Annotated in this window: 55 protein-coding genes and 2 pseudogenes; 23 read left to right on the top strand and 34 right to left on the bottom strand. The window is 63.5% G+C overall.

Going from position 1 to position 55,691, the window contains the following annotated elements; all coding sequences use genetic code 11:
• Positions 1–31 precede the first annotated feature (31 nt).
• Positions 32–691, top strand: a complete 660-nt coding sequence (locus tag FOY91_RS04370; protein ID WP_145148514.1) for a DUF6766 family protein — start codon at positions 32–34, stop codon at positions 689–691.
• A 31-nt stretch (positions 692–722) separates the two neighbouring features.
• Here the strand turns inward: FOY91_RS04370 and FOY91_RS04365 are convergent, their stop codons facing one another.
• Together FOY91_RS04365 and FOY91_RS04360 are read right to left on the bottom strand one after the other, a co-directional pair.
• On the bottom strand, positions 723–3,071 hold the full coding sequence (locus FOY91_RS04365) for a PAS domain-containing protein (RefSeq protein ID WP_203234491.1): 2,349 nt from the start codon (positions 3,069–3,071) through the stop codon (positions 723–725).
• Positions 3,072–3,183: 112 nt separating this feature from the next.
• Positions 3,184–3,567, bottom strand: coding sequence for a hypothetical protein (locus FOY91_RS04360; protein WP_145148509.1), 384 nt, complete (start codon positions 3,565–3,567; stop codon positions 3,184–3,186).
• A gap of 651 nt (positions 3,568–4,218) precedes the next feature.
• Here FOY91_RS04360 and FOY91_RS04355 point away from each other — a divergent pair.
• Together FOY91_RS04355 and FOY91_RS04350 are read left to right on the top strand one after the other, a co-directional pair.
• Positions 4,219–5,124 carry an NAD(P)/FAD-dependent oxidoreductase gene (locus tag FOY91_RS04355; RefSeq protein ID WP_145148507.1) on the top strand — a complete coding sequence of 302 codons (906 nt, stop codon included), beginning with the start codon at positions 4,219–4,221 and terminating at the stop codon, positions 5,122–5,124.
• Positions 5,125–5,167: 43 nt separating this feature from the next.
• Positions 5,168–5,740, top strand: coding sequence for a PRC-barrel domain-containing protein (locus FOY91_RS04350; RefSeq protein ID WP_238995243.1), 573 nt, complete (start codon positions 5,168–5,170; stop codon positions 5,738–5,740).
• A 535-nt stretch (positions 5,741–6,275) separates the two neighbouring features.
• On the opposite strand, the gene FOY91_RS04345 is transcribed toward FOY91_RS04350, so the two are convergent.
• Genes FOY91_RS04345 through FOY91_RS04330 form a run of 4 tightly spaced genes read right to left on the bottom strand, consistent with a single transcriptional unit; the run spans position 6,276 to position 11,995 of the window.
• Positions 6,276–8,912, bottom strand: a complete 2,637-nt coding sequence (locus FOY91_RS04345; protein WP_145148505.1) for an AAA family ATPase — start codon at positions 8,910–8,912, stop codon at positions 6,276–6,278.
• The gene (locus FOY91_RS04340; RefSeq protein ID WP_145148503.1) at positions 8,909–10,018 is read right to left on the bottom strand and encodes a metallophosphoesterase family protein; all 1,110 of its coding nucleotides are present in this window, start codon (positions 10,016–10,018) and stop codon (positions 8,909–8,911) included. The genes FOY91_RS04345 and FOY91_RS04340 overlap by 4 nt, the downstream gene beginning before the upstream one ends.
• Before the next feature lie 22 nt (positions 10,019–10,040).
• Entirely contained in the window at positions 10,041–10,907 is an 867-nt protein-coding gene (locus FOY91_RS04335; RefSeq protein ID WP_238995242.1) for a hypothetical protein, read from the bottom strand.
• Entirely contained in the window at positions 10,895–11,995 is a 1,101-nt protein-coding gene (locus FOY91_RS04330; protein ID WP_238995241.1) for a type IV toxin-antitoxin system AbiEi family antitoxin, read from the bottom strand. The genes FOY91_RS04335 and FOY91_RS04330 overlap by 13 nt, the downstream gene beginning before the upstream one ends.
• A gap of 202 nt (positions 11,996–12,197) precedes the next feature.
• Between FOY91_RS04330 and FOY91_RS04325 the strand changes: the two genes are divergently transcribed.
• From FOY91_RS04325 to FOY91_RS04315, 3 genes are read left to right on the top strand one after another with little or no spacing between them, the layout of a single operon-like run.
• The gene (locus FOY91_RS04325) at positions 12,198–12,785 is read left to right on the top strand and encodes a glutathione S-transferase family protein (RefSeq protein ID WP_238995240.1); all 588 of its coding nucleotides are present in this window, start codon (positions 12,198–12,200) and stop codon (positions 12,783–12,785) included.
• 13 nt (positions 12,786–12,798) lie between these two features.
• Complete coding sequence (locus FOY91_RS04320; protein ID WP_238995239.1) at positions 12,799–13,194, top strand: hypothetical protein; 396 nt, start codon at positions 12,799–12,801, stop codon at positions 13,192–13,194.
• A gap of 5 nt (positions 13,195–13,199) precedes the next feature.
• Positions 13,200–13,493, top strand: coding sequence for a DUF1488 family protein (locus FOY91_RS04315; protein WP_145148500.1), 294 nt, complete (start codon positions 13,200–13,202; stop codon positions 13,491–13,493).
• On the opposite strand, the gene FOY91_RS04310 is transcribed toward FOY91_RS04315, so the two are convergent.
• The 9 genes from FOY91_RS04310 to FOY91_RS04270 all read right to left on the bottom strand — a co-directional run bounded on the left by FOY91_RS04310 (position 13,494) and on the right by FOY91_RS04270 (position 21,716).
• Positions 13,494–14,132, bottom strand: a complete 639-nt coding sequence (locus FOY91_RS04310; protein WP_203234490.1) for a hypothetical protein — start codon at positions 14,130–14,132, stop codon at positions 13,494–13,496.
• Between the two features lie 442 nt (positions 14,133–14,574).
• The gene (locus FOY91_RS04305; protein WP_203234489.1) at positions 14,575–15,315 is read right to left on the bottom strand and encodes a class I SAM-dependent methyltransferase; all 741 of its coding nucleotides are present in this window, start codon (positions 15,313–15,315) and stop codon (positions 14,575–14,577) included.
• A 456-nt stretch (positions 15,316–15,771) separates the two neighbouring features.
• Positions 15,772–16,563, bottom strand: coding sequence for an HNH endonuclease (locus FOY91_RS04300; protein WP_145148496.1), 792 nt, complete (start codon positions 16,561–16,563; stop codon positions 15,772–15,774).
• A gap of 13 nt (positions 16,564–16,576) precedes the next feature.
• Positions 16,577–17,566: an RES domain-containing protein gene (locus FOY91_RS04295; protein ID WP_145148494.1), complete on the bottom strand. Its 990-nt coding sequence runs from the start codon at positions 17,564–17,566 to the stop codon at positions 16,577–16,579.
• 172 nt (positions 17,567–17,738) lie between these two features.
• Positions 17,739–18,236, bottom strand: coding sequence for an NUDIX hydrolase (locus tag FOY91_RS04290; RefSeq protein WP_145148492.1), 498 nt, complete (start codon positions 18,234–18,236; stop codon positions 17,739–17,741).
• Between the two features lie 22 nt (positions 18,237–18,258).
• Positions 18,259–18,627: a secondary thiamine-phosphate synthase enzyme YjbQ gene (locus FOY91_RS04285; protein ID WP_145148489.1), complete on the bottom strand. Its 369-nt coding sequence runs from the start codon at positions 18,625–18,627 to the stop codon at positions 18,259–18,261.
• Positions 18,628–18,674: 47 nt separating this feature from the next.
• Positions 18,675–19,496: an exodeoxyribonuclease III gene (gene xth / locus FOY91_RS04280; RefSeq protein ID WP_145148487.1), complete on the bottom strand. Its 822-nt coding sequence runs from the start codon at positions 19,494–19,496 to the stop codon at positions 18,675–18,677.
• Positions 19,493–21,409 carry a DNA ligase D gene (gene ligD, locus FOY91_RS04275; protein WP_145148486.1) on the bottom strand — a complete coding sequence of 639 codons (1,917 nt, stop codon included), beginning with the start codon at positions 21,407–21,409 and terminating at the stop codon, positions 19,493–19,495. The genes xth and ligD overlap by 4 nt, the downstream gene beginning before the upstream one ends.
• 118 nt (positions 21,410–21,527) lie before the next feature.
• Positions 21,528–21,716: a DUF3606 domain-containing protein gene (locus tag FOY91_RS04270; RefSeq protein WP_145148546.1), complete on the bottom strand. Its 189-nt coding sequence runs from the start codon at positions 21,714–21,716 to the stop codon at positions 21,528–21,530.
• Here FOY91_RS04270 and FOY91_RS04265 point away from each other — a divergent pair.
• Positions 21,706–25,392: a PAS domain S-box protein gene (locus FOY91_RS04265; RefSeq protein ID WP_145148484.1), complete on the top strand. Its 3,687-nt coding sequence runs from the start codon at positions 21,706–21,708 to the stop codon at positions 25,390–25,392. The genes FOY91_RS04270 and FOY91_RS04265 overlap by 11 nt on opposite strands.
• 97 nt (positions 25,393–25,489) lie before the next feature.
• Here the strand turns inward: FOY91_RS04265 and FOY91_RS04260 are convergent, their stop codons facing one another.
• Positions 25,490–25,843 carry a DUF4186 domain-containing protein gene (locus FOY91_RS04260; RefSeq protein ID WP_145148482.1) on the bottom strand — a complete coding sequence of 118 codons (354 nt, stop codon included), beginning with the start codon at positions 25,841–25,843 and terminating at the stop codon, positions 25,490–25,492.
• 50 nt (positions 25,844–25,893) lie between these two features.
• On the opposite strand from FOY91_RS04260, the gene FOY91_RS04255 reads away from it, so the two are divergent.
• Positions 25,894–26,481 (top strand): alpha-ketoglutarate-dependent dioxygenase AlkB, encoded by a 588-nt coding sequence (locus FOY91_RS04255; RefSeq protein WP_145148480.1) that lies wholly within the window; start codon positions 25,894–25,896, stop codon positions 26,479–26,481.
• Between the two features lie 24 nt (positions 26,482–26,505).
• Here the strand turns inward: FOY91_RS04255 and FOY91_RS04250 are convergent, their stop codons facing one another.
• Positions 26,506–27,021, bottom strand: coding sequence for an SOS response-associated peptidase family protein (locus FOY91_RS04250; RefSeq protein WP_145148478.1), 516 nt, complete (start codon positions 27,019–27,021; stop codon positions 26,506–26,508).
• A gap of 65 nt (positions 27,022–27,086) precedes the next feature.
• Between FOY91_RS04250 and FOY91_RS04245 the strand changes: the two genes are divergently transcribed.
• The gene (locus FOY91_RS04245; protein WP_145148476.1) at positions 27,087–27,677 is read left to right on the top strand and encodes an SOS response-associated peptidase; all 591 of its coding nucleotides are present in this window, start codon (positions 27,087–27,089) and stop codon (positions 27,675–27,677) included.
• Positions 27,678–27,692: 15 nt separating this feature from the next.
• On the opposite strand, the gene FOY91_RS04240 is transcribed toward FOY91_RS04245, so the two are convergent.
• Entirely contained in the window at positions 27,693–28,907 is a 1,215-nt protein-coding gene (locus tag FOY91_RS04240) for a sensor histidine kinase (RefSeq protein WP_145148474.1), read from the bottom strand.
• A gap of 217 nt (positions 28,908–29,124) precedes the next feature.
• Between FOY91_RS04240 and FOY91_RS04235 the strand changes: the two genes are divergently transcribed.
• Complete coding sequence (locus tag FOY91_RS04235) at positions 29,125–29,787, top strand: DUF6766 family protein (protein WP_145148472.1); 663 nt, start codon at positions 29,125–29,127, stop codon at positions 29,785–29,787.
• 6 nt (positions 29,788–29,793) lie between these two features.
• On the opposite strand, the gene FOY91_RS04230 is transcribed toward FOY91_RS04235, so the two are convergent.
• Positions 29,794–30,429 (bottom strand): cysteine hydrolase family protein, encoded by a 636-nt coding sequence (locus FOY91_RS04230; protein ID WP_238995238.1) that lies wholly within the window; start codon positions 30,427–30,429, stop codon positions 29,794–29,796.
• 179 nt (positions 30,430–30,608) lie between these two features.
• Here FOY91_RS04230 and FOY91_RS04225 point away from each other — a divergent pair, with 179 nt between their 5' ends.
• From FOY91_RS04225 to FOY91_RS04190, 8 genes are all read left to right on the top strand, one after another.
• Positions 30,609–31,139, top strand: a complete 531-nt coding sequence (locus tag FOY91_RS04225) for a hemerythrin domain-containing protein (RefSeq protein ID WP_145148470.1) — start codon at positions 30,609–30,611, stop codon at positions 31,137–31,139.
• 122 nt (positions 31,140–31,261) lie between these two features.
• Positions 31,262–33,505 carry a hypothetical protein gene (locus tag FOY91_RS04220; protein ID WP_145148468.1) on the top strand — a complete coding sequence of 748 codons (2,244 nt, stop codon included), beginning with the start codon at positions 31,262–31,264 and terminating at the stop codon, positions 33,503–33,505.
• Entirely contained in the window at positions 33,502–34,257 is a 756-nt protein-coding gene (locus tag FOY91_RS04215; RefSeq protein WP_145148466.1) for an SDR family oxidoreductase, read from the top strand. The genes FOY91_RS04220 and FOY91_RS04215 overlap by 4 nt, the downstream gene beginning before the upstream one ends.
• The gene (locus FOY91_RS04210; RefSeq protein WP_145148464.1) at positions 34,254–35,417 is read left to right on the top strand and encodes a glycoside hydrolase family 130 protein; all 1,164 of its coding nucleotides are present in this window, start codon (positions 34,254–34,256) and stop codon (positions 35,415–35,417) included. The genes FOY91_RS04215 and FOY91_RS04210 overlap by 4 nt, the downstream gene beginning before the upstream one ends.
• Positions 35,418–35,544: 127 nt before the next feature.
• Complete coding sequence (locus FOY91_RS04205; RefSeq protein WP_145148462.1) at positions 35,545–36,090, top strand: hemerythrin domain-containing protein; 546 nt, start codon at positions 35,545–35,547, stop codon at positions 36,088–36,090.
• A gap of 65 nt (positions 36,091–36,155) precedes the next feature.
• Entirely contained in the window at positions 36,156–36,356 is a 201-nt protein-coding gene (locus FOY91_RS04200) for a hypothetical protein (protein WP_145148460.1), read from the top strand.
• 64 nt (positions 36,357–36,420) lie between these two features.
• Positions 36,421–36,609 (top strand): DUF3606 domain-containing protein, encoded by a 189-nt coding sequence (locus tag FOY91_RS04195; RefSeq protein ID WP_145148458.1) that lies wholly within the window; start codon positions 36,421–36,423, stop codon positions 36,607–36,609.
• The gene (locus tag FOY91_RS04190) at positions 36,609–36,917 is read left to right on the top strand and encodes a hypothetical protein (protein WP_238995237.1); all 309 of its coding nucleotides are present in this window, start codon (positions 36,609–36,611) and stop codon (positions 36,915–36,917) included. Before FOY91_RS04195 ends, FOY91_RS04190 begins: the two co-directional genes overlap by 1 nt.
• Positions 36,918–37,291: 374 nt before the next feature.
• On the opposite strand, the gene FOY91_RS22260 is transcribed toward FOY91_RS04190, so the two are convergent.
• On the bottom strand, positions 37,292–37,495 hold the full coding sequence (locus tag FOY91_RS22260) for a hypothetical protein (RefSeq protein WP_145148456.1): 204 nt from the start codon (positions 37,493–37,495) through the stop codon (positions 37,292–37,294).
• A gap of 256 nt (positions 37,496–37,751) precedes the next feature.
• Between FOY91_RS22260 and FOY91_RS04180 the strand changes: the two genes are divergently transcribed.
• On the top strand, positions 37,752–38,219 hold the full coding sequence (locus FOY91_RS04180; protein WP_145148454.1) for an Hsp20 family protein: 468 nt from the start codon (positions 37,752–37,754) through the stop codon (positions 38,217–38,219).
• Between the two features lie 374 nt (positions 38,220–38,593).
• Here the strand turns inward: FOY91_RS04180 and FOY91_RS22565 are convergent, their stop codons facing one another.
• From FOY91_RS22565 to FOY91_RS04160, 5 genes and pseudogenes are all read right to left on the bottom strand, one after another.
• Complete coding sequence (locus tag FOY91_RS22565) at positions 38,594–38,722, bottom strand: SRPBCC family protein (RefSeq protein WP_275265932.1); 129 nt, start codon at positions 38,720–38,722, stop codon at positions 38,594–38,596.
• An 85-nt stretch (positions 38,723–38,807) separates the two neighbouring features.
• A pseudogene (locus FOY91_RS22560) lies at positions 38,808–39,059 on the bottom strand (SRPBCC domain-containing protein); the annotation flags it as partial.
• Positions 39,060–39,339: 280 nt separating this feature from the next.
• Positions 39,340–39,603 carry a DksA/TraR family C4-type zinc finger protein gene (locus tag FOY91_RS04170; protein WP_145148452.1) on the bottom strand — a complete coding sequence of 88 codons (264 nt, stop codon included), beginning with the start codon at positions 39,601–39,603 and terminating at the stop codon, positions 39,340–39,342.
• Between the two features lie 109 nt (positions 39,604–39,712).
• The gene (locus tag FOY91_RS04165) at positions 39,713–39,895 is read right to left on the bottom strand and encodes a DUF3008 family protein (RefSeq protein ID WP_145148451.1); all 183 of its coding nucleotides are present in this window, start codon (positions 39,893–39,895) and stop codon (positions 39,713–39,715) included.
• 187 nt (positions 39,896–40,082) lie between these two features.
• Complete coding sequence (locus FOY91_RS04160; RefSeq protein WP_145148449.1) at positions 40,083–41,321, bottom strand: site-specific integrase; 1,239 nt, start codon at positions 41,319–41,321, stop codon at positions 40,083–40,085.
• A gap of 197 nt (positions 41,322–41,518) precedes the next feature.
• Between FOY91_RS04160 and FOY91_RS04155 the strand changes: the two genes are divergently transcribed.
• Together FOY91_RS04155 and FOY91_RS04150 are read left to right on the top strand one after the other, a co-directional pair.
• Positions 41,519–42,514 carry a hypothetical protein gene (locus FOY91_RS04155; protein ID WP_238995236.1) on the top strand — a complete coding sequence of 332 codons (996 nt, stop codon included), beginning with the start codon at positions 41,519–41,521 and terminating at the stop codon, positions 42,512–42,514.
• 836 nt (positions 42,515–43,350) lie between these two features.
• A complete protein-coding gene (locus FOY91_RS04150; protein WP_145148445.1) occupies positions 43,351–44,037 on the top strand; it encodes a ParA family protein in 687 nt (228 codons plus the stop codon).
• A gap of 960 nt (positions 44,038–44,997) precedes the next feature.
• On the opposite strand, the gene FOY91_RS04145 is transcribed toward FOY91_RS04150, so the two are convergent.
• From FOY91_RS04145 to FOY91_RS22255, 3 genes are read right to left on the bottom strand one after another with little or no spacing between them, the layout of a single operon-like run.
• On the bottom strand, positions 44,998–45,708 hold the full coding sequence (locus FOY91_RS04145; protein ID WP_145148443.1) for a hypothetical protein: 711 nt from the start codon (positions 45,706–45,708) through the stop codon (positions 44,998–45,000).
• Positions 45,695–46,003: a hypothetical protein gene (locus tag FOY91_RS04140; protein ID WP_145148441.1), complete on the bottom strand. Its 309-nt coding sequence runs from the start codon at positions 46,001–46,003 to the stop codon at positions 45,695–45,697. Before FOY91_RS04140 ends, FOY91_RS04145 begins: the two co-directional genes overlap by 14 nt.
• The gene (locus tag FOY91_RS22255; RefSeq protein ID WP_238995235.1) at positions 45,990–46,397 is read right to left on the bottom strand and encodes a hypothetical protein; all 408 of its coding nucleotides are present in this window, start codon (positions 46,395–46,397) and stop codon (positions 45,990–45,992) included. Before FOY91_RS22255 ends, FOY91_RS04140 begins: the two co-directional genes overlap by 14 nt.
• Between FOY91_RS22255 and FOY91_RS22250 the strand changes: the two genes are divergently transcribed.
• Entirely contained in the window at positions 46,396–46,740 is a 345-nt protein-coding gene (locus FOY91_RS22250; protein WP_238995234.1) for a hypothetical protein, read from the top strand. The two genes, FOY91_RS22255 and FOY91_RS22250, sit on opposite strands and share 2 nt — an antisense overlap.
• A gap of 15 nt (positions 46,741–46,755) precedes the next feature.
• On the opposite strand, the pseudogene FOY91_RS22755 reads toward FOY91_RS22250, so the two are convergent.
• From FOY91_RS22755 to FOY91_RS04120, 4 genes and pseudogenes are all read right to left on the bottom strand, one after another.
• Positions 46,756–47,091, bottom strand: a pseudogene (locus tag FOY91_RS22755) (type IV secretion system DNA-binding domain-containing protein); the annotation flags it as partial.
• Between the two features lie 8 nt (positions 47,092–47,099).
• Positions 47,100–50,306 (bottom strand): MobF family relaxase, encoded by a 3,207-nt coding sequence (mobF, locus tag FOY91_RS04130; RefSeq protein WP_145148437.1) that lies wholly within the window; start codon positions 50,304–50,306, stop codon positions 47,100–47,102.
• Positions 50,307–50,309: 3 nt separating this feature from the next.
• Positions 50,310–52,649 (bottom strand): type IV secretion system DNA-binding domain-containing protein, encoded by a 2,340-nt coding sequence (locus FOY91_RS04125; protein ID WP_145148435.1) that lies wholly within the window; start codon positions 52,647–52,649, stop codon positions 50,310–50,312.
• Positions 52,636–52,923 carry a hypothetical protein gene (locus tag FOY91_RS04120; protein WP_145148433.1) on the bottom strand — a complete coding sequence of 96 codons (288 nt, stop codon included), beginning with the start codon at positions 52,921–52,923 and terminating at the stop codon, positions 52,636–52,638. Before FOY91_RS04120 ends, FOY91_RS04125 begins: the two co-directional genes overlap by 14 nt.
• Before the next feature lie 545 nt (positions 52,924–53,468).
• On the opposite strand from FOY91_RS04120, the gene FOY91_RS04115 reads away from it, so the two are divergent.
• Complete coding sequence (locus FOY91_RS04115; RefSeq protein WP_145148432.1) at positions 53,469–53,693, top strand: hypothetical protein; 225 nt, start codon at positions 53,469–53,471, stop codon at positions 53,691–53,693.
• Between the two features lie 284 nt (positions 53,694–53,977).
• Here FOY91_RS04115 and FOY91_RS04110 read toward each other — a convergent pair whose 3' ends face one another.
• Positions 53,978–54,523, bottom strand: a complete 546-nt coding sequence (locus FOY91_RS04110; RefSeq protein WP_145148430.1) for a hypothetical protein — start codon at positions 54,521–54,523, stop codon at positions 53,978–53,980.
• Between the two features lie 256 nt (positions 54,524–54,779).
• Positions 54,780–55,109 (bottom strand): hypothetical protein, encoded by a 330-nt coding sequence (locus tag FOY91_RS04105; RefSeq protein WP_145148428.1) that lies wholly within the window; start codon positions 55,107–55,109, stop codon positions 54,780–54,782.
• Positions 55,110–55,691 lie beyond the last annotated feature (582 nt).

The raw sequence follows: 55,691 nt of genomic DNA, 5'->3' as shown, positions 1-55,691 counted from the left end.
CGACGACCTGTTCTGATCGCGGAGGTGAATCATGCGGCGAGCGTTCCGAAACAACGGCTTGACCATCGCGCTGATGGTGCTCTTCGCAGTCAGCCTCCTTGGCCAGCTGCTCACCGGCTGGAGGGTGGAGAACGAAGATCTCGCGCGTCACGGCGGCTCTGCCGTGACGCTCGGCAGCTACATGGGCGGCCCTGCCTTCCTCTCGACGGTCTTCGAGAACTGGGAGAGCGAGTTTCTCCAGATGGCAACCTACGTCCTGCTTACCGCCATTCTCATCCAGCGCGGATCGGCGGAGTCGAAGGATCCGGAGGATCCGCCGCGCGACCAGGACCTCCGCCTGAAAGGGATGGCCCCGCAGGCACCGCCGATCCTGCACAAGGGCCGACTGGCGCGGGCGATCTATTCAAGATCGCTCGGCATCGCGCTGACCCTGCTGTTTCTCGTGTCGTTCACGATCCACTGGACGCAGAGCGCGCGTGTGGCGGCGCAGGAGGCCATCGACCACCATGAAGTCCCGCCCACCCTGCTCGGCTATCTCGTAGACCCGCAACTATGGTTCGAGTCGTTCCAGAATTGGCAGAGTGAATTCCTCTCGACGGCCGTCCTGGTCGTCCTCACCATCTTCCTGCGCCAGCGCGAGTCTCCGGAGTCAAAGCCGGTGGCGGCGCCGCATTCTCAAACGGGAGCATGATAGCTCCATCAGCCTACATTTCAGCCGTTGGTCACACCGAACTCCACTTCAATGCATCCGAAAGGCTGGCCCAAAGCTCATCCTTTCGAAACGGCTTCGTCAATCGCGGCAGGTCGGGCGCGATGCCATCGTCCGCGGCGTAGCCGGACACGAGTAGCACGGGCATTCCCGGGCGTTGCTGCCGCATAGCCCGCGCCAGATCGACCCCCGTCATCCCCGGCATGAGATGGTCGGTGATCAAGAAGTCGAAGTAAGACCCCTTGTCCAACAAACGAAGCGCCTCTTCTGCGGAGGCAGCCTCGATGGTTTGATAGCCGAGGTCCGCGAGCATGTCGGCGGTACTTTGTCGCACTAGTTCCTCATCGTCGACCAGCAGAGCAATTCCGTGCCCCGTCGCGAGCGGCGCGGGCTCCTGGACCGATGGCAGCTTCGTCGTCTCTACCGCCTGCACGAGCCAGAGCTGGACGTTCGTCCCAAGTCCAGGCCGACTGCTGATCGTCAGTGCCCCGCCGAGCTGCGAGGCGAGGCCATGGACCATCGACAGACCAAGCCCAGTCCCCTTTCCGATCCCCTTCGTCGAGAAGAAGGGCTCGGTCGCCCGCGCGATCGTCGCCTTATCCATGCCGGAGCCGGTATCCGCCACAGAGAGTCGAACATAACGACCAGGATTTACGCGTGAGGCCGATCCCTCCGGCACGTCTTCCTTCGACGCACTGATCCGCAACGTACCCCCGTCCGGCATGGCGTCTCTCGCGTTCACGGCGAGATTCAGCAGCGCCATTTCCAGCTGATTCGGATCCGCTTTGGCGGCCGGTAATTCCTCCTCGACGTCGACTGCAACCTTAATCTGTGGACCCGTGGTACTCGCCACAAGATCGGCCATGCCCGTCACGAGTTTGGCAATATCGACGGCGACCGGCTGGAGCGGCTGACGCCTCGCAAAGGCGAGCAGGCGCTGAACCAGCGTTTTGGCCCGTTCTGCGGACTGGACAGCACCTCGGATCAGCCGTTGCTCTCGCTCCCCGCCGACCCCCTTACGCTGAAGCAGATCGAGTGCCCCGACGATCGGCGTTAGCAGATTGTTGAAATCGTGCGCCACACCGCCGGTAAGCTGGCCCATGGCCTCCATCTTTTGGGCTTGGCGAAGCGCTTCCTGCGCCGCATCGAGTTCGGCTGTCCGCCTCTTTTCATCGGTGACATCACGCCCGACAGCGTAGAATATTGCGCCTTCGGGTACGAGACTCCAGGTGATCCAGCGCCACGACCCGTCGGCATGCCGCAGCCTATCCTCGAATCGAGCGATGCTCTCACCACGCCGAAGTCGCTCGACCGCTGCGCGTACCGCGTCGTGATCATCGGGATGGACCTGCTCGGGAAAAGGGCGGCCGAGGAGCGTTGCCTCGTCGAAGCCGAGCGTCGTCGTCCAAGCTGGGTTGATCACCTTCAGCGTGCCGTCCAGGCCCATGATCGCGAACAGGTCACTGCTCATCTCCCACGCGCGATTGCGCTCGCGCGTGCGCTGAACCACCTCGGCTTCGAGCTCGGCTCGCGACCGAGCAAGTAGCTCGCGTGCCTCGACAATTTCCTGAATATCGGTGCAGGTGCCGAACCATCGCGTGATGCGGCCATCGACATCGCGCATGCACTGTGCTCTGCCCAGGACCCAGCGATATTCGCCGGAGCTGTGCCGGAGGCGGTACTCGATATGGTAGGGCTCCGCTGTGGCCAGGCTGCGCCGCCATGTTGCCCACGCGCGCTCGCGATCGTCGGGATGAAACATGCCATTCCAGGCGTCACCGTCGGTGGAGTCGTGCGGCACGCCCGTGAACTCGTACCAGCGCTCGTTATAATAGTCGTGATAGCCGTCGGGTCGGGTCGACCAGATCATCTGGTCGATCGAGTTGGTGATCGCCTCGAAGCGCGCTTCGCTCTCGCGCAAGCGCGCGTCCGCGTCGTGCCGTTCGGTGACATCCTCAGCGATGCCCGCAAATCGCCCGGGCGTATCGCCCCCGGCGTCGACCGGAAACACCCTGTCGCGGATCCATCGAATGGTCCCGTCCGGTCGCACGATGCGATATTCGATGTCGGTGCCATCCGCAGTGAGCGGCTGCGCCTGTTCAACCTCCACGCGCGTTCGGTCGTCCGGGTGAACGGCGTCGAGAAACGAACTTAGGTCCTGAAAGAGCGGCGCGGGGGAGCAACCCCAAATACGTTCGTAGGCAGGCGAGACATAAAGAAGCCGACCTGCAGCCGGATCGGCGATATGGAAGACCTGATCCACAGCGGCCGCAAGTTGGCGAAATCGCTCCTCGCTTTCGGCGAGTGCGCGCTCGATAGAATGCCCGTCGGTAATGCCCTGCGGCCGTGTGATGTCGTTCATCATCCTGCTCTTTTCGACCGCTGCATAGCTCCACCGAGGAAGCGTTCGGCTAGGTCACACGGGGTGTGAGGAGCTTCGGCAACCCGGGTGAAAGGTCTCTGCTAATAGCCGCTTAGGCGTCGGGATTGTAAAGCAGCTGATCGACACGGAGAACGTGGCTAGCGGTCGGTCCGTTTAGCGGCACGTCCGAAGCGCCGTCGTTGCCAGTGGTCGGAACGCATCGGCGCATTGCCTGCTCGGCGAAATCGTCTCGATAGTACAGGGCCTTGAGATCGGGACAGAGAATGGAAAGCCTCGCCGGTGTCATGGTCGCCATGGGTCCAACGAACTGGACCTGTCCTGCCCAGAAGCCCTGCCGCGTGCTGGTGAACAGCCGATGGGTAGGCAGTTGCAGCGCGCCTCGATACCCTTCGAGATACAAGGCGACGCGGTAAAAACACTCACTCAGGACGAAGCGATCGCCGCCGGAAGCCGATCGTGGAGCGATATCAATCACTCGGCGCCGATCCTCAATCCGATAGGATATGCTGCACGTGCCGAATGCCGCCTGCTGGGGGAGCGGTCCCCGTATCGGCGCGGTGTGGGAGTAAATCGAACAAGCTCCTCCATTCAGTTCCGGGTAGGGCATGAAGGGGTTGTCGCGCGTCACGGCACCGATGCCGGTACCGGGATACAGGCGCCTCGCAGTATCGGACGTAGCGCACACGTTCCCCTTCCCCGATCCGCGCGGAATGTCGAGGGTCGGCGATGCCGGTGTCACCCCGAGAAGAAGGGCCTTGGCATCCTCGACGGCAACTGCGGACCCGCCTGCTAGAGGTATGGTAGCCGACTGCAGAACCAGAGCAGCCATGGGGATTACGAGCCCGAAAGCCATACCTCGTCCTTCTGCTCGCCGTATCGCGCACTGGCGGTTGTCATAGTGCCTGGGCTACCTCTCAGACAAGCTAACCTCGACGCAGGCGAATGATGGCACCCGTTAAGTTCCAGAGCGTTGAGCCCGCTCACAGGCGGCTTGGTCGAGCCGCCGCATGTGTGTTCGATCTTGGTCGGTTGACGCGCCGCAGCGGCGATCGAGCGAGCTCAGCCAAAGCAGACGAAGGGGTGATGCTTGCCGACTGTTGATGCACGTGACCTTGCAGGGGCGCCGATGATGGACTGCCTCGTCATCGGCGGTGGTCCCGCAGGGCTGACCGCTGCGATCTATCTCGCGCGGTTTCATCTCTCGGTGGTCGTTGTCGATGAGGGGAAGAGCCGTGCAGCCCTGATCCCGAAGACGAGGAATCACGCCGGCTATCCCGCCGGCATCGCGGGCACCGAGTTGCTTGCACGGATGCGGGAGCAGGCGGAGCTTTACGGCGCGCAGATTGTGCCTGGTCGGATCGATCAGCTGACGCTCGAAGCCGGTGTCTTCACGGCGAAAATGAGCGGCAGCCGCCTTCAGGCGCGCAGCGTCCTGCTTGCGACAGGCATCATCAACCGCCGTCCGAACATGACCGATGCTCTGCACGACGAAGCGCTAGCCGTCGGTGCGCTGCGCTATTGCCCGGTCTGCGATGGCTTCGAGGTCACGGATCGCACGATCGGCGTCATCGGCTCGGGCGAGCGGGGCACGAACGAAGCGCTGTTCCTGCGCTCCTACAGCAAGCAGATCACACTCATCGCGCCGATGGGCAGGCACGACCTTGCCGACGAGCAGCGCAAGAAGCTTCAGGACGCAGCGGTGGAGGTGGTCGACGGACCCGTGGGGCGGTTCGATCTCGATGACCGCCGTTTGAGTGTGCGCATCGGGAGCAACCGGCATACGTTCGACAGCATATACCCCGCTCTTGGATCCGATATCAGATCAGGCTTGGCAGTTTCGGTTGGTGCCGAAGCAACGGAGGAAGGCTGCCTTACGGTCGACAGCCATCAGCGCACTACCGTTTCGGGTCTCTATGCGGCTGGAGACGTTGTGCTGGGCCTCGACCAGATCAGCCACGCCATGGGTGAAGGCGGCGTAGCGGCGACGACCATCCGCAACGATCTTGCCAGCGATCGACCGCTTTACCGGTAGGCGTTCTGAAAGGGCTGGATTGCATGCTTCGAAGGAATCTTGAATGGAAGAAATAGCAGGTTGGATCGCGCCAGCGGCCACGATGATTGCGGCCATGATGACCGCCGCGAATCTTGGGACCCGGGTAACGGGATGGGGTTTCATCGTCTTTACGGTGGGCTCGATCGGGTGGTCTATCGTCGCCATCTCTACGGGCCAGCACAACCTGCTGCTCACCAACGGCTTCCTGACCCTGGTCAACGTCGTCGGCATCTGGCGATGGCTCGGTCGACAAGCGCGGTATGAGGACGGAAGTCGTGCCGCGACGATCGAAAGCGCCGCAGCCCGCGTCCCCACATTGTTCTCCGCCGGCGCGCTTGTCGGGCATAAAATCATCGCTCGAGACGGCACCCCGCTTGGTACCGTTGTCGACGGCATGCTTCGCTGCGGCGACAAGGCGCTTGCGTACGTGGTTGTCGGCGTTGGAGGTTTGGCCGGCATCGGCGAGGAACTTCGTGCGGTCGACCCTGCCCGCCTCGTGTTCCAGGAGGATGGGATCTCTACGGACATGACCCTGGATGACATGCAGCATCTGCCGGTACTTCCCATCGATAATTGGCCAGCCGAGTTTCCTTGAGCAGCGGGAAAGTCGCGAGCAGCAGGTGAGTCCGGTCGCATTGGCCGATGTCATGGATCGGCTGCGTAAAAAAAGCATTTGAGAGTTACGTTTTGGCGAGCGCTGCGACCCTCCAAGCGCAACAGGTTTTCACCAGACGATATGGAGATTCTCGCCGGACTCTCTCCGCACGCTCGGCCATTCGTCTTCCTCCCGCAACCGACGCTGAGATCCGCGAGAGCCGTCTTGAGCTGCCCCCTTCCGAGTGGTCCATCGACTATGACAGTCTGGACTGTGGATAGGCGTCGAAACGGAACCCCGTCATTTGGCAGAAAAGAAACTGAAAACGCTGGATATTCTGATGGTTAAGAGGGTCCCGATCGGCGCCTATCGCCCCCCCCGAACGTTTCTTTTCTGTCTTCCGCTACAACGACTTAGCGGCATTTTGGCGGGGGTCCCGTTTCGACGCCTATTCACACGCCAGAGACATTAGGAGCGTGGCCCGACGGGTGTTTAAGAACGGCGGCAAGGGCGATTGGCCAGCGACAATCTCTGATCAGGTTTCTAATGGCGCGAGTGAAATCCGATTGCCTTGCACATGTCGGAACGCCCGATCGCGGCACGTGAGCAAAATCACCTGCATCCTTTCTGCTGCCTCACTCAGTATCTCAACCATCAGATCGAGCCGAGCATCATCGGCGTAAACCAGCGGATCGTCGAGGATCAATGACACCGGCCGACCTTGCTCAAGGAGCATGTCCGCAAACGCGATTCGGGTCAGTACCGCCAGCTGTTCCTGAGTTCCGCGCGACAGATCCCCGCACCCTTCGCTGATCCCGCCCCGCACCACCGCATCGAGCATCAGGTCCTCAGAGAAGGACAGATCACAGCCAGGCAGCAGGCGCTCGATGTGCCGCTTTGCCCTCTTGGCAACGGGGCCGACGAACTTGGCCGACGTCTCGTCGCGTGCCTCATCGAGCGTTTCGCGCAGAAGCTTCAGGGTTTCCGCCTCTTCGGTGACGCGTTGCACGGCCGCGCATGCGGCCTCAGCTTCCTCGCGGGCGCTTGCCTCACGGTCGGCAAGACCCTTGCCCCCCTCGCTCTCGATCGTCCCCTCAAACCGGGCAATCTCCATCTCAAGCTTTGTCCGCGCATCCCCCGCCGCCCTGCTCCGCGCATCAACCGTATCGATCTTCCGCGCGATCGCCCCAGCGTCGTGCGCGGTCGCGTCGCGTGTCGCCTCTTCCAGCTTCACTGCCGCTTTGGCGGTTTGCTCGCGGGCACGAGCGAGATTCTCTGCCAGGCTCGGGAATTCCGGCCGGCTCTCGATCGCAGTGATCTGACCCGTAGCGTTGGCGAGATCGCTCGCGGCCCCCGCCTCGGCGGTGGCAAGCGGTGCATCCTCCTCCTCGGCACGCCGAAGCGCGGCGAGCGCGCTATCCTGAGCGCCTTCGGCCCGCGCAAGCGCGGTGTCGGCCGACTCCAATGCGGTGGTGAGGACTGCGATATCGGGAAGATTGCCGTCACCCGTGACGGCTTCATCCGCGAGCTCGACGATGAAGAGCTTGAGCGCACCGGCGCCGGCGGCGAGCCCGATATTTTCGTCGGCTGGCGTCGTCGCTTCGATCCGCGCCGCTATGGTGCGCAGTTCGCTCGCAGCATCCCGCGCAGCGTCGTTGCGTGCGCGCGCCGCCGCGAGGTCAGCAACATCGAGATCCGCCAGCGCAGATTGCTGCTTCTTCAAAGCCGACGATAACGCCTCTTCGGCGCTGGCTGCGCCGGCGGCCGGTATCACGATCAGCTCAGCGCCACCGATACGGAAATGGGTCCTCCCGGTGAGGGTCCGCTCTCCAGGACCCGCGGCTTCTCCGTCAATCAGGATGCCGGCAGTGTCGCCGGTCAGCGCGATGCGCGTCGCACCGGCGCTCTGCGCTGCACGCGCCTCGGCAATTGCTCGCTCATTCGTCTCGAGCAATTCCATCGTCTTTGCAGGGATCAATGTGGCCGCGAGGATCTTGGCCTCGCTCTGGAGCCGTTCAAGCTCGACCAGCTCCGCATACCGTTTGCGCGCTACCGCGACCCCGGTCTTACGACGTGCAGCCCGCACGCGATCCTCGCCAGCGCTGAGGGCGGCGCGCGCGTCCTGACGCGCCGTCCGGGCGCTTTCAAGCGCTGCACGCGCATCAACGAGGCGCTGCTTGGCCGTAGCCAGTCCCTCGCCAAGCGCCGTCCGCTTGGCACGCGCATGCTCCAGAGCGAGGCTGGCCTTGTCACGTGCTTCCGTCGCTGTGCGATGGCGCTCCGAAAGGTCCTCGAGCCCCCTGCCCTTCGCGCTGACAGCTTCGTGCTCGGCGCGACGGGTCGCGAGGATCTGTGCGGCCGCACGCGCGACCTCAAGGGACGCGACCAGGTCCTTCCGCGTTTGGACATCCGTGTCGTCGGCGATCTCCCGCTGAACGACCTTCAGCCTGGCGCGCGCGGCTTCCAGTTCGGCGAACGTCTTCTCCAATCCAGCGAGTCTGTCAGCGGCATCTCGCGCAGCGGTCTCAGCGCTCTCGACCCGCTCCCGCACCTCATTCTGTCGCTCGCGCTTTTGACCCGTTGGCGACCAGTATCGGGCAAACTGCTCGTCGATCCGGGTACGCACGCGTTTGTAAGCCGGGCCGCCCATGATCGAGCCGACCTCTGCTTCCAGGGTCGACCTGACCGTATCGCGCACGATTTGCCCGGGTGCGGTGACCGCGAGAGCGTCCATTTGCGCCACCCAGAGCAGGCCCAAGGCGCCATAAGTCCCGGCATCGCCCTTCTGACTGGTATCGCGGACGGACCCGAGAAGCGCATGGAGCCGGGCTTCGGCTTCTTCGCCCTGGGCCTTTCCCTGTGGTCCCGTGACCTCGATCGTGGCGCCCCGCAGGAACCGCTTGGTGACGGTCCACGGTGCACCGTCGGCCTCGAACGACACCTGGATCTCCGGCCCGACCGCTTCGCCATAGGGCGCGAAAGACTGGGCGAGCTGGTTCTTGGTCCCATGGCGCACGAAAAAGGCCGCTCGAAGCGCTTCGAGCAACGTCGATTTGCCGGTTTCGTTGGGCTCGATGATGATGTTGAGGCCATCGGTCAGCCCCTCGATCGCCATCGGCTCGCGAAACTTGCGGAAGCCGTCGACGGCGATCCGGCGGAGCCGCAGACTCATGCCTTCTCCTCCCGGCTATATTCAACGAACAGACGCTCGAGCGCTCGTTTGGCGACCGCTGCCTCAGGTCCACCAGCGTCAATCCGGGCGGAGAGTTTTGCAGCGGCAACGCCAAGCATCCCTTCGACTGCGAGTTGCGCGAGATCATCTTCGCTCGGCCGCCCGACGAGGTCGCTGGCGCGAACATCGAGATAGCGGACGCGGTGGCTGACGTCATTTTCGAGCCTGCCGAGCATCGCCACCCGATCGGTGAGACTGGTGATCCCGGCGAGCGATAGTTCGAGAAGAGTCGCCGGCGGGTCGATCGAGGCCAGCATCTGGTCGCACTCCGCGTCGAACGCAGCCTGATCGTTCACGGTCCAGCTGCGCCTGATCCATTGGAAACGGCCGGTGCGGATGGGGGTGACGGTCGGCTCGCAGCCTTCGTCGACGTCGACCAGCAGGATGTGGCCCGGCTCGTCGCGCTGAAAGCGATCGGTCTCAGGCGTGCCCGAATACCAAGTGCGCGCGTCGACCTTCAGCGTTCCATGCCAGTCGCCAAGCGCGAGATAATCAAGGTTGGATCTACGGGCACGGTCGGGTGCGATCTGGTTCTTGGTCTCGCCCTGCGTCCCGAAATCTCGAATCGACCCGTGAGCCACGCCGAGACGCAGCCGCGCCCCAGGCGTTGCCATGCCGTCGAACAGGTCGGTCGGATCATCGAGATTGTGCCGGTGCGTGAGCGGCGCGGGCAACAGCCAGACGCCAGGCTCGATCTCGTGGGGCTGCGGTTCGGAGAGGACGGTGATGGTGCCGCCCGCGCGCTGGCGCACACGATCCCATAGACCGCCATTACGGGCGAAGTCATGGTTGCCCGGGAGCAGCCACCAGCGGCAGGAATGGCGCTCCATCCGCGATATCGCCTGCACGATCGTACGATCCTCGGGGCCTTCGGTGTCGAATACGTCGCCAGCGACGAGGACATGATCGGCACCGTAGAGGGTGGCCGCCTTGCCGATCGCATCGATCGCATCGAAGCGCGCCTCGGTCAGCGCCGCGCGCACATCAGGTTCGAAGCGGCCATAAGGCTTGCCGAGCTGCCAGTCCGCCGTGTGGATCAGCTTCATGATGGTTTCGCAGCCTGGCGCGTCATCGCAGACCGATCGCGCGAGCCCAGGCATCGACCTGCCCGAAGGCATCCTGCTGCCATTCGTCCGCGGTCCTGCCGTCGAGGATGTCGGAGCCCTCGACGAAGTTGCGCACGCACGTCGCGCCATAGCCGTCGGGGTCTTCGAACTTCGCCACGATATGGGCGAAGCCGTCCCGGCCGCTGTGATGGTCAAGCAGCGGTCGGCAGTCCCCTGCGAGCGCATCGATACCGCCCGGATAATTCCGGATCGAGAAGTAGATGTCGTAGGCGTCCTTCTGCTTGTAGCGCCCGTCGAGTGCGAAGCCCTTCATGGCGAGCAGCGCAGGGATCGAGGCGACCGCGATCATCACCTTGTTGGTGCCGCCCTTGGGCATGTCGCCTTCGATCGCCACCATCTCGTGAAAATGGATGGCGAGATCCGCGCCGGATGCGCGCTGGGTGGCGAACTCGGTGGTGAGCGGCGGCCGGTTCTTTTCGAGGACGTCGTCATAAGGCCGCAGGAAATCGACGATGATATCGATCGGCGGGCCATCGTCCTTCGGCTGGACGGTCCGGACCATCTGGAAATATTTGAGCGTGTTGCGCGCCGCATAGCCCTGCCCGCGTAGCGCATCGACGAGAGCGACATATTCGTCTCCCGCGGCCAGCGCCTGCGCGTCGAGGCTGAGGTCGATGTCGAGCGTGCCGACATGGCGCATCTCGCTGTCCTTGAGCAGCAGCCATGGCACGGCGCCGCCGATGACCGCGAACTTGCCGCGGAAACTGCCGAGCGTCTGGCCGATCTCGACCAGGACCGAGCGAACCGCCGTGCTTGTGCGGTCGTCATAGTCGGCGGCGGATTGCGGCTCGTTCGTCACGAAGGCCACCGCAGAAGCTGGTCTTTCAGGTGCTCGGCTCCCTCAACGCCGCGCTCGCCGCCAGCCATGAGATCGAGATAGGTCTGAACGGGGCTGGTTGCGATGATGCCCGCGGCGGCCGGCCGCGCATCGTCGAGCACGCCGTCCTCGTCCGGCACGCGAACGATGACATTGGCGCCCTTCGCAGGCGCACTGAGGCTGAGCAGCGTCTGGAGCGCTTCGAGTCCCTTCTGGTCGGCGTAGAAGTAGCTGCTGCTCTGGCGGACGAAGGGGGCGTACCAGTCGGCCGAGCTGAACGAGGCCAGGGCCACCCTGCCCTCCTCGCCTTCGAGATCGCGCAGCCGGTCGGTGAGCGCTTTGCCGTGCAGATGGGTGTAGAGGCGCACTTCCTCGCCCTTTGGCGGCTCGTAGTTGCGCGCCCACTCATCCAGCAAACCGGATGGGTCTGCGAGGTAAAGACCCTGATCGGATTGCTCGGCCCATTCACGATCCCGCAGCGCAGTCCCGATCGTGCTCACGAGACCCAGGCTGACCTTGGCGGCCTCGGCAAGCTCGGTCACGCGCCAGGCCCGCGCCGGCTCATCGAGCAGCACGCGCAAGATGCGGGCCGACTTTGGCTTAAACAGCGAGCGAAGCGCGCGGCGCTCCGGTTCGGGCTTCCCCTCGACTTGGCGATCGATGAACACGGTATCGAAAGCGATGCGCGCATTTCCCTCGAAATCGAGATAGGCGATACCCTCCTCGCGACAGGCTGCCTGGGATTGCTCGGAGAGATAGGGCGCCATGAACATCGGCACGCCCTCCTGCCCGCTCTGGCCGAGGTAGCGCTTAAGCTGGTAGGCGGCCTGATGCGCCATGCGCGGCTGGCCGTTGCCTTTGACGTCGACCACGAGCCGCATCGGCCGACCCGCAAATTCGGTGTCGGCAATGATGTCGATGGTATCAGGCTGACCGGGCTCGCCAACGAACGTCATATGCGCGAGCGACAGCTGGGGTATGGTCCCCAGGAAGGCCTTGAGCGTCTCTGCCGCTCGCCGTTCGATGCCGTTCGCTGTTTTCACCGGTTTGCTGAAACCATGATTCCCGTGAAATAGCAACCAATTTCATCACACTGCGCTTTTCAACGCATTGTTGAAAGCACCTTTCGACTGAACTGCCATCCTCTCGCTTCGTTATCCCCATAGCATAACCACGTCGTACCGTGGGCCATCATTCCTCCCCACGCGTTCAAGCTCAACAGTCAAAGAGGCGCCCATCCATGATCACCCTACATCATTTGAACTTCTCCCGGTCGATCGGGTGCTCTGGCTGCTCGAAGAGATTGGCCTCGACTATGAACTGAAGTCTTATGAGCGCGACGAGAACTTCCGCGCGCCAGCCGCGCTCGGCGCGGTCCACCCGCTTGGCAAGGCCCCGATCCTCGTCGACGATGGTCTCGTGCTGGCGGAGTCGGGCACCATCCTGCGCTATCTGGAACAGAAATATAGCGACGGACGTCTCGTGCCGGCGCCGGGTACCCCTGATCGCCCGATCCACGACGAATGGCTCGACTATGTGGAGAGCTCTGCGGGCCTGCCGGTGATGGTGACGTTGCTCGGCGGCATGACGGGCGGCCTGCCGGCCGGGCTTGCAGGCTTCACCGCACCGGAGCTGACCAAGACGCTGACCTTCATTTCCGACCGCGTGACCGATCGCACCTACCTGATGGGAGACCGGCTGACGCTTGCCGACATCCAGATGAGCTATTTGCTGTCGGCGCTCCGTCACGCTGGGCAGCTCAAGGCCTATCCCGTGCTTATCGACTATCTGAGCCGGCTGGAGGACACGCCTGGATTGAAGAAGGCCATCGAAGTCGGTGGCCCGATGACGCCGCCCGCCGAGCGTTGATCGCCTGAGCAGTATGATCGGCGCGCTCGCCTTCTGTCCTTGGGCAGCAGGAACATCCCAAGTGATGCACGCGCTATGTTATGAAGTGAACGGCGTTGCCCGCCTGAAGGAGACTATATCGATGAGTGAAGCAAGCTGGGGCGATGCCACCAAAACCCCGACGATCGAATGGCGGATGAGCGCATCGCTGGAGAATGTCGCTCGCGGCGACGGTGAGATGGCCGAGGTGACGAGCTTGGAGGGAGCGGTCCGGGCGTGGCTCGATCTGCATCCGGAGCATCGGATCGCAGCGACGTTGACGCCCGAGCGTCCGGTCCTAATCGATGGTATATCGCACGCATCGTTTGCAGGCGACGGCATCGCAATCCTCTCGGAGCAACTGCCGAGCGCCGAGACCCAGCAGGACTGACGACCATGGCCAAACCCAGCGTGACGTTCGAGCTTGGCGGCGGTTACTGGGTAGCCGAGCGGCAAAGCGTCGGGTTCGAAGGGCTGACGGCGTTCGGCCCGGTCGAATTTCTCATCACCCGCGAGGCGCTTGAGCAGATGCTTAATCCCGATCTGGACGGGATCGATGGTGACTATGCGCTTGAGATCTTCATCGAGTTCGAGGCCGACATCCACCGCATCGCGCAGCTGGAATTCGTGAAACGCTTGGGCGGGGAGCCGCCGATCCTGTTGACGGCCGCCGATGTCGAGATGCGCTAGTCAGAGCGCTGGTTGGCCGACAGCGCCTTTCCCCAGCGCGCACTGAACGGCTGGAACGATCGTATAGACGGCCTCGCGCTGGGCGCCACGATTGGCGTGATCAACGCGGTAGCCCTGATAGTGGCGGTGGATGAACCCGGCCCGGACCAGATCGGAGACCGCGCGGCTGACATTGGTCCGCCCCGAATGCAGAAGGCGCTCGCGAACCTCGTCCGCAATGCACTGCTCGGCAGCGGCGGCATCTGATGGCAACATGCCCTTGTCCTCGAGATCGCAGCGGACCTGATCGATAACCGCCCGACGGCGGACATCGCGCTGTGCCATGGGAATCAAAGCGTCGCTAAGCCAATCCCGCACCGGGATCGCGCGCCCCTTCTCCTCCACATAGGGTCCGGCACTGTTGGAATGGCCGGCGGCGCGCGCGATGAGGTTCAGCACCATGAACGTGTAGCGCGGCCGCGTGGAGATCCGGGCCAACCGCGCTAGCACCGCCGGCAGATCGAGATCTTCGTGATTGGCCGGCCAGGCTACCGCCGCTGCGTGCTTGCGTTCCTGCTCGACGCGAAGCGTCACGATATCTGCTGCGAGAGTGGCTCCCTCAGCGGCCGCATCCTTCGTGAAGAGGTCGGGCTGGAACATGGAAGATTCCAAGCACATGGAGAACGAAAAGTGAATCCCCTTTGTGCGATCATGCGCCCTTTAGTCACCAGTGACACTTTACCAAGCGCTACTTGGTAAAGTGTCACTCATGTCACGGACAAAAGGTCGAACTTCCGGTGAGTTCCGGCTACCCATTCGGCATAACTTCAAGGTCACCTGTCGACCAGAGCCAGTCATTCACATACGCTCTGGTGAAAGACTGGTCCTGTCGAAAGCTGCCGACAGGGCACTTCGAAGCAAACTGTCGGCAGGCTCCCAGCGGCACGCTTAGGGTTGGTCTCAGTCATTTCCCCGGAAATTGCCGTTGCCTCAGCATAGCGCCCAGTGCCATTCGACTGGCTGCAAGCGATGCGTGCACGGGCAATCCGGGCTGAACCTTTGTACAGTGGGAACCTGGACGCAGGCTTGAACGGCGCGCTGTTCAGGCGGTCGCGGTGATGATCTCCACACGCGCAGGCATCCAGACTATGCCATCGCGCAAGTTCGCGGCGCAGACCGCAGCCAGCCGCTCGCGTGCCCTGGCCTGCTCGCGGGCACCGGCGTCGGCCAGCGGCGCTGCGGCGGACGAAGATGCCAGCAAGAATTCGGCTGCCGCATCTGGCGCCATTCCGCCGCCGACTTGCAGGTCGCCGCGCCAAGTCCGGGCGGCGCAATCGCAAAAGCCAGCTGCTTCCAGCAGCGCGAGCAGGCGAGATGGATCGCCATATCGGCAGGGCCCGGGCGCATCTGGATCGGGCTGCGGCAGATCGATCACCGCTGCCACTGCTTCGCGCACGCTGGCCATGAAGGCGACATCCTGGCCCGGCCCCCAGACCGCGAAGGCCAGAGTCCCGCCCGGCAGCAGCCATTGGATCAGGTTGGCGAAGGCATGCTCTGGCGCCTCGAAGAACATCACACCGAAGCGCGAGACAAGGCGATCGAACCGCTCTGCGGGCCGGAAATCGGCGACATCGGCAAGGGTGAAGCGTGCGACACCGCCTACTCGGGCCTTGGCGGCCCCGATCAGGTCAGGCGAAATGTCGAAACCCTCGATCGTGCTGCCCGGCGCGGCGGCGGCAATAGCACGCGTGGTGGCGCCGCCGCCGGCTCCGATCTCCGCGATCCGCAAGTGGTCGGAGAGGTGCAGCGCGGCGATCAGTGGGGCATCGATCGGCGCCAGCATCGCCTCCATAGGATCGAGCTGATCGCGCCATTTCGCGCCGCGCGTTTCGGCCCAGGTCTGGCTGGATGGAGATTGGGTGGCAACCATCGAGTTAGCTCCTCGGTGTTTGCCTGTGTGATATGACCCGAGCAGCGATCAGTCCATGCCGGTGATCGCCTAGAGCCGCCAAGATGCGATAGCAGCCTGCTCCTCTGCTCCGTTCGGAGCGCCCGCTTCGATCGCCCGAACCGCTCCGCAAATAAACGGTAGTACCAGAAGTAATCGTTCTCGATCGGGTGACGATCGATCTCGAGATCACAGAAGTTGCGGCGGCAGTCGACCAGAGCAAGTCGTTCCTATCCGCGCTCGGCAACGTCCGCTTATGCCAGTAGCTGACATTCGACGGCCATCCCGCCTCGAGCGTACAACGGCAGAAAATGGGCTGTCAGCGAGGAACTAGTGCCGAGCACACGCAACTTATGGTTTGCGGATCTTGATCCGATCGCCGAGGATCTTGATAGTCTGATAAAGTTCAGGCTTGGGCCTCAACCGCACCATTTCACGCGCCGGACCGAGCACGCAGAAGTAAACGAAAGCCTCGCCAAAGGACATGTGGAGGCCGAGATAACCATGCGCGGCATTGTGGCCGGTTTGGTAACGAAACTGGTTGCCGTGATCAACATTGGGCCGCGTCGCGACCTGGAGATCGTCGAACCATTGGCTCGCATTGTAGCGCACCTGATCGGCAGCAGGGGTGCCCGCCTGCGCCCACACGACTAAGCGCCGCAACGATGATGACGCGAGATTTCCGGTCACACGATAATACATGGCGTATAGCATTTTGGTGCCGAACAGCTCGAAATGCCGCTTGGCGACTTCGGGGATGCTGACCGTTCGCTCTCCAGCGTCCGGCGCGACAAAGCGCGTATAAATCGCGGGCGGCCGACTGCGGCCCTGGTAGGGCAAAGCTTCCGGAGCATTGTTGACGATGCCGCGGATCAGTTTGCTATACTCCTCGGCGTCGAGCTGGTCATATGTCTGGTCGATGCTGCGGATGTAGAAGGCGGTCACCTGCTCGCTCAGCGCCATGGCGCGGTTGCACTCGGCGCAGGCCGGAAACTCGAATTCGTCGGGGCCTTGCTTGCCACGAAACACGATCCGCGCTGGGGCATGATCACGCTCGACCGCGGGCCGTCGGCCCCCACAAAAGCAGCAGAGTGGATGCGTGAGCAGAAATTCGGCCTTGGTTGGCTTGCGGTCACGCGGCATGGATGACGCCCGCCTATAGGTACGAGACAGACGTTAGACGCAGCAGCGATGCCTCGTCCTCCGGGGCGTCGACGTCGATGCATTGCTCGTTTTCGCAAAAGAGAACGAACGCATTGGCCCCTGCATGCTTGGCGCTCCGGTAGATGATGCCATCGAGACTACGGCCCTCCGCCCATCGGAAAAGCCGGCGGAAATACTCGGTGACAATCTGCGTCGGGACATATTCGATGTGCTCGCGGCCATCTCGCGCGATCGGTTGCGAGATGTCGGCGGCGAAGGCGTGAAGGAATCGTAGAGAATGGATTAGCGGCTGCCGATCAAGATCAAAGACGCTCGGCACTGATGGCAACTCGGCCAAATCGAGCAATGTGAGGTCACGCAGGGATCGGAAGGTTCCTACCGACAGTGCCTTCCCAGCATGCGTGGCCGGATCGAAGGTTTCAGCATGCGCCGTGTCCAAGTCGAACGCACCGTAAAACATCGGAATACCAGCAGGGCTCATCCGGTTCGACTGACGGGCATGTTCAGGCTTGGGTGTGCCTATCGCCGATGCTGTCGTCTGCTGCTGATCGTCGACGCGAATTCGAATCAGGTCAGTGTGCCCGCCTATAGTTTTGACCAGCCCCTCATCGGCGAGTTTCGTCCTGATCATGTCGGAAACCGTTGCCAGCACTTCGGCCGGCGTCAGTTCGTCATAACTATCGCCCGGCGCCTGGAGAAAGAAATAGCATGTATGGTTCTTGGTGAATGTTTTGAAACTGTCCCAGCCCCAACTGAGCCGCTGACTGTCGGTACCGCGATAAAATTCGCGTTCGACCCAGGCTTCGCAGTCGATCATGTCGTCCAGCGCCGCGATCATATCGTCATTCTCAGAAAATCCGGCATCGTAGAGCACATCGGGAGTCGTCGAGAGCGGCGCCTGCCAACCGCCCTCGCGCGTGATATACATGATCCCTTCTGGTAAGGCTGAGGTTGTGAGTTCAATCCTCACCGGCAGCACCATTTTTCCCGAACAAAATCAATGAGATAAGGTTCCCCTCGGGGAAAGCGCACTGCTTACGCCAGGCAAAATCTATACCGTGTAAGCAGTATGTAAGCGGGCGGCGGAACGGCATGCTGCAGTCAACTCTCTGAAATCGCTGATGTTCTTCGGAAAATGCCATTTTTCTGCGCGCTTAGTCGCCTCCGCTTGCTTTGAAGGGAGCCTCGCAGCCGTTGCCGAGCAGCTGGACAAGCCTGTCAAGCAGCGGCCGCTGACTGGCTAACATCATCTTTGACGCGGTCGGCAGCGCATACCAGCAAGCCTCGTCGATTTCCGGAAACTGCTGCGTTTTGCCTGATCGAGGCGGCCATTCCATCTCGAACAGGTTGCTTGCGATTGCGCCAACGTCGATATCCTGCTCGGCGGCGAACGCCTCCACCAGTTTGCCGCCAGCCTGCTTGATGCGCCCCAATGGCTGGAGCGCGCCCTCGATCCGGATGCCCAGTTCCTCCTCGTTCTCACGTCGCGCGGCGGCGACAGAATCCTCGCCGGCCTCGACCAGTCCCTTGGGAATCTGCCACCAACCGACCTGCTTGTTGCGCCAAAAGGGGCCGCCGGGATGAACGAGCAGCACCTCCACACCAGCATCGGTGCGCCGATAAAGCAGGACACCGGCGCTCAGCTGCGGCATAGGGACGGATGCGCGATCAGGCTCATTCGCCGAGCAGATGCACGGCAATTGAACGGCGATGCGGCCGGCGCCGGTGCTCGAACAGGTAGATGCCCTGCCAAGTGCCGAGCGCGAGCTGGCCAGCGATCAACGGGATCGAGAGCTGGACCGCTGTCAGGGCAGTGCGCAGATGCGCCGGCATGTCGTCTGGCCCTTCGTCGTCATGGGCGTAAGCCTTCGGGTCCTCCGGCGCGATCCGCGCGAAATAGCGCTCGAGGTCTGTGCGCACCTCGCGCGCGGCATTCTCCTGGATCAGCAATGACGCCGAGGTGTGGCGGCAGAACAGGGTCAGCAGGCCCTGTTCAAAGCCCTGCCCCATGGTCCAGTCGATCACCTCGCGCGTGATCTCCATCAGCCCCTGTCACGAAGTCGAGAATTCCAGCTCGGTCGACGCCTGCCTCATGACACTAGCTTGGCAGCAGGGCGCCGGCGCGGCGCCTTCTTTGGCTTGTCCGAGAGCTCCACCCAGACCGGCGCGTGATCGCTGGTCTTCTCCCAGCCGCGAACGTGGGCGTCTACCTGCGCATCGACCAGCCGGTCGGCGAGCGCTAGGCTGAGCAGCAGATGGTCGATCCGCAAGCCGGCGTTCCGACCATAGGCATTCCGGAAATAGTCCCAGAATGTGTAGATGGTCTCGTCGGGATGGACCGTGCGCAAAGCGTCGGTCCAGCCCTGGCCGGTCAGCCGGAAGAAGGCATCGCGTACTTCCGGCGCGAACAGCGCATCGTCCAGCCAGCGCTCGGGCTTATAGACGTCCCGTTCGGTCGGCATGACGTTGAAGTCGCCCGCGAGCATCACCGGCAAACCGGATTCGAGCAGGCTGGCGGCATGGTCGATCAGTTTGTCGAACCAGCGCAGCTTGTACTCGAACTTGGGACCGGGCCGGGGATTGCCGTTCGGGAGATAGAGCCCGCCGATCAGGATGCCGTTGACCGCCGCTTCGATATAGCGGCTCTGTGTGCCGTCGGGATCGTCGGGAAGGCCGCGCCGAGTCTCGTGGATCTCGCCGACGCGGCTAAGCATTGCAACGCCGTTCCAACTTTTCTGGCCATGCCAGATGACGTCATAGCCAAGGCCCCGGATCGCGGTCTCCGGAAACTTCTCCTGCGGCGCCTTCAGCTCCTGCAAGACGACGATGTCGGGCTGCTCTTCGGCGAGCCAGCGCAGCAGCACCGGGAGGCGACCGTTGACGCCGTTCACATTATAGGTCGCGATCTTCACAGGTCGGGAAGGACCTGGTCGGCGCGGCCCCAGCCCGAAAGGGCCTTTGAGCGCGCCCGCTTCACCAACTCGGCGCCGTCGCCGACGTGCCAATGCGACGGCTTGTCGATCGTCTCCATTTCCTTCCAGCTGATCGGCACCGCGACAGGCGCGCCGGCACGGGCGCGGGCGCCATAGGGCATGACCGCGGTCGCGCCGCGCTGGTTGCGCAGATAATCGACGAAAATGCGACCCTTGCGCTGGATCTTTGGCAGGGCCGCGGTGAAATTCTCGGGATCGGCCTGCGCGACCGCCAGTGCCAGCCGGTGCGCGAAATCCTTCACCTCCGGCCATTCCGCCTGTGGCGTCAGCGGCGCGATCACATGGACGCCCTTGCCCCCGGTGACCATCGGGAAGGTCTCGAGCCCGATCGACTTCAGGATATCCCGGAAATGGAAGGCGGCCTTGCGCACCGCCTCGAAGTCGAGGCCCTCGTCGGTATCAAGATCGAACACCAGCCGGTCGGCCTTTTCGACATCCTCGATCCGGCTGCCCCAGCCGTGGAACTCAATCGTGCCCATCTGCACGCAGTTGAGCAGGCCATCCGCATCGTCGATGAACGGATAGGGCTCTTCATGCCCATCCTTTTCCAGGATGGCGACATGATGGACATGATCACCAAACATGCCGGAATCATGCTTCTGGAAGAAGCATTTCTTGGCGCGGCCCTGCGGACAGCGCACCAGGCTGATTGGCCGGCTGCCGGCCCAGGGCAGCATGATCGGCGCGACGATCTCGTAATAGTCGGCGAGCTGGCCCTTGGTGATGCCGGACTCGGGGTCGATGATGCGGTCGCGATTGCTGATCTTGACCGACGAAGGTGCGTCAGGTTCCACTTGCTCGACGGCGCGCTCGGTCTCGACGATCACCGCCTCGGGCTTCTTGTCCTCGCGCAGGCCGAGATAGCTCGGGTGACGGAGCGTGCCCTCGTTGGTCATCTCAGTAAAAGCGATTTCGGCGACCAACCTGGGCGTGATCCAGTGCGCGCCACGCACCGCCGCGCGCGGCGCATCGACCGTCGGCGTCTTTGTCTCGAGCGGCTTCATCAGGTCGCCGAGCCGGAAGATCTCGTCGGTGTCAAGGCCAGTGCCGACCTTGCCGGCATAGCGCAGCTTGCCGCCTTCGTTAACGCCGAGCAGCAGCGAACGAAAGCCGCGCGCCTTGTCCGAGGGCGTCCAGCCAACGACCACGAACTCCTGCCGGCGGATGCATTTGGTCTTGAGCCACGCGCCGTTGCGTGATCCGACATAGCGTGCATCGACTCGTTTCGAGATCACCCCTTCAAGGCCGGCGCCACAGAAGCTGTCGAATAGCTGCTCGCCCTTGCCGACGATATGGTCGGAATAATGGATCACGCCGTCACGACCCTCAAGCAGCGCGGCGAGCTTCGCCTTGCGCTCGATCAGCGGCAATCCCGTCAGGTCCTCCCCGTCGAGTTCGAGCAGGTCGAACGCGTAGAATTGGATCGCCTGCGGGTTTCCCTTGATCGCCGCCTGCAGCGCCTGGAAGTTGGACTTGCCATCGGCATCGATGATGACTGCCTCGCCATCGATCAGGGCGGAGCGTGCGTTCAATGTCTTCGCCGCGTCGATCACGGCAACGAAGCGATCGCTCCAATCGAGGCCTGAGCGCGTGAAGGCGTGCGCTTGATCGCCCGCGACGCTGATCAGGCAGCGATAGCCGTCGAACTTGAGTTCATGCAGCCAGCGATCGCCAGCGGGGACATGATCGACGAGCGCGGCCAGCTGCACTGGCTGAAAGGGCGGCGGCTTGCGCGCACCAGCTTGCGCGGCGGTAGCCTTACGGGCCCGACCCGCGCCTTTGGAGATGGCCGCTTGCGCCATGCCGATCAGCGTCCCTGTTCCATCCTCCATCAATTCCGATGCCCGGTCGATCGTTCCGTCTCCTCGAAGACAGAAGCGTCTCGGGCGTCGATCCGCGCGCACGCAAGCGATGCTCTACCGCCGCCGTCCTCCAGGTCGTCAGGCCGGCTCAGGCCGATTTGAGCTTGGATGCCGCCGCGTTCAGCTTCTCGCGATCATTGCCAACCCGCTTGATGAGTGTCGTGGCCTGATTCCGACTGATCTTGTGCTTGCGCGCGAAGTAACTGACCTCATAGCCTTCGCCCGCCGCGACCTGCCGCCGATCGGCTCCGCCTTTTTTCGTCTTGTTGTCCGCCATCATCTGCTCCTCTTCAGCATTGAAGAATCGCTCAACCGGCGGTGAGTTCCGCCGCCCCCTTGCGCGGAGAGCACCCGCCTGTTGGCGGGCCAGGATTGCCAAGCTGTTCAACTGGATAGGTGCCGTAAAGGATCCTGACCTCTTTGCGGTGGCGATCCACGATTTTCTCCTTTACCTCCTTCACCGCGCGCGCCTTCGACGAGCGGCCAGCGCGTCCAATGAATCGATGGTGCGCATGGAAGCTTCGGACGACTATTTGAAAGACACCTGGGCCGGGCTGTTCACAGCGGCCGAACAGCTTGCCGGAGCGCGCTCGCTGGATGACGTGGTCGAGATCGTGCGGAGAACCGCGCGCAAGATCACCGGCGCCGAGGGCATCGCATTCGTGCGCTGCGCCGGTGACCATTGCGATTATGTCGCCGAGGATGCGATCGAGCCGCTCTGGGCGGGGCAGCGCTTCAACATGGCCGAGTGCGTGTCAGGCTGGGTCATGCTGCATGGCGAGCCAGCGATCATTCCCGACATATCGGCCGACGACCGCGTGCCGCTCGCGCTCTACGAGAAGACCTTCGTCAAGAGCATGGTGATGATGCCGGTCGGCAGCGGGCCGGCCGAGGCGGCGATCGGCGCTTATTGGTCGCAGGCGAATGCGCCGACCGAGCAGGCCGTCGAGCTCCTCGCCATGCTCGCGCGTTACGTGGCTGCGGCGATGAGCAATGTCGCGCTCCAGGATTCGCTGGAAATCCTGAACCGGACGGGGGCCGCGGTTGCCGCCGAGCGCGATCTCGACCGCATCGTCCAGCTCATCACCGATGCCGGCGTCGAGCTCACCGGCGCCGATTTCGGTGCCTTTTTCTACAATCTGATCGACGAGAAGGGCGAGAGCTACATGCTCTACAGCCTGTCGGGCGCGCCGCGTTCGGCGTTCGAAGTCTTTCCGATGCCGCGCAACACTGCGATCTTCGCGCCGACCTTCGCGGGGGAAGGGATTGTCCGGTCCGACAATATCCGGCTGGATCCGCGTTACGGGCACAACGCGCCACGCAAGGGAATGCCCGAAGGCCATCTTCCCGTGACAAGCTATCTCGCGGTCCCGGTCATCTCGCGCAGTGGCGAAGTCCATGGCGGCCTGTTCTTCGGTCATCACGGCGCGGCTCGGTTCACCGCCGAGCATGAGCGGCTGATGCTCGGCGTGGCCGGCCACGCCGCGATCGCCATCGACAATGCGCGCCTGTACGACAGTGTCGCGGCGGAACTTGCGGGCCGGCATGAGGCCGAGGCCGATCTGCGCGAGAGCAACGACCGTTTTCGCGCGGCCGTCGACGCGATCGAAGGGGTGCTGTGGACCAATAGTGCCGATGGTCGCATGGAAGGCGAGCAGCCTGGCTGGTCCGCCCTGACCGGCCAGACGCGCGACCAATATGAGGGCTATGGCTGGTCCACCCGCGTTCACCCCGAGGATGCCGAACCGACGCTTCGCGCCTGGGAAGCGGCGGTGGCGGAACGTTGCCCCTTTATCTTCGAGCATCGGCTGAAGCGCCACGATGGCGAATGGCGTCACTACAGCATCAGGGCGATCCCGACCTTCGACGCCGGCGGGACGCTTCGGCAGTGGGTCGGCGGTCATACCGACATCACCGACCAGCGCCGGGCAGAGACCGCGCTCAAGGAGCTGAACGCGACGCTCGAGCAGCGGATCGAGGAGCGCACCCGCGAGATCCGCGCGGCGTTCAATCGGCTCGAGGAAAGCGAGCGCCGTTTCCGCATCCTGGTCGATGGCGTGACTGACTATGCCATCTATATGCTCGATGCCGATGGCATCATCACCAACTGGAACGCGGGCGCCCAACGGATCAAGGGCTACAGCGCGGACGAAATCATCGGCAGGCACCTCTCGACCTTCTACACCAGCGCCGACCGCGAGGCCGGCATGCCGCTGCGGACGCTCGAAACCGCCGCCCGCGCCGGCAAGTTCGAGGCCGAGGGCCTGCGCGTCCGCAAGGATGGCACCGAGTTCTGGGCCAGCGTCGTGGTCGACGCGATCCATGATGAGAGCGGCCAGCTCATCGGCTTTGCAAAGGTGACGCGCGACTTGACCGAGAAGCGCGCTGTCGAGGAGCAGTTGCGCCAGTCCCAGAAGATGGAAGCGGTGGGCCAGCTCACCGGCGGCATCGCCCACGACTTCAACAACCTGCTGACGATCATCACCGGTAATATCGACATGGCAACCCGCGCGCTTGACGCGGAGGATGGGGTCCCGCGCGCCAGACGCGCGATCGGCAACGCCATGAAAGGCGCCGACCGGGCGGCGGCGCTTACCCAGCGGCTGCTTGCCTTTTCGCGCCGTCAGCCATTGTCCCCCAAGCCGCTCGATCTCGACAAGGTCGTCGGAGGGCTATCGGACCTGCTCAAGCGCGCGCTGGGCGAACTCGTGAGACTCGAAATCGTCACCAGCCCCGGCCTCTGGCCGATCGAGGCCGATCCCAACCAGATGGAAAGTGCGCTCCTCAACCTGGCGGTGAACGCGCGCGATGCCATGCCCGAGGGCGGAAGCCTCACCATCGAGACCGCCAACGCGCATCTCGACGCGAGCTACGCCGCGGCGCATGCCGAGGTGCCCGCCGGCAATTATGTGGTCATCGCGGTCAGCGATACCGGCATCGGCATGCCCAAAGAGACGCTGGCGCGAGTGTTCGAACCCTTCTTCACCACCAAGGAGATCGGCCGTGGAACCGGCCTTGGCCTCAGCCAGGTCTACGGCTTCGTCAAGCAGTCCGGCGGGCATGTGAACCTCTATTCCGAGGAGGGACGCGGCACGACGGTGAAGATGTATCTGCCTCGCTTCACGGGCGGCGGCGCGAGCGAGGACGAAGCCGTGACCGGCGACGCGGGCGGTCGCGGCAGGTCGGGCGAGACGATCCTGATCGTCGAGGATGATGAAGAGGTCCGGGCCTATACCGTCGAGATCGTCCGGGAGCTCGGCTATCAAGTCCACGAAGCGCACGATGGCGCGTCCGCGTTGAGGCTGATCGAGCGGCCCGACATCGCCATCGACCTGCTGTTCACCGATGTCGTCATGCCGGGCATGTCCGGAAAGGAGCTGGCCGAGACCGCGCGTGAGCTTCGGCCCTCGCTGAAGATTCTCTACACCAGCGGCTATACGCGCAACGCGATCGTTCATGGCGGACGCCTCGACGCGGGCGTCTCGCTGCTCTCGAAGCCGTTCACCTTCCAGGCGGTGGCGGACCGCATCCGCGAGCTGCTCGACGCGGGCGCCGGGACGCGGCTGCTGGTCGCGGAGGGCGACCCGACCGTGCGCCTGCTTGCCGCCGAAGCCCTGGCCGCGGCGGGATATCACCCCGAACACGCGGCCAACGCGAGCGAAGCGCTGTCGATGCTCCGTGCGGCGCAGGGCCGCTATGATGCGGTCATCATCGACGCGGCGCTCCCCGACAAGGATGGCTACGCGCTGCTGGCCGAACTCAGGGCACTCTATTCCGACCTTCCGGTCTTGCTGACGACGGCCATGTCCGAACCGACCGCGCTTGGCGACGCCCGCGCCGCGCTGATCGGCAAGCCTTACTCGACCCAGATGATCCTTGATGCGCTGGCGCGGCTCGGCGTCAGCAATGCGGCGGTCGCCGCCGAAACGCCTCCAGCCGGCGAAGACATCTAGCCTGGCCGCGTGAACGCGACCGCAGCGGCAGGAATGGCGTGCGTCAGAGGTTTCGCCGAGCGCGGAGCGCAGCGCGTGTATCGCTCGCGCTTCGGGCTTAGCCCAGACCGTGTCCGAGCCAGCGCGCGATGGCGGCGACGACGTATGCCTGCTCGACCGGCGTCAGCGCCCGGCCCTTGGCTATACCGTGCCATTTGGCGAGGCAGGACCGGCAGCAGGTCGCGGTCGCGTGCTGGGCGATGAACGCCGGGTGCCCGCGCATCGGGGTCTGTTTGCCGTCATTGACCGGGCTTGCCGGAGCGAGGCGCTTGGCGATGAAATCCGCGGCGTGGTCGAGGACGACGGGCATTCCGCGCGTTTCGAGATACGCGCGCTCCTTCGGCCCCAGCTTGAACCGCGCGCGGAAGCTGGACCCGGCAAGACGAGGGAACACGGTATCGAGATCGCGCATGACACTTCCCATATAGGTGCGGCTACCAATCTTTCTTTGAGCACTTAACGATGACTGCCGCCCAAGCCGACCTCTTCACCACGCCGATCCTGCCCGGTCTTTACTATGCCGACGGGCTCCTTACGTCGGCCGAGGAGCAGGCGCTGATCGCGCGGATCGACGCCTCGCCCCTTGCCCCGTTCCGCTTCCAGGGCTGGCTTGGCAAAAGGCTGACGGCGTCGTTCGGCTGGCGCTATGATTTCGACAATGCCCAGTTCGGGCCGACCGCGCCGCTCCCCGACTGGCTGTTGCCGCTGCGCGCAAAAGCGGCGGCGTTTGCCGGGCTGGCGCCCGCCGACCTCGTCCAGGCATTGCTGATCCGCTATGACCCGGGCGCCGGGATCGGCTGGCACCGCGATCGGCCCGTCTTCCAGCATGTCGTCGGGATTTCGCTGGGCGTCCCCACGACGATGCGCTTTCGGCGGCGGACGGATACTGGGTTCGAGCGTGCGACCGCGCCGCTCGCCCCGCGCTCAATGTATCATCTGACCGGCGACGCGCGGCATCTGTGGGAGCACAGCATCGCCGAGATGGAAGTCACGCGCTGGTCGATCACCTTCCGCAGCCTGTCGGAAAAAGGCCTGCGGTCGGTCCAGTGATGTCTGGCCACCGGTGATCGCGGATTATAATGCCAGCAGCGGCTGTGCGCCCGCACCGCCAAGCTGGGCGACGTCGAAGCTGCGGGCCGGGAGCGGCTGCAGCAGGTCAGATTCCGGCATGGTCTGATCAAGCCAGTCGAGCCGCTGGCGGCGCAGCAGTACCCCGCCCTGCCGCTCCTGATAGCGCGCCACCTCGGGGTTCGCCTCGACGGTCAGGATCGCATAGCTTTCCGGCCATGCGCCAGTCGCGGGACGCCAGACGCCGGCCAGGTAGAACCAGTTGCCATCCTCGAGCGAGAACCGGTAGCGACGCTCGCCTGTCGTGACGTGGAATTCCGACGCCGGGATCAGGCAACGATGGCTGGGGAAGGTGCGCCCCTCCGAGCGCACGAACCGGAACGGGCGGCCGTCAGCCTCTTTCGGCTTGAGACCCCAGGTCAGTTCAACCATTTCGAGCTCGGCTGCGTTGTCCGGATTGTAGCGGATGATCGCCCGGCGGCTGCCGAGCGGCGCATCCGAATCAAAGGGTGTCGCGTTCATGGATGGGAACATAATAAGAACGGAGATCGGTTGCAACATTGCGAGCCGACTGGATCGGAGGATGAATGTGTAACGACTACCGGCTTGAAGTCGACGCCGCCGCGATCGCCGAGGATTTCGAGGATCTGAAGATCAAGATCAGTTTCTCGGAAGGCGTGCCCAACATCCAGGCGCGCAGCGACATCAAGATCACGGATGTTGGCGCCATCGTGCGAACCGCCACCGCCGGTCGAGGCGCGGGCGATCTGGTCCAGCGCCGCTGGAGCTGGCCGGGGCCGGGAGGAAAGCCGTTCTATAATTTCCGCTCCGATGGCCGCGAATTCGCATCCGGGCGCTGTCTGATCGTGGCCGACGGCTTTTACGAGTTCACCAAGCCCGAGGATCCGAAGAAGAAGCTCAAGGACAAGTGGCTGTTCACGAAAGAGGGCGAGCCCTTGTTCTGCATCGCCGGCATCTGGCGCGCGGACCCCAAGGTCGGCGAGGCGTTCACGATGCTGACGATGGAGCCGGGGCCCGACATCGCGCCCTATCATGATCGCCAGATCGCGGTGCTGAACCGGGCCGACTGGGCGGACTGGCTGGATCCTTCCGTTTCGGCAAGGCAGATATTGAAACCGCTGCCAGCCGGAAGTCTGCGGGTGGAGCAGGTCGGCTGACGGCATGACGGATCGTCAGGCCGCGATCCGATCCAGCGCAAGTATCATCGTGACGGCGAGACCTTCCCGGCGCCAGTCGCGCTCGATCGAGCCACGAAACTGACCGGCGAGCGTTCGCGCCGCGAGCGTCGTGCCGAACCCGCTATGATCGGGCGCTGCCAGGACCGTCGGACCGCCCGTTTCGGTCCAGGTCAGCACCAATTGCGCATCATCTATTTCCCATCGGATGGCGACGCGGCCGGCCTTGCTGCTCAACGCGCCATATTTGGCGGCGTTGGTCGCAAGCTCGTGCACCAGCAAGGCAATGCCGTTGGTCGCGTGGTCGCCACAGGCGATCGCCGGCCCCTCGATCGCAAACGGCGAAGCGGCATCTTCAGGAGGCTCATGTGCCTTCACGATCGCATGGACCAGGTCGCCCAGGTCGGTCGCGGGCGGTTCGGATCCAATGTCGCTGACCTTGCGCCGGACCAGCGCATGCGCGTTGGCGAGCGCATGAAGGCGGCCCGACAATGCCTGCGCCATGTCGGCCGGGGTCGCGGCGTTCCGCGCGCTGACCCGGATCATGCCGTCGGCCATGGCGAAGACATTCTTGAGCCGGTGGCTCATTTCCTTGGCAACGGTTTCCTGTTCCTCGAGCGAGCGGCGCAGCCGCTCCTCGTTCCGGGCCATGCGCAGCGCGACGCCGACGAACGAGGCGAGTTCGGCCGCGACCCTGGCATCGCCGCTGTCGAAATACCCATCCTGGTCTGAGACCACCCATAAGGTCCCAAGCGGCTCACCGGCGATATAGAGGGGCACGAGCAGCACTTCGGGCACGACGATCCCGGCATCGGAAATCCATTCATAGACTCGCTCCGGGTACGCGGCGAGTGTCGGAGCGTTGCAGTCCAGCGTCACGCCACAGGGACTATGATCGCGCGGCGTCGTGGCATGTTCGAACCGCGCGAGCGTCCCGCGCAGATGGCGCCACTGGAAGATGTCCGGCGCTTCCTCGGCGTCGTACAGGCTGAGACCGGCCGAGACCGCGCCGGTCAGTTCCATCGCGAGGTCGACGAAGAGCGGCAGCACCGCGTCCGGCTCGTCAGCCATGCGCGTCGCCAGTGCCTGGAGTGCGAGGATCTCGCGGCGATGATCCGCTCTTTTGGGGACGCGCGCCGACAGCGCGTCGGTGATGAAAACGTCGCTGATGGGTGGCGGTGCTGCCAGGCGGTCGGTTGCGCCTTCGCTCATGGACGCGAGCCTAACTCTGTTTCGCCTGCGAAGCGAGTCAATGCGCCGATTTGTCGCTGAGCGCACTGTCGTTCGCCGCGGTCGCGCCACCGGGTGGTCAGCTCGTGGGAACGAGTCGACCGGCTTGGGAATTGAGATCCCTACCCGGGACGGCGGACGGTGCACGGTCCCTCCGGTTTGCGATCAAGCGGGAAAGACCGCGTGAATGGGGAGGACGATGCGCTGGCTTCGCAATAACGGGCTGACGATTGCCTTGATGGCGCTGTTCGCTGCGAGCATTCTCGGCCAATGGATCGCTGGCTGGCATGTCGCCAATGACGATGCGCTCCGGCACGGCGAGCCGCTGATGAGCTTGTCCGCCTATGCGGTCAGCCCCGACTTCCTGTCATCGGTGTTCGAGAATTGGGAGAGCGAGTTCCTGCAGATGTCGGCCTATGTCGTGCTGACCGCGATCCTGTTCCAGCGCGGTTCGGCCGAATCCAAGGACCCCCACGAAACCGATCCGCGCGACGAGGATCTCACGGCGCAAGCCCGCAAGCCGGACGCACCGTCGATCCTTCGCTGGGGGCCGATCTGGCGCGCGCTCTACGCCCGGTCGCTCGGCATTGCGCTCGCGCTGCTGTTCGTTGCGTCTTTCATCATCCACTGGACGCAAAGCGCGAAGGTGGCGGCACAGGACGCGCTGGCGCATGGCGAAGCCGCGCCGACGACGCTCGGCTATCTGTGCGACGCGCAGCTCTGGTTTGAATCGCTGCAGAACTGGCAGAGCGAGTTCCTGTCGACCGCGGTGCTTGTCGTGCTGTCAATCTTCCTGCGCCAGCGCGAGTCGCCTGAATCCAAGCCTGTCGCTGCCCCCCACGGCCAGACCGGCGCGGGTTGATCGCGCTCACGCTTTCTCGTGTTGGTCATCCTGGCGATCGAGCTGCTCGATCCAGTCGGTGAGGCTGAGCGCGTCGCTTGCGTGCGTCTGGGCGCTCATTGTCTCACGCATCGTGTCGAGCGCGAACTGACCGCGCTCGTCGCTTTCGGCGGCGACGGCGTCCCGTGGAATCCACAGCGCATAATCTCGCATATGCGCATCAGCGGCGGTGAACAGGATGCAGATATCGGTGGCGATGCCGGTCAGGATCAGGCGGCTCACCCCGAGCTTGGGCAGGAGCACTGGCAAGTTGGTCGCGTAGAAGCCGGAAAATTGGGGCTTGATGATGAAGAAATCATCGTCCTGCGGCTTGAGCATCCCGGCCACGCGATTGGGTCTGGCGAGAGCGCGTTCGACGAGGCGGGACCGCTCTGAATGCCATTCACCAAAATTGTCGTTGACGTAGATGACCGGATAGCCCGCGCTGATCATCTCCTTCTTGAGCCGGAGAATGGCGCCGGCGGCGCGCGCCGCCTTGGGCTCGAGGATCTCCGACCCGGGAAAGTCGAAGCAATTGATCATGTCGATAATCAACAGCGCTGGGCGCCCGCGTGGCTGGTCGTGGTCCGGGGCCTGCGGCCCGTCTGGTTGATCCCGGTTCACACATCCGCTCCTGTCGTCCCTCAACGTGCAGCGGCGTGCCGGGTTTCGCCTGTTCTTCCTCAACTGATGGCATCACCCGATCAGTGAGAGTCGTCCGCAAGAGCAGCCATATTGGCTTTCAAGTGTTATGGAGGTGGCAGTCCATCGCTGCCGCCAACCAACAGTAGCGAGGAAACACCATGACAAGTAAATCACCTGACGCGATCGCCTTATTGAAAGCCGATCACCGTAAGGTCGAAGAACTTTTCGAGAAATTTGAAAGCGCGACGGCGCCCGACAAGCAGGCGGCGCTTGCGAAACAGATCTGCACCGAACTTGTGATCCACACGATCATCGAGGAAGAAATCTTCTATCCCGCGCTCAAGGGCAAGATCGAGGACGACATGCTCGACGAGGCCTATGTCGAGCATGACGGCGCGAAGCTTCTGATCAGCCAGATCATGAGCGGCGCACCCGGCGAGGATTTCTACGAAGCGAAGGTCACGGTGCTGTCCGAAGAGATCAAGCATCACGTCCATGAGGAAGAAATGCCAAGCGAAGGCATGTTCGCCCAAGCGCGCGCTGCCGATGTCGATCTTGATGTGCTGGGCCGGCAGATGGCTGACCGCAAGGAAGCGCTGAAAGCGGAGTTCGAGGCGAACGGCCTGCCGACTCCGACGGCCCGCACCCTGACTCCAGTCCAGATCGAACTCGGCGAACCTGTCGCCTGATATCCGCGCCGACCTTCGGATCAGCTGGGGTCGGCGCGCTTCTTCGAATGATTTGCGGTGGAAACCGATTGCGGTCGATGGCGTTTCGGGGCCGATCGAACTTTGTGGGGACATCGTGAGACATGCCGAAAATCCAGACGCTAGCTGCATCATTACCAGGCGTGAGCACGCAGGTTCTTGCTCTGCGGGCGGAGCTGACCCAAGGCGCGATGCGGACGGTCGCGAACCTCGCCCTACCGGGGCGCGGCGTCGAGATCCTCGAGGGACGCGAGGCGCTATGGGCGATCGTGCGCCGGCCGGGCAAGGGTGGACTCGCGGTGCGGGCAGTCCATCTGGCGGGTGGCGCGACCAGCATCAAGCAGCGGCGGGCCGATCCGGGGGACGCGCTTTGCCTCGACATCGAAAGCGCCGTCGGCAAGCAGACAGTTACTTTCTCCTGTTCAGCGCCCGATCTCGCCGTCCTGCGGATCATCGTGTCACTCCGGCCGGCGACGCGATTGCTCGTTCCCTTCCTGCCTCGCGATCTCTATCCGCTTGGGGCAAATGACGATCCGCTGCGTGCTGAGGGGCGGGTCGAGGCGGCGCAGCGTGGGCTCAACACTGGCGTTTCTTTCTTCCACATTGATCGCCCTGCATTCGGCAGCGTGCTCTATTTTCAAAACTTCACGGCCTTGTCGGACTATTTCCTCGCCACGGAGACCAAGCCTGATGGCGCCGTCGGCGGCGAATGGCCCGAGATCGGCTACCTCCCGCCGACCCCGCCGCAAAGCGGCACGCCGCCGACCGATCCGCTGCCACAGGGCAAGGACACGATCCTCTCCGACACGCTGCTCGTGTTCCATGACGATGCCGCGTGTGATGAACAGGATAGCGCGCTGCGGTTCATTCAGATGCTCGGCGCCGCATACCGCCAGCTTGACCTCCCAGCGACCGAGTATCGTGACTGGGTCGCGCGCGCCGATCGGACGCTGCGCGATCTCGACACCGCGCCCGAGGCGACGATCCGCCATTATGGTCATCGCTACGCCCACCCTTACACCGATGCGGAATATCCCGACATCATGGTGCAGATGTCTCTGATCACGGCGCTGCGCGATTATGCGGTGTGGAGGAATGAGCCGATCGCGCTGGAGGCCGAGTTCGTTGCGGGCCTGGGCAAATTCCGTGACGCCAAGTTGCAGACGATGCGCCGCTATCTGCCCAATGTCGGCAAGGACAAGGACAAGAACGCCGTCGACAGCTGGTATCTCTACCATCCCCTCCTGAACCTCGGGCGTTTGGCGACCGAGGGTGATACTCGGTCCAAGCGCCTGTTCACGTCCTCGCTCGATTATGCGATCAAGGCCGCGCACCATTTCAACTACGCATGGCCGATCCAGTTCAAGGTCGGCGATTTCTCCATCATCGTGGAAGCGCGCAACGACGACGGACTCGGTCAGACTGATGTCGGCGGCATCTACGCCTATGTCATGCTGCAGGCGTATGAGCTGACCAATGACGACCGCTATCTCAATGAGGCTCGCGCCGCGATCGATGCCGCCAAGGACATGCGCTTTGAGCTTAACTACCAGGCGAACCTAACCGCCTGGGGCGCGTCGGCCTGCATGCGGCTTTGGCGGATAACCAACGAGGAATATTATCTGCGCCAGAGCTATGTCTATCTGGCGAGCTTCTTCCACAATTCGGCGATCTGGGAATCACAGATCGAAGCTGCGAAGCATTACAGTAACTTTCTGGGCGTCACCTGCCTGCACGACGCGCCCTATATGGCGATCTACGAATGTTTCGACAGCTTCATCGCGTTCGAGCGCTATCTCAAGGATAGCGGCCCCGACCTTGATTCCGCCGCGCGGATGTTGATCAGTGAATATTGCAAATACGCCCTCCATCGCGCTTGGTTCTATTACCCCGATGCAATCCCGGCCGATATTCTTTCGTCGGAGGTCCGCAATGGTCACATTGATCGCACGCTCTCCTTTCCGCTCGAAGATCTCTATCATGATGGCCAGCCCGCGGGGCAGGTAGGGCAAGAGATCTATGGCGCGGGTGCGGCATTCGTGTTCGCGAGCCGCATGTTTCACCCCGTGAGCGGCGAAAGCTTCCAGATATTCTGCGACCATTTCCTGATGGCCAGCGAGCGCAACGGCGAGCGTTCCGTGAGCGTCCGGCTGGATGGGGGAGACGGATGCATGGCGAGCCTCAGCCTGGTTCGGCGCGGCCGGACGCAATTGCCGACCTTTACAGTCTACATCACCGAAGGCGACCGGATCCGGCCGAAGCGCCGCGCGGACGACCGTGTTGACTATGCCGTTCCGGCGAATGGCCGGGTCACGATCACCTGGAAAAGCGCGAAGGAGAAGGCATGACTGACTTAGCGGACGCCCACACCCAGCAACCGAGCCTCTCCGGGCGTCGCGCGATCGTCACCGGCGGCACCACCGGCATTGGCCGCGCGATCGCCGTGCTGCTGGCAAGCTATGGGGTCAAGGTCTTCGTCTGCGGCCGTAATGCCGAACATTTGGCCGATGCGTTGGAGCGGATCCGCGAGGTCGGCGAAGGTGACGGCGTCGTGGTCGACCTCACGGATCCCGAGGCGCTGGCGCGGTTTTTCGCCCGTGCGGATAGGTACCTTGGCAGCGTGGATATCGCGATCATCAATGCCGCGGTTCCCGCCGACGCGCTCGTAGAGACACCGGAGGAGGCGATGCGCTATCAAGTCGCCGCCGACTTCACCGCCTATCTGGCGACCGCGCAATCCGCCGCCGAGCGCATGAAAGCCGGCAGCGATATTGTGCTGATCGGCTCGATGTCGGCGGTGTCGCGCAAGGGCGGTTCGTCGATCTATGTCGCGGCGAAGTCCGGCATTCAGGGATTCGCCACCTCTTTCCGCGAGGAACTTGCCGAGGAGGATATCAAGGTCGGGCTGATCGAGCCGGGATTCACCGGCGCTGATTTCCAGTATCCGGTGTTCAGTCCCGAGGATCAGGTCAAGGCGATCAACGATGAGGTGATGCTGCGCGCCGAGGACATCGCCGTCGCGGTCCATTTCATGCTGACCCAGCCTCGCCGGACCGCCGTTTCGCTGATGCGGGTCGAAACGCGGCGCAAGCACCCGTGAGCGCCTTCGCCGTTGACCGGCTGGTTCTGGTCCCCGACGACATCGATCTTTCGCGCTCGCCGCTCGCCGGGCATCTCGACGCCGAGACCTATGTCCTCGGCGCGTTCAACCCCGCCCTGACGCGGCTCGCCAACGGCAACCTGCTCATGATGGTGCGGGTCGCGGAAGCCCTGCGCCAACCGATCCGCGATGGCCATGTCTACGCCATCCGATGGGATGGCGATGGGGAGGGCAATGGCGCTCGATACGTACTCGACGCCTGGCCGCTCGAACATGCCGATACCGCCGATCCCCGCAAGTTCATGCTACGCGGCGGCGGCTGGAAGATCATGGCGCTCACCTCCCTGTCTTGGCTGCTGCCGGTCGAACTGACGGCCGACGGCCTCGATATTGTGGAGATCCATTACGACCGTGCGGTGACCCCCGCCTATGACTTCCAATGCTATGGCGTGGAAGACGCGCGCATCAGCCGGGTCGAAGGCCGCTATCTGATGACGACGTGCTCGGTGAGCCCCGAGCGCCACTCGACCACCCTTTACAGCTCCGCCAACGGTCTCGACTGGGCGTTCGAGGATATTGTTCTCGATCACCAGAACAAGGATATGCTGATCTTCGAAGGCCTGATCGACGGTCATTACTGGGCGCAGACCCGGCCGCTCGGCGACCTTTACTTCGCCTATCCGCCCGGCAGCGAATGGCGAGCCGGTCCGTCCATCAATCTGGCGCTTTCCCCAGACGCGCATTTCTGGAAACCCTATCGGAAACCAGGCATCAGGCCACATGCGGCCACGGTCGCCACCGCCCGCATGGGCGGCGGCACCCCGCCGATTCTGACCGACGAAGGCTGGCTGAGCCTCTGGCACGGTGTCGAGCCCAAGGAGATCGTCGGCATCTACCGAACCTATTGGTCGATCCTCGACAAGGATGATCCGAGCGTCGTGATCCGGACCGATCATGCGCCGCTGCTCGAAGCCAGCCCCGAGCTTACCCATCCGATCGAACATCAGCTCTATGTCCGCGACGTGGTCTTTACCACCGGCATCGCGGACGCGGGCGACCATTATGTCGTCGCGTCGGGTGAGGCGGACCTGGCGTGTCGTATCACGCACATCCCAAAGGCGCGGTTAAGCCGGACTGAAGCCACGCCGCATTCGCGCTAGAGAACAGACCAGTTTCCCCATCGTATTCGTCATCAATAGTTGGTCCGGCTGCGGGAACAGTCAAACGCTTTTGGGGTTTGTTCGATCAGCGCCGGCGTGCCGGCATTTGGTCCTTCAGGAGACTTTCATGTCCGTCATCGACAAGGTCATTGCCGCCGTCACCCCGCCCGAAAGTGAAGAAGCGCGGGTGAAGGCGCGTCAGAAGGCACGGGCCGCCGCCGCGCCCGGCGACTGGTTGTCGCAGATTATCGACCATCATCTTGTCCTTGAAGATGCATTTGCGCGCGTGAAGGCGGCCGGCGATGCCAGCGCGCGCCGTGCCGCGACCAAGCAACTTGGTGTCCTGCTGACAGGGCATGCCATCGCCGAGGAATCGGTGATCTATCCCGCGCTCGCCGAAGCCGGCGAAAAGGCGCATTCCGGCATGGGCTATGACGAGCAGGCACTGGTCAAGGTGCAGATGGCGCTCCTCGAAAAGCTCGAGCCGATGAGCCAGGATTTCATCGACAAGCTGGAGCATATCGAAGGCGCCGTTACGCATCATATGTATCAGGAGGAAGGCACCTGGTTCCTGGAGCTGAAGGACAAGGCGCCAGCCGCTGACCAGGCCAAGCTGACCCAGCGCTATGCCGAAGAATTTGATCGCTATGTCGGCACCGACGCGCTTGCCTGAGACCGGAGACGGCGCGGTGGCGAGGTCATCGCGCCGCCGCCAGCCATGATATTGAGGAGAGGACCATGGCCGAGCAGCTTTCACCTGAAGACCAGCAGAGCGTTGACTCGCCGCGTCGGGGACCGCTCGGCGATGCGCGACCGAACAACGATGATCCCGATCCGCGCACGGCGGGCGGCCAGCCCCAGGAAGATGTCGAAGATCGTCCTTCGGTCAGCACGGTTACGCCCGAGGATTATCCGGAGGACCAGCGTGCCAAGGGATGAGGCCGGTCGGGTCGCGCACGGCGGTCCTCGCACCGGATACGAATAACAGGAAAGGGAAGAAGTGATGGCGGATAACAAGTCGAAAAAGGGCGCAGGCGATCGTCGTCAGGTCGCCGCCGGCGAGGGTTATGAAGTGCGCTATTTCGCGCGCAAGCACGGCATCGCCAAGGAGCAGGCTGAAAAGCTGATCGCGCGGGTCGGCAATGATCGCGAGAAGCTGAATGCTGCCGCCGCCAAGCTGAAGAGCGCATAATGGACGTCTCGAAAACCGGCGTGATCGAGCGCATCGCGCGGGTGCTGGCGGCGCAGCGGTTGAGCAGCAACGCGGAGGGCACCGAGCCGTCCGCCGCACCCGATGTCGATGATGCATGGCCGGACTATGAGGACGACGCCATCGCGGTGCTCAAGACCCTGCGCGAGCCGGATGAGGATATGGCGGCAGTCGGTGACGTGGCGGTGTGGGAGCGGATGATCGCGGCCGCCTTGGGCACGCCGCTCGGCGTGGCGGCGTCGACCGAGCCGCCCGAGCCCAGCGCCTCTGTCTTGCACGAAGGTCCGTGACGGCAATCGGCGCTTCCATGCAGGCCGCTTCCTAATGCGGCCCATGTGTCGCTGTATGTGGCGCTGATTTCCGGTGATAGGCGACCGTTCGGAATGAGCGTCCGACCGTCTGAGCCTCGTGCCCGCGCTACCGCTCGCGGTTTTTTCTGAAAGTGCCGCGCGCGCGACGCAAGGATAAGGGCCGCACAGGCACGGTCCGCGATGAGTATCTGGTGCAAACCACATCGCCTTCGGCGTGGTGATATTGCTGTGATCGCTTGCGTGCACTGTCGTCGCGGTGCGTATTGGAACGGCGCCCCCTAGCCCGATATGCTGCCTGGGCCCAGGCGCTCGGGCTTGGCGCTGGTTTGCGGCAGCGACGAGCCAGGCCGGCTCTAGCGGTCGAGCGACCGTAGGGCCGCAAACACATCGTCCAATGGAACTGGCCTTTTGAGCGCCGGTGGCCTTCGAAGCGCTGGCTGACCGGGCACGGCTGCGGCGTCGGACGCCCAGGATGCGAGAATGGCGCGCTTGACCTCAGGCTCAAGGCTGGGATGCCGGGCGACGTCGAAGGGATGTTCAAAATGGGAGAGGGACATCGGATTGCCTCCTTTCTTGGTGTCACTCCTTCCTCAGGGCGAAAAATCGCCTTCAAAAAGCTAGGGCGCATCCCGTCGCCGTCAAGGGTCAACTATCTCGAATGATACGATAAAAAAATTCGTTCCTCAGGCTTGAACCGAGGCTGGCCGATCCTATTTCGTTGCCGCCGGGTGCCGAACTGGCCCGGAGATGCCGAGGGCGCCGGCTCGATTCCGGCGCTTCTCATGATCAAATTGCTTTGAGGAGGATTTGGCTATGAGGACCAATTTTGACTTTACCCCCTATCGTCGCTCGACAGTGGGTTTCGATCGTCTGTTCGACATGCTTGAAGCAACCGGGCGCAGCGAAACCGACAGCTGGCCCCCGTTCGATCTCGAACAGGAGAGCGAGGATAGCTATCGCATCACTCTCGCTGTCGCCGGTTTCACGCCGAACGAAATCGAGATCGTCGCCCAGCAGAACCAGCTTAGCGTGTCGGGGCGCAAGGCCGACGAACCGGATGGCGGCCGCTATCTGCATCGCGGGATCGCCAACCGGGCGTTCGAGCGTCGCTTCCAGCTTGCCGACTTTATCGAAGTGAGCTCGGCGAAGTTCGAGCACGGCCTGCTCGTCATCTCGCTCAAGCGCGAAGTGCCTGAGGCGGCGAAGCCGCGGCGCATCGCGATTGAAGGGGTGGCGGCGAACGATCGCCTTGAGGCGCCGGGCGACCAGCAGGCCGCCTGATTCTATCCTTCACGGTCGGCGGCGGGCGCCGCCGACCGTGACCGGAGGGAGCGATGCGCGATTCTGATCATGACTATTATCGGCGCCGCATAGCGGACGAGACAGCACTGGTGGCGTCGACGAGGTCCGACGAAGCGCGTCTGGTGCATCGTCAGCTTGCGGATATCTACCGGGCGCGCCTCGCCGAGTGCGAGATTATTCGGGGGAAAGCTGGCCCTTCATCGTCTGGCTTAACGAACGAAGCGGATTTCGCGACCAGGAGGATATTCGTGCCTTCTACCTTGACGCGACGCTGAGACCAATCTCGACCCGTGATGCCCGTTCGGCTCCGTCGAGGGTGAGCTGGCGAATTGATACTAAGCCGATTGACGCGGTCACTCCAGAAAGTTCGCGAGATTCTTAAGCGTCGATTCCATGCCTGCTCGGTGATCTGCCTCGGAAATGCCGGACGGGACATTTTCCGCGCGAAAACTGACCTTGGTCCCGTCGGCGACCGGGGTCAGGCTGGTGGCGATTTGTCATGGTGCCGCTAAAGCTCGGGTCGTCGGCTTCGAACACCACGGCCTCGACGATCTTCGTGTCGGGCAGGATTTCAAGAAAGCGGCCTTCGAAGATGTCAGCATCATCGGTCGACTTTCCGCGACCATGCTCGGTCGGCGGGTAGTGGAACGCCATGCGATAGCCACCGCCGACGCGCGGATCGAAGCTGGAGATCTGGGCGGTCATCCCCTTGGGCGGTCGCCATGAGGCAACAGACTCGGCGTCGAGGAATGCTCGGAAGATCGCCCGCGGCGAAGAGAGGATGACGCGCGAGGCGATATGAATGCGGGATTCGGTCATGCGCCGCTCAGTCTAGGCATAGGAGCGTACCTCGCAAGCGCGGCAAGCCGATATGCGAAAGGCCGCCCCTTTCGGGACGGCCTTTCCATTGTCCGCCGAATGCGGCCAGCTCAGACGAGCGGGAGCCCCGCGGTGGAGGCCAAGCTCAGAACTTCTGCCGTGATCGGCATATGACAATGAGACATCTGACCACCTCCTTTCCGTTATTGACGATAAATCCGATGTGGGATCGAAAACGCCCGCCTTCAAGACGCGAGCGGTGCCAAGGGAAATGCCCGCCTCAGCGGAGCTGGCTGTCCTTGCTGCCGCGACGGTTAATGCCAGAATGGACCGGACGTTTATCGCGCTCGGCCTGGCAGCGTACGCACGTCCGTGCCCCTGGCAGTGCGCGACGTCGCGCCTCCGGGATCTCATCGCCGCATTGCTCGCACTCCTCCAGCCCATCGCCGGATGGAAGCCGCGCCCGCGCGCTCGACAGCGCGTCCTTGATGCTGTCCTCGATCTGATCCTGAACGGCGCCATCGGGCGCCCAACCATTGGCCATGTGCGACTACCGGAAACTCGATGCTGGAGGACCCCGAGATGGGGATTGTGGCGGGCAATTCCAATATATGGGCTGCGGAGTGCGCGAGCCCGTGCGAAGCTAGGGTCGATCAGTCCTTCTTGTTGGGCAGGCCTTTGCGCTTCGTGCTCGCGAATTCCTCGAGCTGCTTTTCGGACATGGACTCTTCCATCTGCTTGGAAGCGCCCTTGAGACTCGATTTGGGTTCTTCACCGCGTTTGGCGGCAAGCGCGGCACCTGCCGCCTTTTGCTGGGCCTTTGACGTCGCCGGCATCGTCTCTCTCCTGTGGTGGTGACGGGATACAACAACATTTCTTTCCGGGATTGGCTCCCGCCGACGGCGCATGGCAGCGACCGCGCACGCGCCGCATCGCGGCTAGGCTAATCCACGAATGGCCGTTGTCGGCGTAACCGGACATTCCTAGTCGCGGCGCCGAGCGGTAGGAATGTCCCAGGGGCAGTCATACCAATTTCGCCATAAGACGTCCTGCTGCCCCCTGTTCTGCCGCGAGATTGCGATTGTATGCCAGCGGCATCCGCGGCGACTTCCACCGCAGCGCATCCATTATCCCCGCCAAATCCTCCCCGCTAGCGAACAGGTCCTGGTTCAGCCCGATCCGCGTCGAATGCGCGCTGATCCCCTTGAGCAGCCGAGCCAAATCCTCCGCCGTCAGATCGGGCAGCGCGCCGAGATCGAACGCCCGCTGGATGAGCGACCGGAAGATCGGCCCGATTGATCCTGGGTGTAGCGCCATGGTGCCAATGTCATGTTCGACGCGCGCCTTCACCGCCGGCTTGGAAAGCGTTTTGCGCAGATCCCAGGTCTCACGGCCCGAGATGCTGTCGATCGGCCGCCCCCGCACGGCGGCGCGGGCCTTGTACCGCCGCACCTGCACCCGTCGGAACAGCGGCCCCACCGTGATCTCGGCCGCCTCGGTCCAGGCCGCGATCGCCGCCACGCTACGCGGGCTGAGGTAGGCGGTTGCCCCCTCTCCGTCCTTGTCGCCCTTGTGGCGCAGGATCTGCAGCAGCCGTGCCTCGGGATCGATCGCCTCCTCGATATGCTCGACCGCGACCGCCACCAGCTCGGAGGCCCGCAGTCCTGTGTCATAGGCGGCCGACAGGAGGGCGCGATCGCGCAGGCCCGGCAGATCGTCGCCGCAGCTCTCGAGCAGGGCGCGGATGTTGAGCCCACGCGCCTTGTCGCGCTCGATGTCGCGCACAGGCCCCTTGAATCGTAATGGCCGTGCCTGCTTCTGCGCCGCCCCCTTCTCGCGCCGAACCGCCTGCAGCCGCAGCTTGACCAGCGGCGCCGGCGTTGGATCCTTCAGATCGAGCAGCTGGTGGATCTTGGCGATCGAAGCCTTGTAGCGGGCGAGCGAGGCCGGTCGGCTCCCCTTCCCCGCCCGCGCGTCGAGATAGTCGGCCACGGTCTCGGCCGTTGCCGGCAGCGCGACCCGGTTGGTGCGCCGGCACCAGGCGTCAAACGCCTCGACGTCGGATTTGAGCGCACGGATGCTGTGGGGCGACGAGGCGGCCTGATAGGCGGCGATCAGCGCCTCGTCGACGGTGATGCGCTCGCCGGCGCGCATCTGCACGATCGTCCAAGCGAGGTCGGTCGGCGCCCAGACGGCCGGCAGGACCGCCTCAGGCGCCGATACGGCGGTTTTCGGCCCTTCCAAGGCGGTTCCAGTGGCCATGACGCATCACGCTCCTCAGCGAGGCTTGTACCGCACCTTACAAGAAGGGGTCAATTCCGCTTATGTGATAACTGCAATTATCAAGCGTTGTATGAATCTCAGCGCCGCCATGCTAGACTGAAGAATGCGCCTGAGGATATATATTCGCTCCTATGCAACCATTTCCTGACCTTTCAATGCCTGTTTGGACGCCAAAGATGGCCCAGCGGATCGAACGCGCCTCTGCTTCGATTGCCCGTCTGGACGCCCGTGTTGCCGTCAGCCCTGTAGCGAATGCCTGGCGCCAACGCGCGGCTTGGTCAGGCTATGCCGCCTCGCTCCGGGGCCAAAGCACCGAAATCGAAGAAATCGACATTTTTGCTCGCGAATGCGGTGTCTCTATCCCGGGTCGGATCAGTCCACCGTCCATGTCGGATGACGCTGGCGACCTGACGCGGTGGCAGGCTGATCTGAGGGATCACTCCGTCCACCACTGGCGAGATGACGTAGCCTATTCGACAGCCACGCCGGACGATTGGCGCAACCGTCCTGCTCTCCTGCGTGCGCTCGAGATGCTCGGTCGCCATGCTCGCGCAAACCGATCAATCGCAAGTTGGCTGAACTTGCCTCGGCTACTTCATTCGATGGAGGTAACGGCCACTCCCCTCCCCTGCCTCGCCATTGCTGACAAAGCGCTTCGACTGACGCCGCGGGACGGTGAGGCCATCGTCGCGCGCTTTCTTCGCCAGATTGCTAAGGCCGCCGTAACGGGCCTTCAACGGCTAGATGCCATGGAAGAACATCGCCTCCTCGCTGCGACCGTAGCGGGCAACATCGTTCGCCCCGGGAAGCTTCTCCCACTTCTCGCACTCTTGCAGCTTCGACCGGTTACGAGTCCGCGAGTTGTGGCTCGGCAGCTCGAGTTGAGCATATCGGGAGCGGGTAAACTTCTGGCGCGCGCCGCCGATGCCGGGTTGCTGGTGGAGATCAGCGGCCGCCAGGCTTGGAAGACTTATCTCGTCACAGACCTTGCAGTAGCATTCGGTTTCGCGCGCCGTTCCGTTGGTCGACCTTTGAAGCCTCCCAAAGTGAGCGAGGCGCTCGATCCGTCACTGTCCCGCTTCGATGTCGAGATGGCTGAGCTCGACGCCATGCTCGCCCGCCTCGGCGTAGGTTCAGACGTCGGCGATGGCGATGGCGTTGATCAAACTTAGTCCATGCGCGGAAGTGCGGCATACGCCGAGACTGTAGATCGGTATCCGACGCCCTCCCTCTCGACGGCTTATGCCTAAAAGGAAAGCAGAAATTATCTGGAACGGGACTTCCAGACGCGCCAATCTTTCACGCTGGCTCCACCCGTTTACGCCCTATCACAGATCGTTGGTCGCTAATCTGAGGGTCCCGCGCTGGACGACGATCGACATTCTAAGCAGGTCAATTCTCCCAAAAGCTCTGGCTCATACACGTCGTCCAAGCTCTCGGGCCATGCCTGCCCCCGAACGGAGCCGACGGCGCATTTTACGCTCCCCTGGACGGCTCTGGAGGCGGGAGCGTCTATGCCTAGGGTAGGACCTCTTAGATAACGCCGCTTTCAATCCTGATTGGTTTGTGAGTGGGCAGTCCGATCCGGCTCCGTGGCTCGCTCCTTAACAAAAGCTCCAAGCAAATACCAGGTTATAGGGTTGTTAGTTGATAGCAACAGGGCAGCTAGTAGCTAGCAGCCAAACAATGAAGCTGGCCAAGTGTCTTATGCGACGGCACACTATCAAGCATATAGCGCTGTCCTCGGCGGTGATAGGGTGTTGGCGGATGTTGAGTGGGTTGTTGCTATCAACCAGCAGGCGTGCGGATAGCGACTATGATGCGTCTTGGTAGCAAGTTGGCCGCGCCTCGGTCGCTTCCAGCTGCCGTCAGACTTGCAATTTTCAAGCGAGCGGGTTGCGACACAATTGCGTTAATGACGCTAGACACTTGCGAGCAAAACGCGGTATGGCAGCGCTTGGTTTTTGGCTGCTACTTAGTAGCAACCAAGCCGCGAGTGGAGAGCAGCATGCCAGTCATTAGCTTCGTGTCCCCGAAAGGCGGGGTGGGCAAAACCACCGCGACACTTCTGCTTGCCGGGGAACTATCTGACGCGGGTGGCACCGTACGCCTTATCGATGCGGACCCAAACCTTCCGCTGGTCGACTGGGGGCAGCTACCGGGACGTCCCGATGCCATCACCGTCGTCGGGTGCCGCGATGAAAACGCGATCATCGACGAGATCGAGAGGGGCGCGTCGGAAGCGCGCTTCACGCTCGTCGACCTCGAAGGCGCGGCGACCGCGACCGTTACGTTCGCAATCGCTCAAAGCGATCTTGTGATCATTCCTTGCAAGGGGTCGCATCTAGATGCCACCCAAGCTGCTCGCGCTATCAAGCTCGTCAAACAGACGGCTCGAGGCACGAGAACCGAGATCGATTATGCGGTCCTGTTCAGCCAAATCCCACCTGCGCTGCGCTCGAACAATCAGAAGGACATCGCGGAACAATTCAACGATGCGGAAATTCCAGTCCTTCCGGTCATGATCTACAACCGCGAGGCTTATCGCGCGATGTTCGCCGCTGGCGGCACGCTTCGCACCATCAACGACAAAGGCGTCGGTAACATGAAGGCGGCGCTCGAGAACGCCGAGGCATATGCGGCAGCCGTGATCGCCAGGCTGCGCAAGGCGCGTACCGTGAAGGAGGCAGCATGACCCGGTCGAGGCTCGATCTCTCGGAGTTCGATGAGACCCCCCCGAACAAGGATCCAGCCAAGCTACGCGAGATCAGTGAAGGGGCGGGCTTTCCTTCACGTCCCGCTGTCCCAGCGGCAGCGGCGCCCGTGCCTGTAGAGCTTCCCCAAGCCGGGACATTTCAACGCCCTCCACGTGTGACCGGTAACCGCCACATCGCCATCAACGTGAGGGTAGATCCCGAAACCGCTGCGAGGCTTTATGCCCTTCGGGACGCGGACCCGACGCGGAAGCGCGTGCTGGCCGACGTCGTGGAAGATGCGACGCTCCTGCTTTACGAACGAGAACTCGGTGGGGCTGCTCGATAGGCAGGGCAGGGGGCTTGCTTGGCGGATGGAAGAGCGACGCAAAGCAACCCCAGTTGGCTGTACCGTGTAGACCGGCGTCAAACGCGTGACTCCACTTCCTCTCGGTTAAACACTTAGAAAGGAAAGCGAAAGTCAACTAGGACGGGGGTTCTGCACGCGCCGATCTTCCGTGCCGACTCGGCAAGTTACCGTTCTATTAAGGATTTGTTCAAAAAATCGTAGGGTTCCGCGATGGACGCAGATCAACAATCCCTGTTAGTTTATATCACATCGGAATCCTGTTTTCGAAGATGTAAGTCCATGACGGATCGAGACCCCTAACGTTTATGCCATCGGTTGTCAGACGTCCGTCGAGTTGCCCCGCCCTGAGCGCCTCGCCGTGAGCGAGAGATAGCTCATCTGAAAAGTCGATAACCTCGCCCCATAAATGCTTGGCGATGTACAGATCGGTTGCCGAGCTTGGCGCGAGGCAATCAGCAGCGACCTTAAGGAGCGATGCGGCTACCGAATGCTGCGAGCCTAGCGAAAGGCCAGCGCGCGACGATTGTTGGCCGGTGTCTCCTTTTCGGCATTCGGTATCTCGTCGTGCAGGTCCAACAATGTCGTCATGTGTTCAGTCCCGCGCCGTAGGGGTCGCGAGATTAGGGCGGGTATTAAGGTTACCGTTGGGCCGACGGTGCAGATCGATCCCGTGGATCGCCTGTTGCCCGAACCGCATCTCGGCGATCACTGTGTCGGCGGTGGTGGACGATCCGAAATAGTTGGCAGGCCCGTGCCACGTGTAGCCCTCGACGATCTGCATACGATACTCGCCGGGGGGCACCGCCAATGTCGCCTCGTCGTCGCGGCGGAAATAGACCGAGATGATATGTTCGTCGGTGTCGCGGTCGTAGAGCTGAACGACGGCGTTGGCTTGGTCGGTCGTCACCCTCAGCCGTGCGGTTGCCTTGTGTGGATCGACATTGCGGTTGACCGTCACGCTCCCCGAGCGGGGAAAGGTCACCGCCGGCTGCATGTCGGGAAACCATCCGTTCCGCTTAGCTTCGCGATAGCCCGGGATCAGGAACGTCAGCGCCGATAGCGCGATGATCCATTTTTGCACAGCACCTGGGCGAGCTTGGCGGCCCGGTCGCCATCGGCCCTTCTGGTAGTCGAACCCGCGGTTCTTGCGCTCGAACCACCCCCCCGTGTCTGCGACCCAGCTGGCGCTGCCGAGCGGCATGCCGTCGTCCATCTCGACGCGGGTCTTGCGCTCGTTCCACTTCGTCGCGCCGGTCCGTTGGCGGTGACGTTCTCGCATGTAATCGCGGTCAGCAAGTCCCATGAGAAACCTCCCGTGCTTCCACCATGCGAAGGGCTTTCGTCCGGGCATGGAGACGGCGGAGTTCGATCGCGAACTCGGCGATCAGATCAGAGAACTCCTCGGCGACGTCGCGCTCGTCATCGCAGGTCGGCGCGAGCGAGGCGGCTGCAAGCACGAGATGCGCGCCGACGATCGGGTGCAGCTCCATCAGGTGGTAGGACTGGGTGCGGAAGCTGTCCGCCAGATCCTCAGGGCTAACAGGCCCATCCTCTCCTTGGTCGATCATCGCCTGATTGCTGCGATCAGCGTTCCCCATCACCAACCTCCCTCGTCTCGGGCCTGGAAACCATGTCGGCCGCACTCAGCCGTTGCTCGGACATCCGCATCCACTGCACCTCGGCCGGGGAGGGGGGTGTCGTCGTCCAGGCCATCCACCCGGCGAACACCACCCCGATCAGCAGCAGCCGAAGGATCAGTTCAGCGGCGAGTCTTCGGCGCGACGCACCGAAGCGGCTGCCAAGCCGCTCCAGTTCCTCGGCGCTCTTCAGGCAGGCGAGCGCGCCCGCGTTGAGGATGCGCGCCGCCTCGGTCGCCGGGTCGAACAGCGAGGCCTCGTCGCTGACGATGGTGGTGGAGCGGACGATCAGCAGATCGCGCGCCAGGTCGCGCATCTCGCCTGCGCGACGGTCGGTCGTACCCATAAGCATCATGCGGCTCGCCCCGCTCAAAATCCTTGCGATGCGTCGCGATCCTGACCGTCCTGTCGTGTTCCGTCTCGTGCGCGACGATGCAGGCGACGGCGGCGGCGACCGAACGGCAGGCGCCGTGCATCTCGCCCGCGGCGATGAACAGGATGCGGCGGGGGCTGCCGGCGAACCGGCGCCGGATGCCGACCAGCGGCATGCGCGGATCACGCCGGGCGAAACCACCGGCGTCGGCGAGGATCGCGGGCACCGCCCACGCGATCCGGTCGCGGTCGACATCGTCCGCCAGCCTGAGCGCCCGCATCCAGACGATCACGCCATCGTAGCCTACAGTGCCGACGCGCTCTGACAGGGCGGCGAGGTCCGCTCCCGAATAGCGCGTGACGTCATGCAGCAGCTCGGCGATGATCCGGCGCGCCAGCCCCAAGGCGGCGGGCGGAACCTCCGCTCCGGCAGTAATAGCCTTGGCAGCGCGGGTCATGTCGCGATCGTGATCGCAATCATGGTCAGCGAAGAAGTCCCAGTTGCCGCGGGCCGGATCGAGCAGGAGGTCGATGTCCGGGTCGGCGAAGCGGGCGGGCAGGCCTTCGCCCTCGTCGACGACGACCAGTCGGCCATCGCCGGCACGCGCCTCGGCGATCAGGTCTGACAGAATATTGGGCGGGATGGTGTCGCGGCTGCCACGCAGGATCAGGGTCATGTCGGTTCTCACAAATCGAGGCTCAGGTTCTTCTCAGGCAGGCCAGGGATGCGGCCGGGTTCCCCGGGCATCGGCGGCAGGCCGCGCAGGTCATCCATGTCCAGCGGTCCGATCCCGAGGCTGTCATCGCGTTCGGCGGCGCGCAGGTCTTCCTTCGTTTTGTCCCTGCCTGCCTCGTCGGGCTTCATCGGATCGACCGCGGTGAGCTCCTTCCAGCTCTCCTCCTTGGAATAATCCGTCTCCGACGCTCCCATTGGTGGCAGGTCATTGAGGGCAAGGCTGGCGAGATCGGGCACGACGATCGGCTCGTTGCCGTCTCGGACGGCCATGGCCGCGCTAAGCGCATCGTCTGCGCCCTTGGTCCGCTCGGCGGGGCCGTCGATGTCGAGGCGTCCGAGGCTTTCGAGCGCGGAGGTCTTGTCGCCGGGGTTGCGGTCGAGCTGGCGCTCGAGCCGGTCCTGGTTGTCGACCACCATCGTCACGTCGTCGCGGACGCGGGTGACGCCGACGTTGAACAGGCGCTGGTTCGACAGGTTCTTCTCGTAGCTGAGCATCACCGTGATCGCCTTGTCGGTGGTGATGCCCTGAGCCATGTGCATGTTGAGCGAGTAAGCGAGGTCGAACCGCGACAGCATCGGGTCGTTCCTCTCGAGAGTGATCGTTTCCTTGTCGGCAAGCTCTACCGTGACGCGGCCGTTCTCGATCTCGGTGACCGTCGCCAGGGCCGAGTTGAGCATGCCGCGCTCCTTGTCGTTGGCGGTCCAGCGGATGCGGTCGCCCTCGTGGAGCGTGATCTCCTTCTTCGTCGTCAGCTCGAGGCGGTCGTTCTTGATCGCCGGGTCGATCTTCTGCGGGTCGAACCGAACCTTACGTCCATTGTGATCGATCTCGACCTTGCCGTTGGCGAGAACCTGGGTGACCTCGTACAGGCCGCGTCTCAGCCCCACCTCGGGCACCTGGCCGCTAACTCGGAGCGACTGACCGACCTTGTAGCTGTCGGCGTAGCGCAGTTCTTCGCGGGTCTTGCTGACGCTTTCGTGGATGGTGACGGCCATGCCGTCTCCGTTCAGCGTGCCCTCCTCGACAAGCCCTGCCTGGATCGTCTCGTTGATCGTGCCGCGTGCCGTCCGACCGGAGGCGAAGACGGCGGTTATGCCACGCTCCTCCGGCGACAACGCCAGCCACATCTCGGCGGCGTGCGTCGCCGGATCGGCATTCTCGACCACTTTGTCGCCAAGTACGCGCAGCGCCTGACCCGCCCTACCGACGTTGGCGAGGGCAGCGACGGTGCGCAGCTGGTCGGTGCGCTGACGGATGTTCTCGTCCATCCGCGCCATCGGCGCGCCGGCGGCCTGCGCCATGGCGAAGGCCTTGCCGGCGTCGATCGAGGAGAGCTGCTGGCGATCGCCGATCATGGCGACCTTCTCGATGCCCATTGCTTCGGCGATCGTCATCAGCTTGAGCATGTCGTCGCTCGACACCATCGAGGTCTCGTCGACGACGATGATCGTGTCCTGCAGCGCCTCGCGCTTCTCGCGCGCGCCCTGCGTGTCGGGCTCGGCGGCGTGGGCCTGGTTGTGCCAGATGAAGGAGGCGATGGTCTGCGCCTCGATGCCGGCACCCTCCTTCATGTCGGCGACCATCTTGTTCTGAAAGGCGAGGCCAAGCACGGTTTTGCCTTCGGCTTCCGCGACGCGGGCGACCGCCTGCAGCATGGTCGACTTGCCGGCGCCGGCGACGCCCTGAACGACGACGTGGCGGTCCTCGCCAGCGACGATCATGGTGGCGGCGGCAAGCTGGCCGGGGTTGAGCTCGTGCGGGCAGGCGGCCTGCAGCCGGTCGGGCGCATCGGCAGGGGCGACGAGGGCGACCGCCTGGCCCTTGCCCTGCTCGACGCGAGCGAGGATGCGCTCTTCGGTGGCCAGTGCCTCCGGCGTGGTGACCGCACTGACCATCTTGCCTTCCACACGGATTTCGCCGGGGATGAGCTTGCCCTGCGCAATGAGGCGTTCGACGCGCGCCTCGACCTGATCGATGGTGACGCCGCGAACACCGAGGTCGAGCGCCTGCTTGGCGACCCGGTCGACATCGAAGGCGGCTTCGCGCTGGTTGAGGATGCGGACGGCAGAGGCGGCGGCCAGCTGCGCACCCGCCTCGGCCGGAGTCTGGGCGATACGCAGGATCCCCTTGTCGACCAGCGGGTCGGGCGAGTGCATCAGGCCGGACAGGAACGCACCGGCGCTTTTTACTGCCTCGACAACGGCGTTGTAGCCGCGCTCAAGCGGCCCGGTGGCCTCGCGCGCCTGTACCGCCTTCTCGGCCGCGGCGACGATATCCTTGCCGCTGAATCCAAGAGTTTCTGCCTTGTCGAGCCATGTCGTCAGCAGGCCGTCGCGATCCTCGACGTTGAGCTTCGGATCGCGGGTGTTCACGGTCACGCCATCTCGCCCTTTAGGCGAGACGATGCCGAGTTCATCCGCTTTCGCCAGGATCTGCTCGCGCCGTTGGCTATAGGCCTCCAGCACCGTCTTGGGGACGCCGGTGATCTCGAACGTCCCGTGTTTGCCGGTCAGCTCGACCTTGTAGCCGAGCTTCTCCATGCCCTCGCGGAGATAGGCATGATAGATCGAGCCGATGACGGTGTTGCTCGCCCATATCTTCTGAGCATCGAGCGCCTGCCATTTGCCGTCCGGCATCTTCGTCATGTTGGCGACGATGGCGTGAATGTGCGCCTGCGGATCGAGCGCCCGGCTCGTGTCGTGCTGGAAGAGCGCGTAAACGAGGTTGCCGGTTCTCACCGAGGTCGTCTTGCCGTCCGCTGTAGTGCGGCCTGCAGCAAGGTTCTTCTCGACCCACGCCATAGTCTTCTGGACCGCTAGCGTCTGCGCGCCATCAGGTCCGAGGATACGCTTGTCGCCGGCGACATAGGCCAGCACCGACACGGATTTGGGCGCGGAGAAGGTCAGGTCGAACCCGGGGCGGCGACCGTCCCGGACGTCGACCTTCTCGCCGGACGGCAGTTCGCCCTCCAAGACCTTCGTAAAGGCTTCCCGGCTGACCGCGCCGGACAGTCCCGCCTCGGCCGCGCCATCGCCGCCCCACATGCTGACATCGCCGGCGTGCTCGTCGGTATAATAATCGCCACTGACGAAATCGTCGTTGGTGAAATATTTGCCGGCGCCGGAGGCCGACTTGACCGATGCGATCGAGTGCATCGGTTACATCCCCATCCCGTCATCGTCATCGTCATCGCCAAGGCCGAAGCCATCGCGGGCCTCACGGATGGCAAGGTCCTCCGACTTCGACGCGGAGGCCGGGGCGTCATGGCCCGATCGCGGAGACACGCTGGTCGAGATAAGTGTCGCATCTGGGCCGACGACCTGATCGCCCTTGCTGGTAGCGTCTTCGCCACGCTCGACCAGATCCTCCCGATCTCGAGCATCAGTCCTCGCGGCGGTGGCGTCGAGACGCGTCTCCGCTTCTCGGTTCACCTCTTCGCGCGCCTCCCGGTCTTGGTCCTCGGTGGGCAACGAAAGAACGCTGGCGGCCAGATCGTTCGCCTCACTGCGAGGCTCCTCATCTGACAGGGTCAGGGACTCCCCACGCCCGCCATCCTCATCACCACCGCCCGGCTTCCCTCCACTTCCGCGAACTGCCCCCTCCGGGTCGTCCGGCCTGGCCGGGGGCCGTGCTACGAAGCCCTCGGCGACCTTGGGGTAATCCTCCCATTCGAGGCGGATGCGAGCGGCCGGAAATCCATCAGGAAACTTCACGAACCCGTGCATGCTCGGCAGGTTCGTGATGTCGTCAGGGATGACCAACGGCTCGACCTGTTTGCGCGGGGTCAGGGTCGAGGCGTCGCGGGTGTTGTTGTAGCCGTAGCTATAGCCCTCATCCATCTGGCGGATCTCGCGGTTGCCGATGTAGCGGGCGCACTGCTCGGCGGTGTCGAGGTCGGCTGCGGCGAGGATCAGTTTGGTGCGGGCAAGCGACGACAGGTTGCGCGCATTCTCCTCGCCATAGACCTGGACGAGCTTGTCGAACGAGTGGAGCCCAAGGATCATCGCGCCGCCGAAGTTGCGGGCGGTCTGGAGGCCGCTCTCGATCGCCGGCAGGCGGTGCAAGGCGCCCAGCTCGTCGAACATGAACCAGGTGCGCAGGGACCGGGTTTTCGCCATCGTCATCAGCGAGTGGATGGCGAGGTTCGACCAGAGCGTGAGCAGCGCCCGGTTCATCTCCAGGTCGGTGTAGTTGGACGTGATGAACAGGATCGAGCCGGGCTTCTTGTCGCCAGTCATCCAGTCGCGGATCGAGTATTGTGGACCCTCGTCGGGGAGGAAGCGCAGGACCTGCGCGTTGGTGTTGAACACGGCGCGGATGGACTCCGCCATGCGGGCGGCTTCAGGGGCGGTGAGGGGGTCCGCGATGGTCTTCTGAAGGTGCTTGTGGACCTGCTTGAGGTCGGCGGTCATCAGGTTCTCGGCGAGCGCCTTGTTGGACGTCATGCCCTTCTCGATGAGCTTCATGCACATCTCGATGAACAGGGTGCGTGCGGCCAGCGCCCAGAACGGCTCGGACGAGCCGCCATCAGACGGGATGAGGGCGGCGGCGGCGGCGGTGAACTCGCTGTAGGTTCGGCAGTCGTTGAAGATCGTCCAGGCCGGGCAGCGCTGGTCGAGCGGGTTGAGGATGGTGTCGCGCGACGGGTCGTAGAACGCCTCAACATAGGCGCCGGTGAGATCGAACAGGACGGCGCTGTCCTGGCGCTGGCGCATCTGCGCGATGTGCTTGCGGAGCGCCGTGGTCTTGCCGGCGCCGGTGGTGCCGATGAGCATGGTGTGGGACTGCTCAAGCCGGTGCGGGTAGGGGATGCCGGCGAGATAGTAGGGATGGTGCAGACCGCCTGCCTTGCGTGCCCCAAACGGCAGCTTCAGCACGGCCTCCGCCGTCTTGTCGGGGAAGAGGGATCTGGCCTCCTTCTCGAACTCGGCATGGTTGTGCTGGATGACCTCGCGGTAGAGCACGTCACGCTCGACCAGCATGGCGCCGCGCTCGTGGCGTTCCTGGACGATCGCCTTGCCGCGACGGGCGGAGAAATCGACGTACCAGATGGTCGCGGGCATGGTCGCGAAGCTGGCGATCGCGGTCGAACCAATGAGGCCGCGCACCGCCTTCGACCAAGCAAGCATGACGTCAGGTACGAAGGGAACGTAGCCGATGATCGTGCGGTGGATCGAGCCGTCCGGCAGACGCAGGTTGACCTGCTTGAGGTTGTCCAGCGAGACCCAGTCCCAGAGGCCCGACAGGATGCGCATGCAGATGAGCTGCACGTTGTTCTCGTCGAGGGTCACCGACAGGATGATGAAGTAGGCGATGGCGAACAGGCCGAGCCACATGAAGAAGGGGAGTTTCGCGCCCTGCAGCCACATCAAGACCTGGGTGTTGAGGAGCTGGCTTCCGCGGGTGAAATTGCCCGAGTTGCGTGGCAGTTCGCCGCGGGCGGAATGATGCTTGAGCGGGATCGGACGCCCGTCGCTGCGGATGTCAGCGCGGGCCATGCAAGCGCTCCATCCGACGCGTCGTTTCAGACACTATCCGGTCGTGAAACTCGGGGTGTTCCTCACGGATGATCGTGTCGAGCGCGACCTGCGAATATTCGCAGATTTTGATATGGCGCGTCTGACTCTCGGTCAGCAGCTTGTGGCCGTTGAAAAAGAAGTCGACGGCCCGCCGGATGATCTCCGCGGGCGGATGGCCCTCGCGTTTTGCCATGTCCGTCAGGCGGACATATTGCTCGGGGGTCAAACGAACCGTGCAATGACGGTAGGACATATGCACCAACCTCTAGCAGGAGGCTGGTGGACGCTGAGAAAAGCAGTCTTTGATTACGCCCTATTCCCCAGTGATGCAACGGGAATCAGAGGCCGTCTGGAGCCCCCGTGTTCGCGGCGAACACTGCTACACCGCTGATTTTGGCCGATAATCCATGCGTGTTCGTGGCGAACACAATCTGCACCTCCGCGATCACAGCATGGGCCATACGGTAAGTCGCTGAATACACGAGACAAAAGCAAGCGCAGCTTGCAAGGGTGTGCTATCCATAGTCCCGATTCCCCCCGTGATCGTCGTGCTGCCTCGGTCCTTTCGGTTCGGCGTCCGGTCCCCGGTTTCGGCCGGTTCCGGGTCCGCCGTGAGGCGGCAGCTGGCAGGGTTTGAAAGCGCTTCGCGCGGGATTATTCGCGATGTCGAGCAGGAGAGTCATGGGCTTGGTCTCCGAGGCGAGGGCAGGGGGGTACGAAGCCGCTTTTCCCATCCGATCCGGGCCGCTATGATCGTGCCGTTCAGAGCCCGATCAGCCTGACCGAAAGGCAAGCAGAATGGCGAAGTCACTGGACGCTGAAATGGCCGCGATCGAGGCAGAGGAACGCAAGCTGGCGGCGCGCCGAAAGGCGCATCTGGTGAAGCTGCGGGAGACCGCGATCGGGACGGTCGAGAAGGTGGGGCTGTTGAAGCTTCCACTGGACCGGCTGGAGCGGATCATGGAGGCGGTGAAGACGCTGGGCGTGGACGAGGTCGAGAGGCGGCTCATGGCGAAAGCCTGAGCCGGTTCGAGCCCGCTGGACCACGCCATGGCCGTGCAGGGCTTTATGCCCTGCGCGGCCATTTCATTCAGGGCTGGCAAGACCGGCGAGGCGTAGCGGCTGGGAGCCCGCAGGGGCGATCCAGTTCGCGAGCGAGCCGGTCGGGGCAGAGGCGCAGCCGGCTTGGCAGCATCAGGCAAAAAAAGGGGATGCGCGGCCGTCAGGCCAGCGCATCCCCGGGGACGTTCGACAAGAGGGTTGGGGCGTCGTCAGGCCCATGCAAGACTGAGGTCTCCCTCGATCGGCTAGAGGCTCGCCATGGCGACTAGCGTAGGCACGTAGCGGGACAGCTGCGGATCGTCGTCGAGGCGTTGCCGGATGCGAGGATCGGTCAGGCGTTGGCGCAGCTCGGTGACCGGCACGACGCCGACGCTGTCGGGTTCGAGACCGAGCGTTTCGAGCAGCGCATAGGCGTTGCAGTTGGCGACCTTCAGCTCGGGCGCGGAATCCGGATTGGACGACAGCGACAGGTGGATGTCGCGGGTTGGCCCATAGCGCCAGACTCGGACGCGGCGGCCCCGGAATTGCGCTTCGTCGAGGACGGCGATCGCGTCCGGATAATGATCGAAGCAGGCGGAGACCATGGCGAGGGCGAGGGGGCAGACCCGGGCGTCGAACGAGAAGTCCGCTTCGCTCGGATCGCCATATTCGGGCAGGATCAGGGGGGAGCCGAGACGCACCGTCTGGGCAGCGAGGAGGTCGCGCAGCGACCCGAGCTGGTGGACGGTGATGATGGCCGGGCCGGGCTCGCGAGCGTCGAAGCCGTCATCGATGCGGAACGTGATGGTCATGTCGACCTCCTGCGTTGAAACCGCCTATTCCTCTCCCTCTCTCCTCCAGTGTCCTGACCGATCCCCACGGCGCGACGGCAGTGCTGTGGACAGGCGGTTCAGCAAGGGTGCGGCAGCGGCGCGGGGACGGGCTCGATGCCCGTTCCCGCGCCCCCGCGCCGGCTGTTTCGGAGGCCAACAAAAAGGGCCACGCGGACTCGCCGCATGACCCCTGTAACCGTGTTGGACCGGAAGGGCCGAAGCCCCTCCGACCGTGTTATCCGATCAGCTTGACGTAACCTGCAATCGCGCCGGCGATGACGATCAAGGTGCCTTCGGTGATGACGGCCCACTTGAGGACATCGGTGGAGGTTTGGATACCTTTCAACGTGCCGTCGATGGCCTTTAAGCCCTGCTCCAGCTTTACCTCGATGGAGCTGATCTTTTGGTCCAATGGCTGGACTGCGCGTGCGACGGCCATCTCGATATGCTCCTCGACTACGGCGACTGCCTTCTCGGCTGCATCGTCGTCGATATTAGCGGATTTCAGCGCCCTGAACAATGCGACCTGCATTTCGTCCTCCTTTGTCTTGATGACGAAGCTCACGCGTCGGTCGCGGCGGCGAGGGTCAAGGATCGCGAAGCGACCGCTTTAGCGGCGGTAGGGGGAACGATTTTTTTGCAGAAAAAAAGGTGGGACTCTGCCGTCCTTGAGGCTCGCCGCCGCGGCCGACAGACTGGGACGATTTGAGAGAGAGTTTACCCCGCGGCAGCAGCGCCGGGGCGGGCTCGATGCCCGCACCGGCGCTTCCCCGGCCGATGCGTAGCCAGCGGAGGCCCGTAGGGGCCGGAGCGCCAGCGAGCGAGCCGGGGCGGGTGGACCGTCAGCATCTCGATCATGGCCGATCTGGCGGGCGTCGCCTCACGGGATATCCCACGAAAGCGCCGGCCGCGCAGCGGACGTCCATTGGTCCGCCGGCAGCGTCTGGCACCGTCGTTCACCGTGGCGCGGGGCGAGCTGACCGAAGGGAGCGGTAGCGCCTTACCGGAGGGGGGAAGGCGATCGTCGGCGCGGGCGCGAGGTGTGGCCCGGCGGGGCCATGCCGATGCGTCCGCGCCGACGATCGCCTGGCGTGGGGGGAACCGTAGGGTTCACCCCACATGCGACGGTGCGACAAGGGGCCAGCGG

The sequence above is a fragment of the Alterirhizorhabdus solaris genome, assembly GCF_007785815.1.
Taxonomy (GTDB): domain Bacteria; phylum Pseudomonadota; class Alphaproteobacteria; order Sphingomonadales; family Sphingomonadaceae; genus Alterirhizorhabdus; species Alterirhizorhabdus solaris.
The sequence above is the reverse complement of the archived record's forward strand: the minus strand, read 5'-3'. Positions and strand labels throughout refer to the sequence as shown.

Bases quoted from the DNA above. Each gene is read 5' to 3' on its own strand.
- FOY91_RS04370 (WP_145148514.1), top strand. From the start codon at position 32: ATGCGGCGAGCGTTCCGAAACAACGGCTTGACCATCGCGCTGATGGTG.
- FOY91_RS04365 (WP_203234491.1), bottom strand. From the start codon at position 3,071: ATGAACGACATCACACGGCCGCAGGGCATTACCGACGGGCATTCTATC.
- FOY91_RS04355 (WP_145148507.1), top strand. From the start codon at position 4,219: ATGATGGACTGCCTCGTCATCGGCGGTGGTCCCGCAGGGCTGACCGCT.
- FOY91_RS04350 (WP_238995243.1), top strand. From the start codon at position 5,168: ATGGAAGAAATAGCAGGTTGGATCGCGCCAGCGGCCACGATGATTGCG.
- FOY91_RS04345 (WP_145148505.1), bottom strand. From the start codon at position 8,912: ATGAGTCTGCGGCTCCGCCGGATCGCCGTCGACGGCTTCCGCAAGTTT.
- FOY91_RS04340 (WP_145148503.1), bottom strand. From the start codon at position 10,018: ATGAAGCTGATCCACACGGCGGACTGGCAGCTCGGCAAGCCTTATGGC.
- FOY91_RS04320 (WP_238995239.1), top strand. From the start codon at position 12,799: ATGATCGGCGCGCTCGCCTTCTGTCCTTGGGCAGCAGGAACATCCCAA.
- FOY91_RS04315 (WP_145148500.1), top strand. From the start codon at position 13,200: ATGGCCAAACCCAGCGTGACGTTCGAGCTTGGCGGCGGTTACTGGGTA.
- FOY91_RS04310 (WP_203234490.1), bottom strand. From the start codon at position 14,132: ATGTTCCAGCCCGACCTCTTCACGAAGGATGCGGCCGCTGAGGGAGCC.
- FOY91_RS04305 (WP_203234489.1), bottom strand. From the start codon at position 15,315: ATGCTGGCGCCGATCGATGCCCCACTGATCGCCGCGCTGCACCTCTCC.
- FOY91_RS04300 (WP_145148496.1), bottom strand. From the start codon at position 16,563: ATGCCGCGTGACCGCAAGCCAACCAAGGCCGAATTTCTGCTCACGCAT.
- FOY91_RS04295 (WP_145148494.1), bottom strand. From the start codon at position 17,566: ATGGTGCTGCCGGTGAGGATTGAACTCACAACCTCAGCCTTACCAGAA.
- FOY91_RS04290 (WP_145148492.1), bottom strand. From the start codon at position 18,236: ATGCCGCAGCTGAGCGCCGGTGTCCTGCTTTATCGGCGCACCGATGCT.
- FOY91_RS04285 (WP_145148489.1), bottom strand. From the start codon at position 18,627: ATGGAGATCACGCGCGAGGTGATCGACTGGACCATGGGGCAGGGCTTT.
- ligD (WP_145148486.1), bottom strand. From the start codon at position 21,409: ATGGAGGATGGAACAGGGACGCTGATCGGCATGGCGCAAGCGGCCATC.
- FOY91_RS04270 (WP_145148546.1), bottom strand. From the start codon at position 21,716: ATGGCGGACAACAAGACGAAAAAAGGCGGAGCCGATCGGCGGCAGGTC.
- FOY91_RS04260 (WP_145148482.1), bottom strand. From the start codon at position 25,843: ATGCGCGATCTCGATACCGTGTTCCCTCGTCTTGCCGGGTCCAGCTTC.
- FOY91_RS04255 (WP_145148480.1), top strand. From the start codon at position 25,894: ATGACTGCCGCCCAAGCCGACCTCTTCACCACGCCGATCCTGCCCGGT.
- FOY91_RS04250 (WP_145148478.1), bottom strand. From the start codon at position 27,021: ATGAACGCGACACCCTTTGATTCGGATGCGCCGCTCGGCAGCCGCCGG.
- FOY91_RS04245 (WP_145148476.1), top strand. From the start codon at position 27,087: ATGTGTAACGACTACCGGCTTGAAGTCGACGCCGCCGCGATCGCCGAG.
- FOY91_RS04240 (WP_145148474.1), bottom strand. From the start codon at position 28,907: ATGAGCGAAGGCGCAACCGACCGCCTGGCAGCACCGCCACCCATCAGC.
- FOY91_RS04235 (WP_145148472.1), top strand. From the start codon at position 29,125: ATGCGCTGGCTTCGCAATAACGGGCTGACGATTGCCTTGATGGCGCTG.
- FOY91_RS04225 (WP_145148470.1), top strand. From the start codon at position 30,609: ATGACAAGTAAATCACCTGACGCGATCGCCTTATTGAAAGCCGATCAC.
- FOY91_RS04220 (WP_145148468.1), top strand. From the start codon at position 31,262: ATGCCGAAAATCCAGACGCTAGCTGCATCATTACCAGGCGTGAGCACG.
- FOY91_RS04215 (WP_145148466.1), top strand. From the start codon at position 33,502: ATGACTGACTTAGCGGACGCCCACACCCAGCAACCGAGCCTCTCCGGG.
- FOY91_RS04205 (WP_145148462.1), top strand. From the start codon at position 35,545: ATGTCCGTCATCGACAAGGTCATTGCCGCCGTCACCCCGCCCGAAAGT.
- FOY91_RS04200 (WP_145148460.1), top strand. From the start codon at position 36,156: ATGGCCGAGCAGCTTTCACCTGAAGACCAGCAGAGCGTTGACTCGCCG.
- FOY91_RS04195 (WP_145148458.1), top strand. From the start codon at position 36,421: ATGGCGGATAACAAGTCGAAAAAGGGCGCAGGCGATCGTCGTCAGGTC.
- FOY91_RS04190 (WP_238995237.1), top strand. From the start codon at position 36,609: ATGGACGTCTCGAAAACCGGCGTGATCGAGCGCATCGCGCGGGTGCTG.
- FOY91_RS22260 (WP_145148456.1), bottom strand. From the start codon at position 37,495: ATGTCCCTCTCCCATTTTGAACATCCCTTCGACGTCGCCCGGCATCCC.
- FOY91_RS04180 (WP_145148454.1), top strand. From the start codon at position 37,752: ATGAGGACCAATTTTGACTTTACCCCCTATCGTCGCTCGACAGTGGGT.
- FOY91_RS04170 (WP_145148452.1), bottom strand. From the start codon at position 39,603: ATGGCCAATGGTTGGGCGCCCGATGGCGCCGTTCAGGATCAGATCGAG.
- FOY91_RS04165 (WP_145148451.1), bottom strand. From the start codon at position 39,895: ATGCCGGCGACGTCAAAGGCCCAGCAAAAGGCGGCAGGTGCCGCGCTT.
- FOY91_RS04160 (WP_145148449.1), bottom strand. From the start codon at position 41,321: ATGGCCACTGGAACCGCCTTGGAAGGGCCGAAAACCGCCGTATCGGCG.
- FOY91_RS04155 (WP_238995236.1), top strand. From the start codon at position 41,519: ATGGCCCAGCGGATCGAACGCGCCTCTGCTTCGATTGCCCGTCTGGAC.
- FOY91_RS04150 (WP_145148445.1), top strand. From the start codon at position 43,351: ATGCCAGTCATTAGCTTCGTGTCCCCGAAAGGCGGGGTGGGCAAAACC.
- FOY91_RS04145 (WP_145148443.1), bottom strand. From the start codon at position 45,708: ATGGGACTTGCTGACCGCGATTACATGCGAGAACGTCACCGCCAACGG.
- FOY91_RS04140 (WP_145148441.1), bottom strand. From the start codon at position 46,003: ATGGGGAACGCTGATCGCAGCAATCAGGCGATGATCGACCAAGGAGAG.
- FOY91_RS22250 (WP_238995234.1), top strand. From the start codon at position 46,396: ATGCGGCTCGCCCCGCTCAAAATCCTTGCGATGCGTCGCGATCCTGAC.
- FOY91_RS22255 (WP_238995235.1), bottom strand. From the start codon at position 46,397: ATGATGCTTATGGGTACGACCGACCGTCGCGCAGGCGAGATGCGCGAC.
- mobF (WP_145148437.1), bottom strand. From the start codon at position 50,306: ATGCACTCGATCGCATCGGTCAAGTCGGCCTCCGGCGCCGGCAAATAT.
- FOY91_RS04125 (WP_145148435.1), bottom strand. From the start codon at position 52,649: ATGGCCCGCGCTGACATCCGCAGCGACGGGCGTCCGATCCCGCTCAAG.
- FOY91_RS04120 (WP_145148433.1), bottom strand. From the start codon at position 52,923: ATGTCCTACCGTCATTGCACGGTTCGTTTGACCCCCGAGCAATATGTC.
- FOY91_RS04115 (WP_145148432.1), top strand. From the start codon at position 53,469: ATGGCGAAGTCACTGGACGCTGAAATGGCCGCGATCGAGGCAGAGGAA.
- FOY91_RS04110 (WP_145148430.1), bottom strand. From the start codon at position 54,523: ATGACCATCACGTTCCGCATCGATGACGGCTTCGACGCTCGCGAGCCC.